This window comes from Allobosea psychrotolerans, assembly GCF_002917105.1.
Taxonomy (GTDB): Bacteria; Pseudomonadota; Alphaproteobacteria; order Rhizobiales; family Beijerinckiaceae; genus Allobosea; species Allobosea psychrotolerans.
The window spans coordinates 1-51684 of sequence record NZ_PQFZ01000005.1 but is presented as its reverse complement, the minus strand read 5'-3'; the positions used below and the strand labels follow the sequence as shown (position 1 = coordinate 51684).

The window sequence follows — 51684 nt, the reverse complement described above, 5'->3', positions numbered from 1 at the left end:
GTTCAACGCGATCGCGGCGCCCGCCGCCGGCCTTGCTGCTAGCGGAGCGGTTCTTGCCGGCTCGGACGATGCGAAGGCCGCGCCCATGGCGCCGGAACCGCCTCCAGGCGCTGTCCTGATCGATGAGCCCGCCGCCGATACGGGTAACGGACCGCTTGTCGTCGCGGTGGCCGCGGACCGGGCAACGGCCTACGGACCCTCAACACTGTGCTGGCCGGCGGCGACGGTTTTCGCTCGGCTGTGCCGGGCGGCGGCGCCTTGGCTAGGCTGGGACAGAACGCGCTGTCGCAGCGGGGGCCTGACGCGATCGACGAGGCGACACGCCAACACAGCTCCCTCTACGCGCAGAACGCCGCCGCCATGGAGCCGGCCAGTATGCGCGGCCCTCGGGCGATCTTGGGCCTTGGCGCCTCAACCGCGCCGCGGCCTCCTGCGACGCAGCCGGGCGAAAGCCTGGAAGAGCGGCTGCTGATGCTGCTAAGAGAGGGCGGGGCTTAGCGGATTTTCGAGCGAACCGGAGGCCGCTTCGCGTGAAGACAACGCTCCAGGCGGTGCAGGCGACAGCCTAGTGATTGCGGGGGCGGTCGACGCTGTCACGGGCAAGAGTCGCGTTCGGGAACAGCGCTGAACCTATAAGCACCAGGCCGGCAAAGCCGAAACCGAGTGCAGCCATGAAAAACACCCCGCCGGGCCTCATTCCGGCGGCGAATATCTCGAGCCCGACTGGCACGAAGGCCAAGAAGACCAGCCCGACAACGAAACATACAACCCGCCTTGTTCGCGACATAGGCTTGGGCCGCAGCTTAGCGTTCGGGTCGTCGTCGATGATCGTACCGGGTTCAGTGATTTTCATCTCAAAGACATGCCATGCTTCGTGGTGTGGGCACTATCCATCTTCAATGGAAGCCGCTTGACGTTCTGACGGTCAAGTAAATTGTAATGCTTCCTCTGAAGCAGAGCGAATCGTAAACCCAAGGCCTGTGGCCAGGCCAGTCTGCTCATTCTGCAGGTCTTGATCCGGAAGCCCACCTTTTGCGCCGCCGGGGGCGGTTATAGACGAAATCGCCGCGATGCTTTGCGCCGATATGATCAGTGCTCGCTTCTCGCTCACGCGTATCCCCATGTCTTTGATCCTGCCGAAAGGTAAGGGGCAGAATGCATATCAAACGCTGCCAACTCCCCGGCTGTTTCAGCCAACCCAAGCCCACCCCAAGCCGCCCCTCACCGGGCGGCTTTTTCCATGAGGAGCCGCCATGGCCGGCGCTGCCTATCAGCTCAATGTTTCCGCAACCGATGACGAGACCTTCGCCTTCACCTGCGAATGGACGCTCGCTGACGGCTCCGATTTCCCGTGGGCGGACTACGCTTACGCCTATGAGCTGAAACGCGACCGCCGCCCGATCCTGTCGCTGACCGACGGCGATGGCCTGGCTGTCGACCCCAGCGAAAACACCATCACCTTTCAGCCGCCTGAGGCGATGCGCCTCTGCGCCGGCCAATACCGGCATGGCTGCCGCATCACCCACACCGCAACCGGCAAGACGATCCAGGTCTTCGACGGCTCCGTCACCATTACCGAGGGGAATTTCTGATGCCCGATGTCAGCATCGTCGCGCGAGGGCCGTCTTCGTTGAAAATGCGGTTCCGCCCCGGCCTCGTCGGGCCGCCGCTGGCTGGAGACGATTTTGCCACGCAGGCAGAAGCAGAGGCCGGGACCAACGCCGAGAAGGTCATGTCGCCGCTGCGGACGGCCCAGCAGACGACGGCCCGTCTCGCCAGTCAGGCAGTCGCGGAGGCCGGCGCGGACAACGACAAACTGATGTCGCCGCTGCGGACGGCTCAGCAGACGACGGCCCGGCTCGCCAGTCAGGCAGTTGCCGAGGCTGGAGCAGACAACGATGAGCTGATGTCGTCGCTACGGACGAAGCAGCAGATCGATGCTCGACTGGCGGTCGACGTGGATTCCGAGGCACTGACGGACACCGCAAAGCTGATGGTCCCCGCGCAAGTGCGCGTCGCGGTTGAGCGAGCCCAATTCAGCTACGAGGATATGGCGAACCCGGCGACGCTGAGCGATATCATCCAGCGGACGGGGAGCACGCCTCTTTTCGATGGCGCCGACGCAGCAGATGCCAATCATGCCTCCGCGATCAATTCCTGTATTGACCGCGTCATCACGAATGGCGGTGGTATCGCGTGGCTCCCGCCAATTGCTCCGGGGGTGGATTGGAAAATCGGGGGTCCTATCTACGGCCACAAGACAGGCGTGACTGGGTCGCGCGTGAAGATCCAAGGCGTAGGTCAGCAGGCTAGGCTTAAAGTCACAGCTGCCGGTGGTGACGTGTTCATTGTCGGGGACGGCACAAATCCGGTCTACTACGTCTACCTTCGCGATCTATACATCTACCGGGATTCTCAGCCATCCGGCCAACGGGATGTTGTTTTTACACATGCCAATATCTGCGAGGTGCACAATTTCATCTCAGATGGATCGGTCGAAGGTGTCAGAGTCGAGCATAGCAATTCGATCTTTTTCAACCGTTGCCATATCAACATGCCCTATGCTGTCACTGGCATAGGCGCTCGTGTCGTCAGCAGTCCAGCGACGGCCTATCGAACCGATATCGTCGTCTTTGACGAGTTCACGGTTCAGGCAAACTGCGCGGGCTCTCACGGCCTCGTCATTAGCGGCCGTGTGGCCGGCGTGCATACGAACGGATTTTATGCGCTCGGTGTGAAACGCGGCCTTCAAATGATTTCTACCTCGACGGCGTTGGCCGATTTGCCGTCATTCTGCGCCTTCTACAAGTTCGAGGTTGACCGAGCGACGGAAGCCGCGGCGGTGTTGGATCGCGGCTTCCGTACTGAGTTCCACCGCTGCGATATCAGCAACACTTCTGGTGCAGTGGGGCAGGGCGGCGCGGACATCGCGGCCTTATTTGTGGGAGAAAACATGATCGACACCAAGTTTATTGGCGGTCGGATCACCAATTGCCAAGGTCAGGCCGTGGATGAAAGCGGCAAGCGGACGCAATATATTGGTACCACATTTAGCGACATGTCGAAAGCGGGAGCAGGCAGCTACTCAGCTGTCCACCTTAATCCATCCGCGCGCGGATTCAAATTCCTCGGCTGCGATTTTGATTGTTCCAGCCGGGCAGCGTACGTCTTCAACATCAACGCCGCTACGAAAAACGGAGTCATCAAGGATAATACTTATCGCGACGTGGTTACGGGCTTCAATACCGGGACAGGGGCCAACATTACCATGGCGGACAACGTGAACGATACTTGAGGCGGCGCTCCAACGTGCAGAGAGTGCCCTACTCAATGCGATCGAAGAGCGTGCCACAGCCACACCGTCGCCCGATGCGAGTTTTTGTCGATAGCAACAGCCCCGATTTCTTCCATGGCCCGCACGCCGTTGAGGCATGGCAGAACGGCAAGCCGCTGGGTGGATGCCGTTTGCTGGATAAGGAGGCCGGCCTTGCTCGCGTTGAGGTCAAAGGCGACAGCGGCGCCACGATCGTCCGGGAACTCAAGGTGTTGCTGAGCTTAGCGCCCGTCGACAGCTGAGGCTAGTCTGGAGCTGACCGTGCACCAGCATTCGTGCTTTTGAGGCTGGATTGATCTAGCAAATCACAAAGGCTCACGATACGAACGATCGAGAAGGATCGTACGAGAGCGTGTGCAGATGGCGACCAAGTTTCTGACCCGAGAGCAGGCACCTAAAACGATAAGTTGCAAACTCTGCGGGAATCCATCGGCGCTTCAGTTTGGCCTTCCCCACAACAAGCGAGCCAATCATCCTATTCCTGATGAGCCGGATGATTGCTGGTATTATCAGTGCTCTCATTGCAATTTCCTGTTCACGCCGGCGCTGGATGAGGACGACCACACCGAGATCTATGACGAGACCTACTGGCACAATCAGGATCCTGATTGGTATGGTCGTGTCACAGAGACATTCCGCCTAGTTGCTCTAGCCAATGAGCTTTTACACAAGCGGCTCGACGAGATCGAAATTCTCGATTTTGGCTGCGGCATCGGGGGCTTCCTAGATATGAGCCACCGCAGTCTCGGTCTTCATACCTGGGGAACGGACATTATTCCGCCCAAGGTTGGCAAGGAGTGGTTCCTGCCGGATCTCGGCGACAAGAAATTCGATGTTATAACCGCCTGCGAAGTTATCGAGCATCTGCCGAATCCGCGCGCGATTTTCGATTTCATCCGGGGGCATCTCAAGTCGCCGGGTGTCTTCGCCTTCCAGACCGCGCAGTGGGATCCCGCGTCTCTGGATCGCGACTGGTGGTATCTCGGCCCTCATAACGGACACATCAGCCTCTACAGTCGAGAAGGGCTGACGCATGTTTTCAACGACATGGGCGGTGTCAACCGGCGGTTGTGGAACAACTATGCCGGGCTCCAAGCTTGGCTGTTTAAGTAGGGTCTAGGCGGCCTGAAGCATCAAAATTTGATGCTTCAGGGAAAGCATGTCTGCCTATCGCACTCGCGGCATTCCGCCATGCGGCCAGAACAACGGCATGCGGCTGTTCTGGACATATTAAGCAACCAATTTGCTGCGAGTACAGCTTCCCAAAAGTTGTGTTTCAGGTAGTTAGGTAGCATCAAATTTTGATGCTCCTGGGGAACTGATGTCTAAGACCGACGCCTTGACGGCCCTGGTTGGCCTCCAACGGTCCGGAACGAATTACGTCAGCAACCTGATCCGGGAACGGTTCGGGATCGATGTCACGACGCGGTCGGGCGTCTGGAAACACGCCTTTGTCAGCGAATGCGCCGACGAGATGGAGGGCAAGCGGTTCCTGGTCGTCACGCGCCATCCGGTGATGTGGCTGCAGAGTTGCCTGCTTCATTCCCCGCGCGATCTCGTCACGCGGCGCACTGAGTTCTTCAAGGACGGCCTGGACAACCCGGCATCCTTCGCCGACGTGTATTCGCACTACTATAGCGGTTGGAGCGCAGTCTGCGCCGCCGGGCATGGATCGCTCGTGTCCTATGAGGCGACACTCGAGGGCGGCGCCGATTATCTCGGCCGCATCATCGGAACGGGGACGACAAGCGAATCCCGCGAGCACGTCGCTTCTGTTCCAATGTCATTGGCTTTCGCCCCGGAAGATGTCGAGGCGTATCGCCGGCTGGAGTGCTCTCTGGACAAGAGCCTCGTCCTGGATTTCTGGTCGCGCCTCGACCCGGCATTGCCGACCGAGCTCGGCTACGATCTTGAGAAGATCAGCTTCGTTGCCACCAAATCCGCCCGCAGCCTTGGATATCAGTTCCTGCAAGACCCGAGCAGGATCAGCGAGGCTGAGTTCCGGCAATTGCTGCTGGAAGCCGAGGGGCGGTTCGCCAATGACGGGCCGATTTTGGACATGCTCTCGATCGGGCAAGCCCAGCGCGGCGACCAGGACTCCGCCTTGCTGCTCGGCAGCAGGGCGATATTGGCCTATCAGGCCGCGATGAATCGGTTCGCAATGGACAGTGGGGCTCACATCCCGCAGGTGTCGGCGATAGATCGATTGATCGAGCACTTGTCGGCGCGTCGCGCTCAAACGCTCCAGAGCACGATCGATCATTTTTCGGCTCGGATCGCAGATGGTGGCCTGACAGCGACCCAGGACTCGGAGTCCTGTTTCTATCTGAGTGACTGCTATTACAGGGGCCGCGACCTCGAAAAGGCCATCGATTACGGCAGGCGGGCGATCGAGCCGGCCTCCGACCGAAATGCGGGAACCCTCATTGTCATTCCCTGGCTGTTCCACCATCTTGGAAGCCTCTTGGCTGAGGCAGGGCTTCACGAAGAGGCCATCGCCAACTTTGCGCGGGCTGCAGAGCTTGAACCTCGGGAATATCGCTACTCGATGCATGCGAGCCATTCTCACATGGCTCTGGGCGATTACGATGGAGCCATTCGAACCGCGCAATCGGCATTGGCGCTAAATGAGAACCTGCCCGCCATCCGACGGTTGCTGGCCGAATGCTATCATCAAAAGGCTGCGGTGATGTTCGGTGCCGGCGATCTCGCGGGGGCCGCGCGTTATAGCAGGCTCTCGACCGAAACCATGCCCGAGCTGCCGGGCTATTCCTATTTTCTGGGCGAGATCGAATATCGCTTGGGCAATGACGAGGCGGCTATCCGGGCGGCCGAGGTGGCGACAAGCTGTCAGCCCGCTGAGGCCTGGCATTTCCACTTCCTCGGCCGGATGCATCTGAAAGTCGGCAATCATGCCAAGGCTGCCCAAGCATTCGCGAGCGCACGTGATCTCGATCCTGAAAATCCAGAGCATGCGCGCGGACTCGAGGATGCTGCTCTTCTCGCAAGAACCATTACTGAGACACAAGCTCTGGACAGGGTCTCTCAGGCCTGACCCTTCTCGGCGATAAGACCGAAACAGGTGCAGGCAAATCCGTCGATCGAGAGCTTGATATGGCGCTCATCGCCGCCCCACCATCTTTGGGCCTCGGGGCTCATCTGATGCAGGTAGGGCGGGAGATCGATAAAGCGGTCCATCGGCTTGCGGCCGACATTAAAATCGAGCGGCTTGACCTTGTGCCCTTTCGCTTCGAGGCGCGCGGCAATTTCGACGAAATGCGAGCGCTGAAACAACACGGTTGACCAGTTGTCGATAGTCTCGCGGTCATTGAGAAAGTTGAACTCGGTGGTGTGAACGACGATTCCGCCCGGCCTCACGGTCGCCATAGAGTTTTCTATGAAGGCCAACCCCTTGGCGATGCTGCCGAGATGTTCGAGCGCGCATAGCGACCAGCAGAAATCGTAGGCTTCGAGGTCCGGAGAGATTGCGTTCATATCTTCAAAGCGGAACAGAATGTTCCGGTCGAAGTCCTCGCGCGAAACTAGGTCGGGGTAGAACAGCTTGTCCGCCCCTTCCGCCCATTGGTTCGTCCTGAGCCACCCCTGCGCTGCCTGGCTAGATGGCGGCAAGTCGGTCACCGTGACCTCGACGCCGCGGCTTGCAAGATATGACGGGATCGCCTCGGTTCCGACGCCGAACCCGATACCGCGTGTCCCGGGCTTGAGCAAATCGGATTCATGCAAAGCCTGAAGTAGAAAGCAGACCTCCCAGATCTTGCGGTGCATGATGCGGGCGATGTGAAGCTCCCTGATCCAGTGCGCGGCCCAGTCACTTTCAAGGTCGGTTTGTGTCGAAGGTTTCGACTTTAGTCCGACGATCGAAGCTCGCGTCGCGGCCGGGTCGGGCAGTTCCTGTGCAATACGATGGGCGAGTTCGTAGCCGAAGAATTTCGTATTCAGACGGACAAAATCGAAATCTCGCGCAATACTAGCAAGAGCGCCGGCGGACGGGCGATTGTGCGCATCCGTGATTTCACTAAGAATAGCCAGTTTTCGACGCAGATCATCTAAGTCGTCTGTCATTGATAAGGCCCCCCGCCCGGCATGACGCCCGACTTCAAAGCGCTGGAGCGAACTTAGTCAACCCTTAGCCAACTTCAGCTTCCTGCGGGCGTTTTCCAACATCCGGAGCATCGTTATGCATTTTCGCGAGGTGGAGGGCGCGCCGCTTTCGCTTGGCTATGAGCTTGGCAAGACCTGCCTGAAAAGAACGGCGTCGATGGCGGTTCAGGCAAGACGAGCCGCGCCATCTGCGCGATGTCCCAGCGTGGCCGCAGGCGGCAATCTGACGGCCGAGATCGTCAAGGCGCAGCGAGCGGCGACAGCGGGGAAGCGAGCCGCGGGCGGCTGCAGGTTCCTGCGGATCTCCGCCGTCTTCAGGCGCTGTCGGTAATGCTGGGGGCCGCGCCGTCGCAAGCGGAGGCGCAGGGGGCGCTCGGGATCAGGCCGGCGGGCGAGGGGGATGTCTCCCAGCTCGCCTCTGCCCCGCCGGTCGCCGGGGCCTGGGGCGGCAGGGTCGGCGCGGCGCTGTCTGGGCTGTTCACAGGGTCGGCGTCGGTGTTCACGAGGTACAGCTTCGGGCGCGGCACTTTCGCTCGCCTCAGCTGCGAACGGCGCAATGCAAATGACAGTTTCGAACGGCGCCCCATTGGCGATTCGATAGGGCGCTTCTGACGCCTTCTCCTTGATAGAGATCAAAATCCCGCGGCCGCGTTGTCCCCGGTGCTGCCTGTCTGCGCCCTCGTCGCGGCCCCCGCGCCTGTCCGCTCCCCGCCCCACCTTCCCGGGTGTCCCATGCTCCCCGGCCGCCGCGCCGGCGCGCCTTGGCGCGCCGCCCTCGGCGCCTGCGCGCGCCGCAACGGCGGCATGGGCGCGCCCTGGAACGACGTCTCCCCTGTGCAGAAAGGTAACTGCCGATGACCGCGAAGAACTTCGCCGCCTGCATGAAACACGTCCTGATCTTCGAGGGCGGCAGGGTCGACGACCCGCATGATCCCGGCGGCCGCACCAACCAGGGCGTGATCCAGCGCGTCTATGACGGCTGGCGGGAGCGCAACGGCAAGCCCCGACAGGATGTCTACAGGATGACGGTGCCGGAGCGCGACGCGATCTATCGCGAGGGCTACTGGAACCAGATCAGGGGCGATGAGCTTCCGCCGGGCATCGACATCGTCGTCTTCGACGGGGCCGTGAATTCGGGCCCGCAGCAATCGGTCAAATGGCTGCAGCGCGCGCTCGGGGTGGCGCGGATCGACGGTGTCGTCGGCCCCGCTACCCTGGCTGCCATCGATGCGCATCCTGACCATGACGCGTTGGTCGCAGCCATGTGCGAGCGCCGCCTGGCCTTCCTCAGGGCGCTCAGGAGCTGGGCGCGCTTCGGCAAGGGCTGGTCCTCTCGCGTCGGGCAGGTCCGCAGGATCGGGCAGGCCTGGGCGGCCGGCGCAAACGATGACGGCAGGGGCGTCGCCCTGACGGGGGCGGGCGCCAAGGCGCCGATCGAGAACGCCAGCCCGTTGCCGGCCAGGGCGCCGGCCGACGCCGCCAGCGGGGCGGGCATCGCGTCGGGCGGCATCGCCGGAACGCTCCAGTCGACCAAAGACAGCTTGGAGCCGCTGGCCGGGAGCTCGCGCGTCATCGACTATCTGATCGTCGGCCTCGCGCTCCTCTGCGCTGCCCTGGTCATCGGGGGGCTCGGCTACCGCTGGTACGCCGCAAGGCGCGCATCTGACATGGCCGATGCGCTCGATCTGCCCGCGGGAGTGGCGGCATGACCAGGCTCTGCCTCTATCTCGCGCTCGGCGCCGCAGCCGTGCTCGCGCTCGCCGGGGCATGGCATCAGGCCAAGCAGAGCGGCCGCGACGCCGCGCGCGCCGAGCAAGCGGACATCATCGCAAGGAAGCTGAACGATGCAACGATGGCTGACGATGCCCATGCTCGCTGTCTCGCTGACCCTGCTTGCCGGCTGTCAAACGACGGGTTCCGGCGTGACTGAGGTCTGCGCGGTGTGGAAGCCTGTGCTGTGGTCTTCCAGGGACACGCCCGAGACCATCGACGGCGTCAAGGGCAACAATGCCCGCCGCGCCGCCTGGTGCCGGACATGAGCGCCGGCGACATGCCGGCGCCCAGGCGGAAAGCCTGCGCGCCGTGCCGGGGGCCATGTCGATGACGACCGAAGCCCGGAACTATGATCGCCGGCTCGGCAAGGTCGAGACGGATATCCAGCTGCTCGGCGCGAGTCTCGAGAACCTCGGCCAGGATCTCAAGAGCTTTCGAAGGGAATGGTCGGAAAAGGCCGAGGAGGACCGCGCCGCCTATAAATCCGCCCGCCTGACCATGCCGCAGATCGTCGGCATGATCGGCACGGCGGTGGTGGTGACCTCGGTGCTGTTCGGCGGCCTGATCTTTCTCGTCAACGGCCAGATCGCCACGGTGCGGCTGGATCTCGCCTCGCAGCTTGCGCAGGTGGCGCTCTCGGTGCGCGGGCAGGGCGATGCCATCACCGCGCTGAACACGGCCCAGCAGCAGGCGCAGCGCGACATGGCGGCCGACCGCGTCAAGCTCGGCCTGGTCGAGCAGAGCGCGGCCATGAACAGCCGCTTCATCGACCAGGCGCAGGGTTTCGATGCGGTGATGGCCCGGCATGAGGAGCGCATCCGCTCGCAGGACGAGCGGATGCGGGCGCTGGAGCAGCTGCTGCGCGAATTGGCGGCGCGACGGCCCGCCCCGCCCTGAGCGGAAGGCGGGCCTTCAGGCCAGATCGCCGGAGGGCACCTGGCTCGAGATCGTGCGGAGACCTCGGGTTTTACTTCGGCGGAGCCTGATTTTGAATTCCGGGGAACGTAATCGGCCTGGAAAGGTTGCTCACCAGGAGGTTCATCATGTTTTCCAATAGAACTCCCCGTGATCTGGCAGGCTCGGCACCGGTCAGATCTGTCTTGACCGGTGAACTGATCTCGAACGTCTCCGAGGAATTTCGCCACGAGCGCGAAGTGGAGTTTCTCTGCTCGCTTTCGCCCGATTGCCTGGAAGATATCCTGACCGGATTCGGGCGCAGAGCAAGCCACCGCAGCATCACGGCAATCAGGGGGCCGGCCGAGGTCAGGTACCTGCGAAGCCAGATCAACCTGTTCCGGATTCGCAGCGATGCGGTTCCCGCGCTCATCCGATGAGCCTCGCCAATCAGGCCGCCGCTCCCTCGGGAGCGGCGGGCTTTTTTTCATTGCGACGAGGCACTTGCGGCACGCGTCGCGGCTCCTAAATTTCCCTCGGGGTTGTCAATCCGGGGGAAGGAGAATGCCCTTTTCGTCGCTGAGAGATCCATCCGACCTGGCCCGAGCCTGCGCGGTGATGGAGGCCGTGTGGAACGAACTCAAGGATGCCATCCCTGAGCCGGAGCGCGATGGCGAACGCACGAGGCTTGCCTATCTGGTCGCGAACCTGGCGCCATTGGCGCTCGATGAGGATGACCTCAAGAAGAACGTTCTGCACCAGTTCGGGCTGCGCGCCTCGCAGAGCAGCGGCGCCTAGGCGGATCTGCTCGCAGGGCCTCAGCCCGCTCGGCGAGCGCAGACCGCGCAATCGGTTTGTTCCCAACCACTGGCCGAGTTCCGAAAGGGCACGGCCTTTTCGCGCCTAGGGGAACGTAAATGCGCGTCGACGCGCGAGTTCCGGAACCCGATCAGCGGAGAGGCGTTCGTTCGCAGAGGAGGAGCGCACATGCCCGCCAAAACCAAGAACGATGCGACAGCCGGTCAACCCCGCCGCGCAAGCGATAGCCGGCCCCGTCCAGGTTCCGGTACCCCTTCGTCTGATCGCAGTGGAACGAGCGACGCCAAAGTCGGAACCGCCCCGAAAGGCGATCCGAAACCGTCGAGCTCGCCCAGCGCTCTCGATCCGGGACGCAAGGTCAAGGGCGAGCCCTGAGTCGCGCTACCGGAGCCGCGGGATGGGCAAGGGAATTTAATGGCGGCTGCGCCAGCGCGCGGCAGCGGTCATCTGTCTGGGTGGCCGGTATCGTCTTGCGCCTCACGCCAACCTGACGTGAGGCCGGACTTTGGGCTGGTTACCCGCCAGAGGATCGCGACGAACAGGGTCACCATAAACGGCACCGCGGCGATAATCACAAAGCTCGTCCACCTCGCCATGTCAGCCCTCGCAGCGCGACAGAAACTTTCCGGTCGCCATGACCTCGAATTCGCAGTCATCGACGGAGCGCACTGGCGAACCGTCATCGAGGCGATAGGTGGTGACGCCGATCTCGTCGTTGAGGACGATGACGGTATAGCGGTTGCCGTCTTCGTCCTGGCAGCGCTCGCGATAGACCTCGCGCGGGATCCGCCAGCCCGAACGCTTCTGGTGCTCTGTCCACAGCATCGCCAAACCTCCGCAACTCACCTTCGGCCAAACTATCGCGAGCGAGCACTTGTTCCACCGGGAACGAAGCCTCGCTGCGGAGGTTTGCGATTCGGATGCGTGGAGGGCCGGTTGAGTGTGTGCGCGTAGCGTTCTCCGCCTGGGTCTCACCGATCCTGCCGGCGGAGATCGCCTTCTGCGGCTGGACCAAAGACGGAATTCTCCGGCACGCCTCCTGTAAGGGGCTATGAGAGGAGGCCGATGCGGAGGATGTGTTCCGGTTGGATGTGTCGTGAGGGACGGCGTCATCCCGCGGCCGTTTTCGTCTCAGCCGCGCTTCCTGATTTCGGCCAGCCGCTGGATATGCGCCCGCAGCGCCACGACCGCCGCCTCGCCGCGAACGCCTTTGATCCCGCGCGCGTCGCGGTCGGTCGATCCGGTCACGCCGTCCAGCATCGCGTTGCGCGCAGGCAGCGGCAGGCTGAGCAGATAGGCGACCTCGCATTCGAGCCGCCATTCCTCGGACCATGTCGAAACCTCGCGGCCGGCGAGATCGGACCAGGTGAATGATGGGGCAGGCATCGGCACAGGCGAATCTCCTCGAGGACGGGAGACCCTACCTCCTGCGCGCCGGTTGAGCATCAGGCGATCAGCCTGTTGATGGCCTTCGCGCGGCGCCCGCGCGACTGCACCGGGTCGAGCCATCGCGCCGGTCACGAAGCATCACCGGCGACGCTTGCGCGGCGGTCGGGGGGCGGGGTCCGCAATGAGGGAAGGAAACGCGGCGTCGGGCCGCGAGGATCCCCCCATTCCATGCAACGTCTGTTGGGCAGGGCTTTCTCAGCCGGCCTTCTCTTCCATGGCCTCGCGCTGCTTGATGAGTTCATCCAGCAAGGATTGCTGTTCCTCGATTCGAGACGCCAATAGCTCTTCAGAGGCGGCGCCAGCCACGCCGGTTGCTTGCGCGGTCAAATCGGCGATGCTCTTGCGCAGGATCGCAATGCGATCGTCCAGCTCACTCTTAGACATATCCAGCTTCATCCTTTTTCAGGCCACGTGCGACGATCTCGAGCGTACCGTCCGGGAGAGGACGCTGAAGCCCCCTCGCAAGTTCCCATGGGGCCGTCATCCAGGTCTCGCATTCCTCCGGCGTCGTCAGGATCGCCGGCATGGCCTTGGGATGGATCGCCTTGACCTCGGCATTCGGATCCGTGGTCAGGAAGGCAAAGAGATCGGCCTTCACCTCACCCTCCTTGATCTTCCGCACGCTTCGCCACTGCGGTGTCCACACACCGGCGAAGAACGCGAGCGGGCGATCCTCCCCGAGCGCGAACCAGATGTCGCCACCAGCGTCCTTGTTGAATTCGGAGAAGGACGTGAACGGCACCAGGCAGCGACGCTCGACCCCCAGAAATTTCTGCCAGTGCGCGTATTTCGTATCCCGGATGTTCGTGTTGCCCGTGCTCGGCTCCATGCGGAGCATCTGAGCCATGTCGACGGCCTTGCCCTTCGCCGCGAGTTTGTCTGCCCGCAGCGTCGCGGCTTTCTCGATGACGAAGAATGGAGACGGCATGCCCCAACGCGTCATGGCGAGGTGCGGGCCGTTCTCTTCATTGCGGATGATCGGGGCCTCATAGTCCGGGAAGATCCCCGGCTGCGGCGGCAGGTTGGTCTCCGGCGCGTCGAATTTTGCGAAGAGCTTGCGCATCGCGTCGACGCTCTTCGTCATGCTGTAGAGGTTGCACATGAGCTTAGCCTTTCACAGCATAGTAGAGATGCCACAGCCAAGACGTGCGGGTTTCGACTTTGGATAGACAGGTCGGGTCTTGAATCGCGGGCACGTATTCCATCGGGCACATCCCGAGCGCAGCGGCATAGCGTTGATTCTCAACCGACACGAGGCGAGCGGAAAGGAAAACGACGACCGCCAAGAGGAGCAGGACCACGGCATTTTTCACCGCCTAGTCCTATCCATTGTCGCTTGCCCCCACTCGTCGTCGCTGCTGGCTTGGAGAATGTTCGGCCGGCAGCATGTCCGCCTTGCCTCCCTCGATCAAGCTGAGGCCGGTCAGCGCCGGCGGGAGATCAGGCGGCGACGTGCGGCCAAGATCAGGCAGATAAGCACCGCAGTGATGTCCGTATTTTTGCGGCTTGCGCGCCGGATTGGAAGGATCATAGGGACAGCCCGAGACGAACACCGTCAGCAGCCGCAGCAGGCTTGCATGCTTGCCGAATTGTGCGGCACAGGCCGCAAGCCGCGCCCGGCCACCGCGCTCACAGAAATGGCAACTGAACCGGATCACCACCCAAGGGTACTGCATCAAGGTCGTGTCGAGGGATGGTGGAACGACGGACGGCTCCGCCCCGGCTGGTTTCATCATACATCTCGAAGACGAGAACATAGAGAGAACAGATGCGATCAAAAAGTCAAGCCTTGGGAGGCAATGCCCGCCGCTCCTGTGACAAGGACGGTCGAGAGTTGCGCTCGCTGACGGCCGAACATGACGAGGCATTCGGCGTCGACGCGCCCGAAGATGTGGCGCAGGCAGCGGATTTCGGGCGGTGCGAGCTGCAAAAACTGGCCGCGACGCCGCTGTTGAAATGCGATTGAACGGGGGAGAAATCCGCCGGCTTGTTGCGCGGAAATCCACCACAAAAGCCTTATCCGGCAATGAGGTGGATGGTGGGCGACACAGGGATCGAACCTGTGACCACTCCCGTGTGAAGGGAGTGCTCTACCGCTGAGCTAGTCGCCCGCACCGGCGCTTCTCCTAGTCGGCGCGCGCCGTGGCGTCAAGAATGAGACGCGTCAAGAATCCTTGGCGTCAAGAATGCACGCGTCAAGAATGCATGGGCACGCGGCCAAGCGCTTGCTGGCCGAAGAGCTGGCGCACCGCGTCGGGCAGGGCATCGAAATGCTGGATCACGAGATCGGGCGCCAGCGTCTCGATGGCGACGTCGGTATAGCCGAAGGGCACGCAGATGCAGGGAATTCCGGCGGCCTTGGCCGTGGCGATGTCGGTGCGCGAATCGCCGATCATCACGGCGCGTCCCGGATCGGCCCCGGCAGCCTCGATCGTCAGGGTCAGATGGCGCGGATCGGGCTTGTGGAAGGGAAAGCTGTCGCGTCCGGCGATGGCGGCGAAACGCCCGGTGATGCCGAAATGATCGAGGATCAGTCGCGTATGCAGGATCGGCTTGTTGGTGCAGACCGCGAGGGCATAGCCCTCGGAGGCAAGCGCATCCATCGCCTCCAGCACGCCGTCGAAGAGATGGCTGCTGGAGGCTGTGTCCTGCGCATAGATCAGCAGGAAGTCCTCGAACAGCCGCTCCAGCGTCGCCTCGTCGAGGGGGCGGCCGGAGACGCGAAAGCCGCGTTCGATCAGGGCCCGGGCCCCGGCGCCGACCAGTTCGCGGGCGCGATCGAGCGGCAGCGCCGCCAGGCCCTCGCGCACCAGGATGAGGTTGAGCGTGCGCATGATGTCGGGCGCGGTCTCGGCGAGCGTGCCGTCGAGATCGAACACGACGATGGCGGGCAGACTCATGGGCAGGGTCTTTCTGGGCGCAAGGATCGCGGGACGTATAGAGCCTCTTAGAGGCTGTTTGGACACTCCGCGAGCCCTCATCCTGAGGAGCCATTCCCTTGGGAATGGCGTCTCGAAGGATGCTCCAGGAGGCTCCGGAACCATCTGGAGCATCCTTCGAGACGCCGCTGACGCGGCTCCTCAGGATGAGGGCTCACATTTCCAAACGGTCTCTTAGCCCGCTTAAGGCCGCTTCGGAAAGGCTGCGGCGCCGCACTGATGCCGCTCTGTCGGCAAAAGCTGCAGCGATGGTGATATCGTCTCGCCGATTCGCTGGAAGGAATGCTGCGGTGTCGAACTCCCTGGAAAAGCTGATGCGCCTCGTGGCGGCCTCGAGCCTGTGCATCGCGGCGGCCGGCCCGGCCGTCGCCGCCCCCTTCGAATTCGCGCCGGCGCCGCAGACCGATCTCAACCGCGTCTACCGTATCGACAAGGCGACAGGCGAGGTCGGGGCCTGCCAGTTCCAGCTCAAGGAAGGTGGCGTCGGCATGACGATCTGCTTTGCGGCGGGCGAGGGGGCCGGGCCGCAGGCGCCCAGCGACTACCAGCTCGTGCCGTCGCGGCACGAGCGCGAGGGCGGCATCTTCCGGGTCAACATCCGCACCGGCGAAATGAGCATCTGCTACGTCTTCGACGACAAGGTGGTCTGCACCCCCCAGGCGAAATAACCCGCTATTTTTGGGCCTGCATTGAGCCGATGATATCGGCGCCATGCGGCATTGGCCGTCGGCATCTGCCGTCGCGCCATGCTAAACCAACGGCTCCCGTGATCTTCCCTCGAGATTTGTCATGCTCAAGCTCAACGACCCGTCGCTCCTGAAGTCGCAGTGCTATGTCGATGGCGCCTGGATCGGCGAGGGCGTCGACGCGGTCGACAACCCGGCGACGGGCGTGGTGCTGGCCAAGGTGCCGCGCTTCGGCGCAGCTGAGACGACGGCTGCCGTCGAGGCCGCCTCGCGCGCCTTCAAGCCCTGGGCGAAGAAGTCCGCCAAGGAGCGCTCCGTCATCCTGCGCAAATGGTTCGACCTGATCATGGCGAACCAGGAAGACCTCGCCCAGATCATGACCGCCGAACAGGGCAAGCCGATCACCGAAGCCCGCGGCGAGGTAGCCTATGCCGCCTCCTTCGTCGAGTTCTATGCGGAAGAGGCCAAGCGCATCTATGGCGAGACCATTCCCTCGCCCTTCCCGAATTCGCGCATCATCATCCAGAAGCAGCCCGTCGGCGTCTGCGCAGCGATCACGCCCTGGAACTTCCCGGCAGCGATGATCACGCGCAAATGCTCGCCCGGCCTTGCCGCCGGCTGCACCTTCGTGGTCAAGCCCGCGCCCGATACGCCGCTGACCGCACTCGCCTTGGCGGAGCTGGCGCAGCGAGCCGGCATTCCCGCGGGCGTGCTCAACATCGTCACCGGCGACGCCAAGGAGATCGGCGGCGTCATGACCTCGCACCCCGCCGTGCGCTTCATCGGCTTCACCGGCTCGACGCCGGTCGGCAAGCTCCTGATGCAGCAGGCCGCCTCGACGGTGAAGAAGGTCGGGCTGGAACTGGGCGGCAACGCGCCCTTCATCGTCTTCGACGACGCCGACATCGACGCCGCCGTGCAGGGCGCGATCGCCGCCAAGTACCGCAACATGGGCCAGACCTGCGTCTGCACCAACCGCCTCTTCGTCCAGGAGGGCGTCCATGACGAGTTCGTTGCGAAATTCGCCGGCGAGGTCGCCAAGATGAAGGTCGGCAACGGCGTCGAGGTCGGCGTCGTGCAGGGGCCGCTGATCAATGAGCGCGCGGTCGAGAAGGTCGAGCGCCACGTCGCCGACGCCGTCGCCCATGGCGCCAAGGTCGTCGTCGGCGGCAAGCGCCACGCGCTTGGCCGCACCTTCTACGAGCCGACCGTGCTGTCGGGCGTCACCACCAAGATGCTGGTGACCAATGAGGAGACATTCGGCCCGGTCGCCCCGGTCTATCGCTTCAAGACCGAGGATGAGGTCGTGGCGATGGCCAATGACACGCCCTTCGGGCTGGCCGCCTATTTCTACTCCAAGGATCTCGGCCGCGCCTTCCGCGTCGCCGAGGAGCTGGAATACGGCATGGTCGGCATCAACTCGGCCATGCTCGGCACCGAGGTCGCCCCCTTCGGCGGCGTCAAGGAATCCGGGCTCGGCCGCGAGGGCTCGCTCCATGGCATGGATGAGTTCGTCGAGATCAAATACATGCTGATGGGCGGGCTGGGCGTTTGACTGCCGATGACCTGAAGAAGCTGGCGGCGGCGCGTGCGCTCGAGCTCGTGCGCCCCGGCATGCGGCTTGGCCTGGGCACGGGCTCGACGGCGAAGCATTTCGTCGATCTGCTCGGCCAGCGCGTCGCTGCGGGGCTCGACGTGATCTGCGTCGCGACCTCGGAGGCGACGCAGGCGCAGGCGCTTGCGCTCGGCATCAGGATGTCGACTCTGGACGAGACGCCGGAGCTCGACCTCACGGTCGACGGCGCCGATGAGATCGATCCGCAATTGCGCCTGATCAAGGGCGGTGGCGCTGCGCATCTGCGCGAGAAGATCGTCGCGGCCGCGTCAGTGCGGATGATCGTCATTGCAGACGACAGCAAGCTGGTTGAAAAGCTTGGCCGCTTTCCACTGCCGATCGAAGTCGTGCCCTTCGGGCTGGCGGCGACGCGCCGCGCCGTGGCCGCAGCCATCGCCGGCAGCGGCTCTGCCGGAGAACTCGTGCTGCGCAAGCGGCCCGACGGCGCGACCGTTGTCACCGACAACGGCAACTACATCCTGGACGCTCATCTGGGGGCGATCGAGCAGCCCGAGGCTCTGGCGTTCGCGCTCGGACAGGTTCCCGGCGTCGTCGAGCATGGGCTCTTCATCGGCCTGGCGTCGGGCGCCATTCTTGCAGGCGCCGACGGCTTGCGCCTGCTCGGTGCGACCGGGTGATTCCCAATCGGTGCAAACCACGCTAAGGATCGCCCCGAAACCGAAACGGCCCGCCACGGCCGACGGCGCACCGGGCCGTTGTCCGGCCGCATGACGAAGGACCACTGCATGATCCGTCACTCTCTCGCCAGCGCGGCTCTCGGGCTCGCCCTGACCCTGTCGGCGCCGGTTTTCGCGCAGACCGCTGCCCCGGCTGCGGCTATCACGCCCAGCCACCTCCAGCTGGCACGCGAAGCCGCCGAGCTCACCGGCATCTCGGCATCGCTGGAGTCGATCTACACCGAGTTCAGCACGCGCACGAAGCAGCTCGTCGGCACGACCCGCCCTGAGCTCAAGAAGGACATGGACGCCGTCATCGACGCGCTGAAGCCGGAGGCTGACGCCAAGCGGGCCGAGATCATGGTCACGGCCTCGGAGATCTTCGCCCGGAAGATCAACGAAGCCGATCTCAAGGAGGTCGTCACCTTCTTCAAATCGCCGGTCGGCCAGCGCTACAATGCGGCACGCACCAGCGCGATCGATGAGATTTACGTGGTGCTGGAGCCCTGGAGCATCAACACCAGCAATTTCCTGTTCGACCGCTTCACCCAGGAAATGCGCAAGCGCGGCCACCAGATGTAAGCCCGGACCGCAAGCCGTCCAAAGAATCGAGAAACCCGGCTGCGCAGAACGCAGGCGGGTTTCTTTTTGAGAATGGTTTCCCCGGGGGGAGCTTCTCCGCCCTGCGCCGTCAGTCCTCCGAAGCCTTGAACCTGTTCAGCCCGCTCATCACGAAGGGCGCGATCAGGCCGATGAAGGCCAGGCCCAGCAGGATGGCGGAGCCGGGATTCTCAAGCAGGATCATCGGATCGCCCAAGCTGATCTGCAAGGCGCGCCTGAGCTGCGCCTCCGCCATCGGCCCCAGTATCAGCCCGACCACCATCGGCGCGACCGGATAATCGTAACGGCGCATCAGGAAGCCGAGGAAGCCGAAGACGAACAGCATCGAGAGCTCGACCACGGAAGCCTTGACCGCGAGCGTGCCCATCGCCGCGAAGACGAGGATGCCGGCATAGAGCCAAGGCTGTGGGATCGCCAGCAGGCGGACCCAGAGCCCGATCAGCGGCAGGTTGATGATCACCAGCATGGTGTTGGCGATGAAGAGCGAGGCGATCAGCCCCCAGACCAGGTCTGGCCGTTCGGCAAAGAGCAGCGGGCCGGGGTTGAGGCCATATTGCTGGAAGCCCGCCAGCATGATCGCCGCCGTCGCCGAAGTCGGCAGGCCCAGCGTCAGCAGCGGCACGAGCGTGCCTGCAGCCGAGGCGTTGTTGGCCGCTTCCGGCCCCGCCACGCCCTCGATCGCGCCATTGCCGAATTCGCCGGGATATTTGCAGAGCTTCCGCTCGGTCGAATAGCTCAGGAAGGTCGGCACTTCCGCGCCGCCTGCCGGCAATGCGCCGATCGGGAAGCCGAAGGCGGTGCCGCGCAGCCAGGGCGCCCAGGAGCGCTTCCAGTCTTCCTTCGTCATCCAGAGCGAGCCCTTGATCGGCACGATCTCTTCGGGGTCGCGGAAGCGCTTGGAGGCGACGTAGAGCGCCTCGCCGACCGCGAAGAGGCCGACCGCCAGCGTCGTCACCTCGATCCCGTCGAGCAGTTCGGGCACGCCGAAGGTCAGGCGCGCCTGGCCGGTCAATTTATCGATGCCGATCAGTCCGAGCGTCACGCCGATCGCGAGGCTGGTCAGCCCGCGCAAGGGCGAGTCGCCGAAGGTCGCCGAGACCGTGACGAAGGCCAGGATCATCAGGCCGAAATAATCCCACGGCCCGAACTTGACTGCGATGTCGACGAGCCAGGGCGCGAGGAAGGCCAGGCCCAGCGTCGCGATCGTGCCCGCGACGAAGGAGCCGATTGCGGCGGTTGCGAGCGCCGGCCCGCCGCGCCCGGCCTTGGCCATCTTCGAGCCTTCGAGCGCGGTTGCAAGCGAGGCGCTCTCGCCCGGCGCGTTGATCAGGATCGCCGTGGTCGAGCCGCCATACATGCCGCCGTAATAGATGCCGGCGAACATGATCATCGAGCCGGCGGGGTCGAGCTTGAAGGTGACCGGCAGGAGCAGCGCGACCGTCAGGGCCGGCCCGATGCCCGGCAGCACGCCGACGGCGGTGCCGAGAAACACGCCGACGAGGGCAAAGAGCAGCTTGGAGGGTTCGAGCGCGACGGAGAAGCCGTGCATCAGTGAGGCGAAGGTATCCATTGTCCGAGGCCTCTCAGAACAGGTTTTCGAGGGGGCCGGACGGCAGCGTCAGCTGCAGCAGCTTCGAGAACAGCAGGAAGATCGACAGGCCCAGCACGGTGCCGATCCCGAAATCGATCGCCAGCGCCTGACGTCCGAAGGAGCGGGCGGTGCAGGAGAACACGATCGCGGTCGCAATGATGAAGCCGCCGCCGAGCCCGATGCAGGCGATCAGGCCGATCAGCCCGCCGGCCAGCCAGAGGATGGCGTTGCTGTCGACCGCTTCCGGCTTGGGCAGGCCTTCGCGGAAGGCGACGACGACATGCGACAGACCCAGAATGGCCAGTACGGTGCTGACCAGATAGGGCATGGCCGTGGGGCCGAGGCCGTAGGTCGAGACGATGGTCTGCGAGCGGGCGTCGTAGAACACGAGTGCCGCAGCGATGAGCAGCAGGGCCGCGACGACGAGGGCAGGCCAGTCGACCCGGCTTCTGGTGACATCCTGGTTCATTCCAACCCTCTTTGCCTCGCGGCTTCGCCGGTTGATCCGGCGTTGATCCGTAAACAAAGGGGCCGCTTGCACGGCCCCTTCGTCAAGTGGTTTTGCAGGCGAGCCTTACTTTACCAGGCCGACATCCTTGAGCACCTTGGTGACGCGGGCGTCCTCGTCCTTCAGGAAGGTCTCGAAGGCGGCGCCGCCGAGATAGGCGTCATCCCAGCCGCGCGCCTTGAGGATCTCGGCCCATTCCTTGGTCTTGACCATCTTCTCGATCGCGTCCGAGAGAACCTTGCGCTGCTCGGGCGTGATGCCGGCCGGAGCCATCACCGAGCGCCAGTTCAGCACTTCGAGATTGACGCCGCCCTCTTTCAGCGTCGGCGCGTCGGGAGCGTTGGGCAGGCGCGCGCCGGAGCTGACGCCGATCACGCGCAGCTTGCCGGCCTTGATCTGCCCTTCGAACTCGCCATAGCCGGAGATGCCGGCCGTGACGCGCCCGCCCAGCATCGCAGCCAGTGCCTCGCCGCCGCCCGAGAACGGGATGTAGTTGACCTTGGTCGCGTCGGCGCCGACGGCGCCGGCGAAGAGCGCCGCCATGATGTGGTCGACGCCGCCGGCCGAGCCGCCGGCCCAGGTCACCTTGGCCGGATCGGCCTTGACGCGGTCAGCCAGGTCCTTGGCGTTCTTGATCGGCGAGTCCGTCGGCACGACGATGACCTCGGCCTCGGCGGTGATCCGCGCGATCGGCGTGATCTGCGACAGGTTCACCGGCGACTTGTTCAGCAGGATGGCGCCGACCATGACGAAGCCGTTGACCATCAGCTGCGAGCCGTCGCCCTTGGCGCTGTTGACGAACTGGGCAAGCCCGATCGTGCCGCCGGCGCCGTTGACGTTGGTTACCTGCACGCTCTTGGCGATGCCCGACGCCGTCAGCGCCTGCTGCATCGAGCGGGCGGTTCCGTCCCAGCCGCCGCCGGGCGCGGCTGGCGCCATGATCTTCAGTTCGAGCTGGGCGAAAGCGGCCGTCGACAGGCCAGCCAAGGCCACGGCAGTGACGGCGCCGCGCTTCAGAATGGATCTCAGCATGGGTTTCCTCCGCTCGCGGGTTTCCCGCAGATTTTATCTGGAACGATCCGCAGTGACACTTTGACGCTTCAAGCGTCAATTGCGTGTGATTGCATAATCTAATGTCATGAAACATCGCGCCTGGCCATTGAGAATGGCCTGTCGCCGCGGCATCCATCGGTGTCGAGTTTGCTGCCGCAAGCCCCGGATCACGGCGCGTTCGGACAGAATGGCTCAGGTGCTGGAAACGTGACGGATTCCAAGAGCTTAGATCATTTTTCATGCGAAAAGCCGGCCCGCACTTTTCGCGCGATGCTTAGAGGCTGTCATGAACCATGGGGCGGATGTGACGAGGTCAAAACGGCGGAGATGGGAGGAGTATTGCGCAGCCGATACCATCAGTATCGGCAAGCGGTGCGACGCTGCAGCTACGTCGTTTTGACCTCACCCGCAGGGCGCGGCGCTTTTGCGCGACTGCGGCGTCGTTCTTCCTGGCAAACCGGAAGGCTTGCGTCCTCGAACTCCTGGCACTCGCAAAAGCGCCGGCGTCAAATCGACCCCATGGTTCATGACAGCCTCTAGGCGGGCCAGCCATGATCGCGTAATCGCTTGCCGATGAGCCGATCGACCTTGTCCCCGACATCACAAGCGTCCGCGCTGCAAGAGCCCGCGCCGCAAGAGCCCGCGACGAAGGAGTCTGCGCCACTCGGCCATGCCGCGTTGGCCCTGAACATCGCCAGTGCGATGCTGATCATGCTCCCGCCGGCGATGTGGGCGGCCAATCGCTCCGCGCCGCTGCTGCTCTCGCTTGCAGCGCTGGCGGTGCTTGCCGCCGATGCCTTGGCCGGCCGGCTGTCGGAGCGGCTGATGCAGGCGCGCGCGCTCCTGCTGCGGCCGCTGGCCTTGGCGCTGCTCGGCTTCCTGGCCTGGGCCCTGGTGACGCTGCTGTGGAGCCATCTCCCGCGCGCCGGGCTTGCCATGTATGGCGAGCTCGTCCTGTCGCTGGCGTCTGGCTTCGTCGTCGCCCTGTGCTGGCCGCAGACGGCGCCCGCGCGCGCCAGGCGGGCGCTGGGCTGGTCGCTGGCACTCACCGGCATCCTGGTCCTGGGCGAATTGCGCCTCGGCCCGGGCCTGCGTGACGCTCTGGGGCTCCGGAGCCAGCTCTATATCTTCAATCGGCCGCTCCTGACCTGCCTGCTTCTGCTGGCTCCGGCGGTCTACGGCCTTTGGACTGCCCCCGGGGGAGGGCGCGGCAGCCGGGCGCTTGCCGGACTGGTGGCCGTCTTCGTCACCGCCGCGATCATGGCCGGCGAGAGCGGTGCGGCCAAGCTTGGGCTGATGCTGATGGCGGCAAGCTGGCTCGTCGCGCTGGCCTTGCCGCGCCTGGCGCTGGCCGGCGTGGCGGTCGCCTTCGTCGCCATGATGGCGATCGCTCCCGTGCTCGGCCCGCTCGCCGACCGCGTCCTGCCGGCCGGCGTCTACGAGCAGCTTGCCCGCGCCCATGCGCGCGACCGCGTCGAGATCTGGCTCAGCTTCGGCGAGGCGATCAGGGCGCGCCCGCTGACCGGCTTCGGCTTCGGAACCTCGGCCGCCTTGCGCACGCACCCGGCCGCGGCCGCGGTCTCCGAGCCGCACCGCCTGCTGCTCGATGTCGGCCATCCCCATAACGCCTTCCTGCAGGTCTGGGTCGAGACCGGCCTGATCGGCGTCCTGCTGATCTCGGCTGCGGGGCTGGCATTCCTGGGGCGGCTGCGCCATATGCCGGCCCGGGCTCTCGCCCCGCGCCTTGCGGTCGTCGCCGCGGCGCTGGGCGTGGCCTCGGTCGGCCATGGCGCCTGGCAGGGCTGGTGGATCGCGGCGCTGGGTGCAACGGCGATCTGGTTCATGAGCATCGGGCGAAACGATGCCAGCCGAAATGTCGCGGAGACAAGCCGATGAGTGAATTCGACGTCGATCTTTTCGTCATCGGGGCAGGTTCCGGCGGCACCCGCGCCGCCCGCATCGCGTCCGGCCACGGCGCCAAGGTGATGATCGCGGAGGAGGACCGCATCGGCGGCACCTGCGTCATTCGTGGCTGCGTGCCCAAGAAGCTCTTCGTCTATGCCAGCCGGTTTGCCGAGGACTTCGAGGACGCCGCCGGCTTCGGCTGGAGCGTCCCCAAGCCGAGCTTCGACTGGCCGACCTTGCGCGATGCCGTGGCTAATGAGGTCACGCGGCTGTCGGGCCTCTATCGCAAGGGCCTGGAGGGCGCCAAGGTCGCGATCCGCGAGGAGCGCGCCCTGGTCGAGGGCCCCCACAGCCTGCGCCTGGCCAAGAGCGGCGAGACCATCCGCGCCCGCCACATCCTGGTCGCGACCGGCGGCTATCCCGCTTTCGATCCGCCGATCCCAGGCGGCGAACTCGGCATCTCCTCGAACGAGGTCTTCCATCTGCCGAGCCTGCCCAAGCGCATGCTGGTCGTCGGCGGCGGTTATATCGCGCTCGAATTCGCCAGCGTCTTCACGCGGCTCGGCGTGGCGGTCACGCTGCTGCATCGCGGCGACAACATCCTGCGCGGCTTCGACGAGGACATCCGCACCCGCCTGCGCGACGCGCTGGCGCATGCCGGCATCACGCTGCGGCTGGGCTGCACCATCGATCGCCTCGAATTGCTGCCGGATGGCGTGCGCCGCGCCCATTGCGCCAAGGGCGGCCCGATCGACGCCGAGGTGGTGCTGGTCGCGACCGGCCGCCGGCCCAATACGGTCGGGCTCGGGCTGGAAACCGCCGGGGTCAAGCTCGGCCCCGTCGGCGAGATTATGGTCGATGAGAATTCCGCCTCCAGCGTGCCATCGATCCACGCCGTCGGCGACGTCACCAATCGCGTCAACCTGACCCCGGTGGCGATCCGGGAGGGGCACGCCTTTGCGGATACGCTCTTCGGCGGCAAGCCCTGGCACATGGACCACAACCTCGTGGCCTCGGCGGTCTTCACCACGCCGGAGATCGGCACGGTCGGCTTGACCGAGAACCAGGCCTTTGCCGCCGGCTATGAGCTGCGCGTCTTCGAATCGGCTTTTCGGCCGATGAAGGCGACGATCTCAGGCCGGCAGGAGCGCATCTACATGAAGCTCCTGGTCGATGCGAAGACGGACAGGATGCTCGGCGTCCACATCCTCGGCCATGACGCCGGCGAGATCATCCAGGCCGTCGCCATCGCGGTGACGATGGGCGCGACCAAGGCCGATTTCGACCGCACCATCGCGCTGCATCCCAGTGCTGCCGAAGAGCTCGTGACGATGCGGACGGCACGGGCAGGGTAGGGCTCGAGCCGGATGATTTCAGATGGGCTCACGACGTGATGCCATCCGAAATCTGAATCCGTCTCTCATGAAAAGTGAGAGCAGGATGCGAAAAACCGGTGCCCACTTCGCTTGGAAACGCTCTGGCTAGGGCAGCAGGGGTACGCCGAGCGATTGGGCCACAGTGGCCAAATCCCGGACGCGCGTCGCCAGTGTTGCGCCCATGCGCAGAGCCAGTTCCAGATAGGCTGCGTCATAAGTCGTCAGGCGATGCGCGCGAGCGAGATTTTGCGTCTCGCGCCAGGCGCGGCCCGCCGTCTCCGCATCCGTGATCAGCGCCAATTGGCAGAGCAGTTCCAGGCGCTCGGAGACTGCGGCGGCGCTGAGGCGGCCCTTCCGCTCGGCCTGCAACAGGGTGTTGCCGATGTCCAGCGCGAACAGGCCGGGCACGATCGCTCCGCTGTGGCGAACCCGTTCCGCGATCGCATCGCTCTGCGGGGACGCACTGCCGTGACGATGGGGGCGGCGCGGGCACAAGCCTGCTTGGAACCTCCAGCCCTCATCCTGCGGAGCCGCGCAGCGGCGTCTCGAAGGATGCTCCAGATGGTTCCGGAGCCTCCTGGAGCATCCTTCGAGACGCCATTCCTGCCGGAACGGCTCCTCAGGATGAGGGCTCGGAAGACTTCCGAACGGGCTCGAAACCCGCGCTATCCGCCGCCTGCCGCGCGCTATTTGCTCAGCCCCTTCCTGGCGAGCCAGTCCTGGATCAACTGGGCGACCTCCAGATTGTTCTTGTCGAGCATCATCATGTGGGAGTTTCCCTTGATGCCCACAGTCGGGAGATTGACGACGTCGACCGAGCCGCCGGCGGCCTTGATCTTGTCGCCGAAATCGGTTCCCGCCTTGCGGATCGCCGGCCAGCGCGCATCCTGCTCGACATAGTCGCCATAGACCATCAGCACGGGGATGTTCTTCAGGAGGTTGGCCTTGGCGGGGTCGCCCAGGCCTGCCGGCTCGACCGCGATCAGCGCCTTGACCTTGTCGGGGCGCGCCTGCGCCACCTTGAAGCCGAACTGCCCGGCCTGGCTGTGGAAGGCGATCACGCAGGGACAGACCTTGTCGACCTCGGCGATATAGGCGTCGATGATCATCTGGTCGGTGGAGGTCCAGCGCGGCACGATCTGCTTGACGAAATTGTCGTAGCCATCGGCCGGGAACTGGCTGCCGGCGAGATATTTCCGCTTGGCGGGATCGGCATTGTAGCTGCCCGCGCCATCGCCGATGCGGAAGCGCTCGAACGGGTTCGCCGTGGTCAGGAAGACGGGTTCTCCTGGGATGACGTCGGGATACATCGCCCAGCCCGAGCGGCCGCGCTCGACCGCGTCGGAGTTGTAGACCGCCCAGCCCTTGCGCAGGAAGAACTCCAGCCAGCCCTGCCGCCCGTCCGGCGTCGTCTCGTAATTGACGCCGGTCATGCCGCCGCCATGCCAGAGCAGGAGCGGGGCGGCGCCGCGCTCGTCCTGCGGCAAGAAATACTGCACATACATCTGGCCGGTCTGGTAGGTGCCGTTGGGATCGACCTTGGCCGGAACGCCGCCGGGCGTGAACGTCACCTCCTTGACCGGTCGACCCGAAATCTCGACCAGTTTGCCGCCGACATGGAACGAGCCCATGCCGCGCAGCGAGAGTGGCTCCTCTGCGAACGCCGCGGAGAGTGTGGCGGCGAAAAATGCGCCCGCCATTACCAAGCAACGAAAGCCCATCTGCGTTTCCCTGACAGTTTCTGTTTCTATCGTGGGGCCGACGCTAAGAGGCGGCTGCTGGAAGTCAACGGCGAGACATCACCCGGACCGAAGCGATCGCTCATGGCGCAGCCGAGCTTGCGCAAAATCCGGCCCTGCCTGGCGTGACTCAAGACCAGAGCGCGTTGAATCGCCATCTCAGCGACTTGAATCAGCGTCTCAAAGGCCGGATTCAGCATGCGAGCCGAGCGCGCCATCACGTTGCGATGATTCACGGTTTGCTTTTGGTCGGCGGGGCGGCCTTGGCCTTTCCGCGGCATGCGGCTTCGCCATGGTGGTCAGCCCGCGATGATGGGTGTATAGGCCCCGCTTCGCGCTGAGATGAGGTTAACAGCCGCGCGATCGCAAGCAGGAGCAAGACAAATGTCGGAGCGTTGGACGCCCGAGAGCTGGAGGGCCAAGCCCGTTCAGCAGATGCCGGAATACCCGGATCAGGCAGCCTTGAAGGCAGTTGAGCAGCAGCTCGCCGGCTTTCCGCCGCTCGTTTTTGCGGGTGAGGCGCGCAAGTTGAAGAAGGCTCTCGCGAAAGTCGCAAGCGGCGAGGCCTTCCTGCTCCAGGGCGGAGATTGTGCGGAAAGCTTCGCCGAGCACTCCGCCGACAATATTCGCGATTTCTTCCGGCTCTTCCTGCAGATGGCGGTGGTGCTGACCTTCGCCGGCGGTTCGCCGGTGGTGAAGGTCGGGCGCGTCGCCGGCCAGTTCGCCAAGCCGCGTTCGGCTGGAACGGAGACGATCGGCGGCGTCGAACTGCCGAGCTACAAGGGCGACATCGTCAACGACATCGAGTTCACGCCGGAGGCGCGCATTCCCGATCCGCGCCGCCAGCTCGAGGCTTATCGCCAGTCTGCGGCGACGCTGAACCTGATCCGCGCCTTCGCGACCGGCGGCTACGCCAATCTCGACAATGCGCATCGCTGGATGCTCGGCTTCGTCAAGGATGCGCCGGCCTCGTCCCGCTACAACGAGGTGGCCGAGCGCATCACCGAGTCGCTCGACTTCATGCGCGCCATCGGTATCGATCCCGAGACGCATCCCGAGATGCGCACGACGGATTTCTACACCAGCCATGAGGCGCTGCTGCTCGGCTACGAGCAGGCGATGACCCGCGTCGATTCCACCACCGGCGACTGGTACGACACGTCGGGCCACATGGTCTGGATCGGCGATCGCACGCGCCAGCTCGACCATGCCCATGTCGAGTTCTTCCGCGGCATCCGCAATCCGATCGGCCTGAAATGCGGGCCGTCCATGACCGTCGACGGCTTGATGAAGCTGATCGATGTCCTGGATCCGCAGAATCAGCCGGGCCGTCTGACGCTGATCGCCCGCTTCGGCGCCGACAAGGTCTTCGACAACCTGCCGGCCCTGGTGCGCGCCACCAAGCGGGAAGGGCGCAATGTCGTCTGGTCCTGCGACCCGATGCACGGCAACACGGTCAAGGCGGCGAGCGGCTACAAGACGCGGCCCTTCGACCTGATCCTGACCGAGGTGAAGAACTTCTTCGCCGTCCACCAGGCCGAGGGCACCCATGCCGGCGGCCTGCATCTGGAGATGACCGGCAAGAACGTCACCGAATGCACCGGCGGCGCACGCGGCATGACCGATGCGGACCTCAACGACCGCTACCATACGGTCTGCGACCCGCGCCTCAATGCCGAGCAGGCGCTGGAGCTGGCCTTCCTCGTCGCCGAACTGGTCAAGCGCGAGCGTTCGGGCCGGGTGCGCCCGGAGGTCGAGGCGGCGGAATAAAGGTCGCTTCGAGGTCGTCAAGAAAAGCAAAGGGCCGGGCGAAAAGCCCGGCCCTTTTTTTGTCGGTAGCCTTGGAGCGAGCGTCAGAACTTCAAGCCGGCCGCGACCCGGGCTGTATTGATCGTCGTCGTGGTACCTTCGACATCTGCGAAGCGGATCAACTGATACTCGGCTCGAACGAAGAGATTGTCGGTGAGCGCCATGTCAATGCCGCCGCCGACGGCCAGGCCGAAGCCGTAGACATCGTTCTTGGTCGCGCCAACGCGGAGCGGGTAGCCGCTGGCGACGACATTGTTCTGAATCGCGCCGGTGACGGTGTCGGTCCGGGTAAAGCGCCAGGTCGCATCAATGGTCGATGTCGTATCGAAGCGCCCGACGACACCGCCGATCGTCGCGAATGGCATGATACGACCATAGGCCCAGCCCATGCGCAGGCGGGCGGTCGCGTAGTCGTGCAGTTTCGCACCCTGATTTGAACTCAGTGAAAAGTCGTTGACTGTGCCATCTGATGTTATAAAGCGCCGCGCGATGTAGTCATTCACGCTATAGCTATGCCCGGAGCGGGTATAATCGGCCTCGAAGCCCAGCATCGCATCGCCGAACAGATAATTATAGCCTGTAAATCCAAAAAAAGTCGCTCCACTGTCGCGTTTGGACGGCAGGTCGGAAACCAGTGCCCCCATGTCGACCTCATTACCCAGCGTGGTGTTGCGGAAGGCGAAGCGCGCCAGATCCTGCATGGTGCCGCTACCGGGTTGGAACTTGGTATCGGATACGCCAGCGCCTCCGCCGAAGTAGAAGCCCGACCAGTTGAAGGTCCCGGAGTCGAAATCGCGCGGCGGTGTATCCTCGGTCTGCTGCGACCCGCGCAGGACCGGGTAGTCCGCGGCCGAAGCGGCCCGGTCCACGACCAGAACGAGGCCGGCTGCCGCGACGCCGGTGAGGATAAGGGAGCGGATGCGCATGAGACTTCTCCAAGCCGGTCGACCATCGTCACTGTCCGACACGTCACTATTCATGCCCGATTAACCCTAACGGGCAGTTAAGCTCGCGCCACACGCATTGCTGGCTCTGGGGCGCCGCGCTACAGGCAAGGTCATGACTGCGACCTCCCTTCGTCTTGCGCTTGCGCAACTCAACCCGACCATCGGCGACATCTGCGGCAATGCCGACAAGGTCCGCGCCGCCCGCCGCATTGCAGGCGATGCCGGCGCCGAGCTCCTGATGCTGCCGGAGCTCTTCCTCTGCGGCTATCCGCCGGAGGACCTGGTGCTGAAGCCGGCCTTCCAGGATGCCTGCCGCAAGGCCTGCGAGGCGCTCGCGCGCGAGACCGGGGATGGCGGTCCCGCCGTGCTCCTGGGCCTGCCCTGGGCCGAGGGCGGCAAGCTCTACAATGCCTATGCGCTGCTCGATGGCGGCCTGATCCAGTCGGTGCGCTTCAAGGTGGCGCTGCCCGATTACGGCGTCTTCGACGATTCCCGCGTGTTCTCGCCCGGCCCGCTGCCCGGGCCGGTGGTGTTCCGCGACAAGGTTCGGCTGGGCCTGCCGATCTGCGAGGATATCTGGAGCGAGGAGGTGGTCGAGTGCCTGGCCGAGACCGGGGCCGAGATCCTGCTTGCGCCGAACGGCTCGCCCTATCGCCGCGATGTCGGCGACGAGCGCATGAATGTCGCGGTCGCGCGTGTGGTCGAATCCGGCCTGCCGCTGGTCTATCTCAATCAGCTCGGCGGTCAGGACGAGCTCGTCTTCGACGGCGCCTCCTTCGTGCTCGCGGCCGACAGGACGCTGGCGCATCAATTGCCGGCCTTCCGCGAGGCGGTCGTCGTCACCGACTGGGCGCGCGAGGCCGGGCAATGGCGTGCCCAGCCGGGCGAGATCGCAGCGATCGAGAGCGGTGACGAGGCGGATTACGCGGCTTGCGTGCTGGGCTTGCGCGATTATGTCGGCAAGAGCGGGTTCCGCGGCGTCGTGCTCGGCCTCTCCGGTGGCCTCGATTCCGCGCTTTGTGCCGCGATCGCCGTCGATGCGCTCGGGCCCGGGCGCGTCACGTGCGTGATGATGCCCTCCCGCTTCACCGCGCAGCAGAGCCTGGACGATGCCAAGGCCTGCGCGAAGGCGCTGGGCGTCCGCTACGAGACGTTGCCGATCGCGGCGCCGGTCGCAGGCTTCGAGGCGGCGCTGGCCGGGCTCTTCGCGGGCACGCAACCCGATGTCACGGAGGAGAACCTGCAGAGCCGGGCGCGCGGCACGCTCCTGATGGCGCTCTCCAACAAGTTCGGCTGGATGCTGGTGACGACCGGCAACAAATCCGAGATGTCCTGCGGCTACGCCACGCTCTATGGCGACATGAATGGCGGCTTCAACCCGATCAAGGACGTCTACAAGACGCAGGCCTTCCGCCTTGCGCAGCTGCGCAACCATTGGCAGCCGGCGGGTGCGCTTGGCCGCGATGGCGTCGTCATTCCCGAGAGCATCATGGCCCGGCCGCCCAGCGCCGAACTGCGCGAGGGCCAGACCGACCAGGATGCGCTGCCGCCTTATGAGGTGCTCGACGCCATCCTCGCCTGCCTGATCGAGCGCGAGATGCGCGTCGCCGACATTGTTGCGCTCGGCCATGAGCGTGAAACCGTCCTGGCGGTCGAGCGCCTGCTGCATCGTGCCGAATACAAGCGCCGCCAGGCCGCGCCGGGCGTGAAGGTCACGGGCCGCAATCTCGGCCGCGACCGGCGCTATCCGATCGTCAACGCTTTCAGCGACGGAGGCGAGGGCGCCTATGAGCCTGACGCGACGCTGGTGAAGGGCGTGGGTCGGCCGGGCGGGGAGAGTTTCGACTTTTAGTGCTGCGCGTTAGGCGCATGCCGCTGCGAATTCGCCTCCAGGAATTCGACGACCCGCTGGTCGTGCACGGCAATCTGGTCCGTCAGACCGAAGAGCTGCTGTTTCAGCGGATGTTCGAGCGCCTGCGCTCGTGTCAGTAAACGGCCGAGAGTCGAGTCGTGCCAAGGCGATTCCGCAGCGTCGATCAGGCCGACATTGTTTATGCCGGCGACCGTCCACATCCGGAAGGTGAAGCAGACCCGCTGATCCGGCATCGCATCGTCGCCCCAACTACCGAAGATCGCAATGCCGTCGATCCAGAAATGCTTCGGACCGTCCGAGAACATGAGGTTGTAGACGGCGAACGCGCTACCCTCACGATAAACAAAGCGGGCTAGGCGCGTCGTCCGTGACCCGCAGCAGCCACAGGTCGAGAATCGCGGATCCTCGAATTCAATCTCGTCCATGAGATCCTGCCAGCTCCCTCTTCCGGATATTATTGCTGCGCTTGTTCGTTCGGGCAATGCAGGGCGGTTCTGTCCAGCCGCAACCGCGCCGGACCACGGGCGATTGTGGCCCGGGGCCAAACGCGCCATAAGCCGCGCATGACTTCTCCGCTCGTCCGCACCGCACCGTCTCCGACCGGCTTCCTGCATATCGGCAATGTCCGGTCGATCATGTTCAACTGGCTGTTTGCGCGCCGCCATGGTGGCCGCTTCCTGCTGCGCTATGACGATACCGATCTGGCGCGCTCGAAGCCGGAATTCGCAGATGCGATTGCGGAAGACCTGGCCTGGCTCGGCGTCATCCCCGACTTCGTCATCAGGCAGTCGGACCGGCTGGCGATCTATGACGCGGCGGCCGCCCGCCTGCGCGAAGCCGGCCGGCTCTACCCCTGCTACGAGACCGCCGACGAGCTCGACCGCCGCCGCAAGCGCCAGCTCGCGCGCGGCCTGCCGCCGGTCTATGACCGCGCCGCGCTGAAATTGACGGCCGAGGACCGGGCGCAGCTCGAGGCCGAGGGCCGCAAGCCGCATTGGCGCTTCCTGCTGGAGCCGCGCATCGTCGCCTGGAACGACCTCGTCCGGGGCGAGGCCCATGTCGATTGTGCCTCATTGTCGGACCAGGTGCTGATCCGCGAGGATGGCAGCTATCTCTATCATCTGCCTTCCGTCGTCGACGATGCCGAGACCGGAGTGACCCATGTCATCCGCGGCGAGGACCATGTCACCAACACGGCGGTGCAGATCCAGATTTTTGAGGCGCTGGGCGCAGCCCTGCCGCTCTTCGGCCACCACAATCTGTTGACGACGGCGAGCGGGGAGGGGCTGTCGAAGCGGCTCGGCCATCTCTCGCTGCGCGGCCTGCGCGAAAGCGGCGTCGAGGCCCTGGCCGTTGCGGCGCTCGCCGTGCTCGTCGGCTCCTCGGATGCGGTCAGGCCCGTCGCGAGCCTCGATGAGCTCTCCGGCCTCGTCGATCTTGCCCATGTCTCGCGCGCCCCGGCCAAGTTCGACGAGCATGAGCTGGAGGCGCTGAGCGCCCGCACGCTGCACCAATTACCTTATGACGCCGTGGCCGAGAGGCTGGCAGTTCTGGGCGTGCCGGCGACCGAGCCGTTCTGGCTCGCCGTGCGCGGCAATCTCGGCAAGCTCGATGATGTGAAGGGCTGGTGGCAGGTCGTCGAAGGGCCGCTGCAGCCGGTCGTCACCGACCCCGCTTTCGCCGCTGCGGCGGCGACCGTGCTGCCGGCCGAGCCTTTCGACGCGACGAGCTGGAAGAGCTGGACGCAGGCCGTGGGGGCCGCGACCGGCGCCAAGGGCAAGGCCCTGTTCATGCCGCTGCGCCTGGCGCTGACCGGGCTCGAGCACGGCCCGGAGCTGGCGGCCCTGCTGCCGCTGATCGGGCGCGAGAAGGCGCTGAAGCGGCTGGCCGGCGAGGCGGCCTGAGCGTTTTCACACCCGCGCCGTCATCCTGGACAAGCCGCGGAGCGGCGCAGCTCCGGGATCCATCATAGGGCGCGCAGTGCTCTATGATGGATCCCGGCTCTACGATGGATCCCGGGACGACCTTCGGTCGCCCAGGATGACGTGGTGTTTGCGAGTGAACCTGCGCCCTCAATCGTGCCGGTGCATCGCCGAACTGTGCTTGGTGTCGCGCATCGTCGTGTAGACCAGCAGCGACAGGAAGATCACGCCGGCGAGGTAGTAGTAGAACCACTGCTCATGGCCGAGCGTCTTGAACCAGAGCGCGATCGCCGGAGCCGTGCCGCCGAAGATCGAGACTGTCAGCGCATAGGGCACCGCGACGCCCGTCGCGCGGATCGAGGTCGGGAACAATTCGGCCTTCACCACGGCGTTGATCGAGGTGTAGCCGGCGACGAAGACCCAGGCGCCGGAAATCAGCAGGAAGGCGATCCAGGGTGATTTCGTACCGGCGAGCGCGGTCAGGATCGGCACCGTCAGCAGCGTGCCGGCGACGCCGAAGAAGATCAGCATCGGCTTGCGGCCGATCCGGTCCGAGATCGCGCCATAGATCGGCTGCAGGGCGGCGGCGAAGATCAGGGAGCCGGCGATGACATAGGTCGTGGTCAGGTCGTTGAGGCCCACCGTCTGCTTCACGAAGGTCTGCATATAGGTGGTGAAGGTGTAGAAGGCGGCGGTGCCGCCGGCGGTGAGGCCGACCACGATCGCGACCTCGCGCGGATAGCGCAGCAACCCGCGGATCGAGCTTTCGCGCTTCTTGCCCTTCAGCGCCTCGAAGCTCTCGGTCTCGTGCATGTGGCGGCGCATCAGCATGGCGATGATGGCGAGCGCCGCGCCGATGACGAAGGGGATGCGCCAGCCCCAGGCGACGAGCTGCTCATGCGTCAGGAAGACGTTCTGGAGCAGCAGCAGCACGAGGATCGCGGTGAGCTGCCCGCCGATCAGCGTGACGTATTGGAAGCTCGAATAGAAGCCGCGATGCTCGGGGTCGGCGACCTCGGTGAGATAGGTCGCGCTGGCGCCGTATTCGCCGCCGAGGCTCAGGCCCTCGACGATGCGGGCGAAGGCGAGCAATGCGGGCGCGGCGAAGCCGATCGAGGCATAGGTCGGGGTCACCGCGATGATCAGCGAGCCGAAGCACATCAGCACGACCGAGACGGTGAGCGAGAGCCGGCGGCCATAGCGGTCGGCGAGATGGCCGAACAGCCAGCCGCCGATCGGGCGCACGATGAAGCCCGCGGCAAACAGGGTCGCGGCGTTGAGCTGCTGCACGACCGGGTCGCTGGACGGGAAGAAATGCGGCGCGAAATACAGCGCGAAGGCCGTGTAGGCGTAGAAGTCGTACCATTCGACGAGGTTGCCGACCGAGCCCATGAAGATCGCCTTCAGGCGGCGTTTGGCGTCGTTGTATTCGATGGGATGGGGATGGGCGGGGATGGCGTCGTCAGACATGGCGGCCTCTGGGTCTTTGGGGGACGGAGGCGGCCTCGCGCCGTCGGGCGACGGGCGCGTCATTCTGCGGCCAGGCGGCGTCCCCATATGAGGGGTCGCCCCTTAATGCGCGCTGGCTCGTCATGCGTCCAGTGCCGGGTTGCCCGCTTGGCGGCGTAGCGTCATGGTTCCTGTGCATGAGACCATGATCGACTCTCGACGTTGTCGGCATTGCTCACGCGAGAAACCGGTACCCACTCTTTCGCGCAAGGCTCTATTGCCGCGTCGCCGAGGGGCCGAGATTGGGCGCAAGGTTCGGCGAGATGATCCGCACCGTGCGCTTCTCGCCGGTGACGCTCTTCGTCTCGCTCTTCACCCCGTCGCCCTTGTCGAGAACCTTCTCGCCGATCGTGTCAGGCCCGACGCCGGCCGATTCCGTGCCCGCCGTCGGCGAGTTCTCGGAGGGCATGGGCTTTTCGTCGGGGACATCGGGAATCGCGGCGGGCTGCACGATCGCAGGCGTCGCGCCCCGGCGCTTGGGATCGACCCTGGGTCGCGACAATTCAGCCGCGCGCTGCTCGGTGACGATGATGTCGCCCTTGCGCTTGTCGAGCAGGTATTCGGCGTCCTTCAGCGCCTGCGCCCAGCTCTGGCCCTGGCCTCGGCAGGTGCAGGCGGCGTCGAAGCTGCGCTGGTATTTTCCGGCGTTCGGCAGCGAGGTATAGGGCTGGCCGCTGCTGCGGGAGACGGAGTTCTGGATGTCGCCGCCGCTCGTCATGCCGAAGGCGGTGGTCTCCGCGCCCGGGCACAGGGCCTGGCACATCTCGTCGGCATTGCCGGGATTGTTGGCGAGCGGGAAGAAGAAGCCGTCGCAGCTGCGCACGCAGACGGTGTAGGCGCCGCCCATGCGCGGCTTTTCGGGCTCCTGCGGCGGCTGATCGGGCTGGAGCTCCGGCAGTGTCGTGTCGATCTCGCCGCGGCGCGGTTCGATTCCGAAGATCGTCTCGAAGAAGCCGCGCTGCTGCGGCCGGCAGTTGTTGTCGATCGCCGCTGCGAGTTGGGCGCGGCGCTGCTCGACGCCGCCGCCCTCGGCCTGGCGCTGAGCCGCGCCATATTGCGCCTGCAACTGGCCGATCTGCGAGCGCAGCAGGCCGCATTGCGGCGGCGGACCCTCGCCGAAGAGGGAGAAGCCGCGGTCGCAGCCCATGGCGCGGTACTGGCCGGTCACCTGCGCAAGCTGCGCGCCGACGCGCTGGGCGGCCTGGGCTGCGCGCGGATCGCCGCCGCGCTGGCCCTGCAGGCTGGCGAGCTCGGAGCGCCAGGCATTGCACGCCGGCGATTGTGCGAAAGCCGCGCCGCCCAGGCTCGCCAGCGCCACCAGCACGGCGCCGAAGCGTCGGAAAAACGGAACTGTCATCGCGGGTCGGGCCACATCACCTGTTTTGCTGGTCCAGGCGCTTGCCGCGCCGATTGCTCACGCGCGAGAACACCTGCCAAACGCGACGGAACTAAGGTCGGCGCCTGCGGCGACCGAGAGCAGGATGCGAAAAAGTGGGAACCGTTCTTTCGCATTGATCCGGCTCTGGCGCGGATTCGCTGGGAGCCGCATCTCGCATCCGCATGCCATATTTGCTTGTAGGCGGCAATCAGGCCTCGTCGCCGCGATAGCCGCCGGCGAGATGGCGGCCGCGTTCGGTCAGGGTCGAGAGCACGCGCTCGAACACTTTCAGTTCTTCGGGCGCGATGCCTTCCGTCCAGCGCGCCTGCAAGGCGAGCGCCAGCGGCACGATCTGGCCGTAGATGCGCCCGCCCGCCGCAGTCAGCGCCACGAAGGATTCGCGCCGGTCCTGCCGGTTCTCCGCGCGCGAGACCAGGCCGCGCTTCTCCAGCTCGGTGACGGCGCGCGAGACCTTGGTCTTGTGCATCTCGGCGAGTTCGCCGATGTCGCGTGAGGTCAGCTTGCCGAACTCGCCGAGCTGCGCGATGACCCGCCATTGCGGAATGTCGATGCCGAAATGCTCGCCGATGATCCGTCCGAGCGCCCGGCTGCCGAGCAGGCCGACGACATTGAGCCGGTAGGGCAGGAACTGCTCCAGCCGAAGCAGGGGGGTGGCGGCGGAAGGGGGATTGTTCGTCGACATCGCGTTTTGCGTCCGGCGGCTTCAGTTTGCATGGTATGATGCGGGCTCATGGTTCTGGAGCCCAGAGGCTGTTAGGGCCTCCGGGCAGGTGATCGCCTTTCGCCCCGCCTTGCGCAAGAGCCAGGGGGCTGGGCTTGCGGCTGCCCGGCGTTTGGGCTTGTCTCTCCGGCAAGGGGCAAGGAGGACGTTGTGGGTGTTCGAGCGAAAGCGCCGGCCAGGCGGGCTCGTGCCGGCAACGGGCCGATCATGCACCGCAAGCCAAACAAACCTCTCGACGCAGCCCAGATGATGCAGCGCTGGGCCCGCCATTGGCTGCGCAGCTGCCGCGACATGCCCAAGCACGCGCTTCGCCTGATCGATGATGCACAGGCCGATCCCGAGAAGCAGGTCCATGCGTTCCGCCGCCTGATGAAGGCATGGCGCTCCCTGCTCAAGCTCGCGCCGGACTCGCTGGCGCAGGACGCCAGGATAATGCGCGCCGAGATCAGGGCGCTCCGTCGGGATTTCGGCGCCGCCCGCGATGCCGTCGTCCTGGCCAGGACCCTCCAGGACGCGCTGGGGACGAGCCTCTTCCAGCGCCTGCCGAAGCCGGAGGGCGAAGCCGTATCGCCGGCTGCACTGCCCGATCTGCGACAGCAACTGGAGGCTGCTCGCATCAAGCTGAACCGGCTCTCGGCCGAGATGGCGCGCTGGTCGGTGGCGGGGGAAGGTGGCGCCTTTCTGCTGAAGGGCTTCGAACGCTCCTGCCGGAAAACGCGTCGGCGCCTGCAGCGCGATCCGCTCCGGATGAGCCTGAAACGCCTGCACGCGTCGCGGACGGCGGTTGTCGATCTCGGCTATCAGCTCCAGTTCTTTCGCCCGACCGAGGCGGCAGAGCTTGCGCTGCGGGGCGAGCTGGTGGAGCGGCTGCGTTCGCATTTCGGCGCCGTTGTCGATCTCGATCTGGCCCGCAGGCATCTGGACACGCTGGTGCCGACCGCGCACGGGGGCAAGGCCAAGCACAAGACGGCCGAGCAGAAGAAGGCCGAGCACAGGATCGCCCGCCGAATCGCCAGGCGACGCGGGAAGGCGGCACGGCTGGCGCGCCGGCTGCTTGACGAACGGCCGAAGGCTCTGCGCGCCCGCCTGGGTGAAATGCTGGCGATGACGGAGCCGCGCCAGGTCACGCTGAGCTGACCCGGCACGGCTTGTCCTGTCGCCGGACGAGGGCGCCTTCGCTCAGCGCGCCCGCAGCCGGTTCATGAACGAGTCGTAGGACAGCTCCGCCACCTGCCACCAGAGCAGGTTCTCGCCGCGGAAGGCGACCATGGAGTCGTAGCCCTTCTTGAAGTCCGGGCTCTTGGCCGAGGTCTCGGCGTAGTATTCCTCGGCGGCCTTGAGCGCTGCCTCCATCACCGGCATCGGGAACGCCTTCAACTGCGCGCCCTGCGCCACCAGTCGACGCAGGCCGCCGGGGTTCACGAAGTCGTATTTCGCCAGCATCCAGTTATTGGCCGCCTCGCAGGCGTTCTGGACGATTGCCTGATAATGCTTGGGCAGCTTGGCCCAGGCCTCCTTGCCGATGATCAGGTGCAGCATCGCGCCGCCCTCCCACCAGCCGGGGTAGTAGTAATATTTCGCGACCCGGATGAAGCCGAGCTTCTCATCGTCATAGGGGCCGACGAATTCGGCGGCATCGATCGTGCCGCGCTCCAGCGCCGGATAGACGTCGCCGGGCGCGATCTGGGTCGGAACCACGCCAAGCTTGGCCAGCACCGCCCCGCCCATGCCGCCGATGCGGAACTTCAGGCCCTTGAGGTCGTCGAGCCCGGTCAGTTCCTTGCGGAAGAAGCCGCCCATCTGGCAGCCGGAATTGCCGCAGGGAATCGAATAGGCGTTGAAGCGGTCGAGCACGCCGTTGACGATCTGCTCGCCACCACCGAAATACCACCAGCTATGCTGCTGGCGCGCGTTCAGCCCGAAGGGGATGCCGGTGCCCAGCCCCAGCGTCGGATCCTTGCCGATATAGAAATAGGTCGGCGAATGCGCGCATTCGACCGTGCCCGACGAGACCGCGTCGAGCGCCTGCAGGCCGGGCACGATCTCGCCGGGCGCAAAAACCTGGATCTCGAACTTGCCGTCCGTGGCGTCGCTGACGAATTTCGAGAACTGCTGGGCGGTGCCGTAAATCGTATCGAGCGACTTCGGAAAACTCGACGTCAACCGCCATTTCACCTCGGGGGCCGACTGCGCGATCGCAGGCATCGCGACCGGGGTCGCGGCGGCAGCAAGTGCCCCTGTTTTCAAAAAGTCGCGACGTTTCATATGGTCACCTCCCAAAAAGCGTGTTGCGCTCTTTCTGGCGCGTCCGGGGAGGAATGAAAAGACATGAAACTCGCGTCGCTTATGCATGGCCGGGATGGCCGACTCGTCGTGGTCTCGAAAGACCTCACCCGGGCCACCGACGCCTTCCCGGTGGTGCCGACCCTGCAGGCGGCGCTCGACGATTGGGACCGCTACGCGCCGCGCCTCGCCGATCTGGCGGAGACGCTGGAGCATGGCTCGGTCCCGTCCTTCCGCTTCCACGAGCATGATTGCGCCGCTCCGCTGCCGCGCGCCTATCAGTGGCTCGACGCCTCCGCTTATGTGAACCATGTCGAACTGGTCCGGAAGGCGCGCGGCGCGCAGATGCCGGAGAGCTTCTGGACCGACCCCTTGATGTATCAGGGCGGCAGCGATTCCAATCTCGGGCCGCGCCAGGCGATCCGCGCCCGCAGCGAGCTCGACGGCATCGATTTCGAGGCCGAGATCGCGGTCGTCACCGGCGACGTGCCGATGGGCGTCTCGCCCGCCCGTGCGCTTGGCTATATCCGCCTGGTCATGCTCGCAAACGATGTGAGCCTGCGGAATCTGGTTGCGAACGAATTGGCGAAAGGCTTTGGATTCGTTCAGTCAAAGCCGCCGACCGCCTTTTCCCCTGTCGCCGTGACGCCCGGCGAATTGGGCGCAAGCTGGACCGGAGGCAAGCTGCATCTGCCGCTGCTGACGCAGCTCAACGGCAAGCCCTTCGGCAGGCCGGACGCCGGCGTCGACATGACCTTCGATTTCGGCGCGCTGATCGCCCATGCGGCGCGCACCCGCCCGCTTGTGGCCGGCACGATCATCGGCTCTGGCACGGTCTCGAATCGCGGCGCCGATGGTGGCCCGGGCAAGCCTTTGGCGGTGAGCGGGGTCGGCTATGCCTGCATCGCCGAGCAGCGCATGGTCGAGACGATCGCACGCGGCGCGCCGGCGACGCCGTTCCTGCGCTTCGGCGACAGCATCCGCATCGAGATGAAGGACGCTGCCGGGCACTCGATCTTCGGCGCGATCGAACAGGAGATCCTGCCTCACGCGGAGTGACGCCGACGGCCGGCCCGGGGCAATCCCGGGTCGGCGAAGCGCCTTCAACACCAAATCAAATCGGGGAGGCGTCGGAAAACCGGTTTCCACGTTTCAGCTTGATGTTCTAGGCTTTGTTCGCAACCCGCTTGCCGCGAGAGTTCTGCCTGCCATGATCGAATCCGTGCCGCTCTACCCGACCACCATTCCGCTGGCCTTCTTCGTCTGGGGCCCGGCGCTGGTGATGCTGCTGTATTGGCTGGTTGGTGTCTGGGCGAGCCGGCAAGGCGTGGCGCGCCTGCTCGAGAGCGACTGGAACGGCTTCACCGTCGCCGATGTCGAGAAGCTCTTCGCCGCCTATGGCGATGAGCGCCGCGCGAAATACCGCCATCGCGTGCTGCCCGCCGATGTCGCTGTCGCCTTCGTCTATGCGATCGTCGGCGCGGTCATCATCGCCGGGCTGTGCATGCGCGGGCAGCCCTGGTGGGTCGCGGCGCTGTGCGGCGGCGGCTGGCTGCTCGGCGGGCTCTGCGACGTCGCCGAGAATTTCGCCATTGCGCGCCTGCTCGACAAATATCCCAAGGTCGAGGCCGGTGATGTCGCCTTCGCCAGCGGGACCACGCGATTGAAGCTGGTACTGTTCTCGCTCGGCATCATCGGCGCGATCGTGGCGGCTTATCTGGTGTTCAAGCCGCTGGCGGCGTGACCAAGGCTCTGGCGCGGCGGGGCCTGCGGAACCATATCGCAGCCCGAGGGTTCAACCGCGTCCCCCAGAGGAGATCAAGATGCGCTTCCGTTCCGCCATCACTGCTGCGATAGCGGTGGCTCTGAGCCTTGCCGTCTTTGCCGTTCCGGCCCAGGCCCAGGAAGACCTGATCTTCAGGAAATCCACGGTCTGGAAGATGCTGACGCCCGACGACAAGCTTGCCGTCTACGGTATCGATGATCCGGTCGTCGAGGGCGTCGCCTGCCACTATACCGTGCCCGAGAAGGGCGGTGTCGCCGGCATGTTCGGCGTCGCCGAGCAGGTCTCGGACATCTCTCTCGCCTGCCGGCAGATCGGTCCGATCAGGTTCAAGGACAAGTCCGAGCAGGGCGATGTCGTCTTCCGCGAGCGCCGCTCGCTGATCTGGAAGAAGATGCAGATCGTGCGCGGCTGCGACGCCAAGCGCAACGTATTGATCTACATGGTCTATACCGACAAGCTGATCGACGGCTCCCCGCAGAATTCGACCTCGACCGTGCCGATCATGCCCTGGGGCGCGAATGGCGATGCGCCGAAATGCGCGGAATGGGTGAAGTGAGGGGCGGCCTCAGAGCGTTTTCGAGCGAAGTGGATGCCGGTTCGCTCGCGACAACCGCGAAGCGTCCGCGCGGAGAAAACGCGTTAAAACAAAGGCCTGGAGCAATTGAACGATCCAGTCGGATCGGAAATTGCTCTAGCCGCAGACGATGACCAGCGGCCGCTCGGGCTCGGCCGTCACGGTCGCCTTGGCGAGCGTGCCGGTGAAATCCTCGCGGCTGGCGAGGCCGAAGCTCGTCGCCGAGGCGAAGCCCTTGGCCTCGCACCAGGCATTGGCGACGATCTTGCCGCATTCGGACTTCGTCGAGATGCAGTCGGCGACGCCGTAGCCGTCGCTGGCCGGGATCAGGAAGGTGCGCTGGTCGCTGGCGGCCGCGACCGTCTTGGTCGAGGGCAGGATCGACAGGGACAAGCCCGCGCCGATGATCCCGAAGAGGCCGACAAGAGCGATGGCGCGGCGCATTTCAGATATTCCTCGTGACCCGGTCGGGCGCTCAACCCTCAAATCGCGAGGATGGTTCCAACCGGTTAAATTTGGATGAACTCGTGCCGGCCATGTTGCGGCGCAACAAGCGGGGCGCCCTCTTGACGCAAAGCCCGCATGCAGGCAATCAGTTTTTCATGACGCGAGCCGCCAACCCGATTTGCATTATTTGCCGCTAGCTTTCGCTGGCCGGCTGCTCACGTCCTCGTCCTGAAACGGAAAGACAGACAGCGCCCCGGCCAGCGGCCAGGATTTGCTCGTCTCCATGCCTTCCGCCGTTTCGCCAGGACACCCGCCGATGTCGCCGACCTTGAGGCTCTACAACACGCTGACGCGGACGAAGGAGGATTTCGCTCCGATCGATCCCGATAATGTCCGCATGTATGTCTGCGGCCCGACGGTTTATGACTATGCCCATATCGGCAATGCTCGCCCGGTCATCGTCTTCGACGTGCTCTACCGGCTGCTGCGGCATCTCTATGGCGCCGACCATGTCACCTATGCCCGCAACCTCACCGACGTCGACGACAAGATCAATGCGCGGGCGGCGCGCGACTATCCCGGCCTGCCGCTGAACCAGGCGATCGCTGGGGTCACGCAAGCGACGACGGCGCAGTTCCATGCCGATATCGGCGCGCTCGGCAACCTGCCGCCCGACTCCGAGCCGCGCGCCACCGACCATATCGAGGAGATGAAGGCGATCATCGAGCGCCTGATCGCGCGCGGCGTCGCCTATGTCGCAGAAGAGCATGTGCTGTTCCATGTGCCCGCCGTCGAGCATCTCAAGGCCGCGCCGAAATACGGCTCGCTGGCGCGCCGGCCGCTCGACGAGATGATCGCCGGCGCACGGGTGGATGTCGCTCCCTACAAAAGAGATCCGATGGATTTCGTGCTGTGGAAGCCGAGCCGCGAGGGCGTCGATCCGGGCTGGCCTTCGCCGGCAGGGATCAAGACGCCCGGCCGTCCGGGCTGGCATATCGAATGCTCGGCGATGTCGATGGCGAAGCTGCTCGCGCCCTTCGGCGGCGGCTTGTCCTGCGACGATCCGGCCAAGAATGTCTTCGACATCCATGGCGGCGGCATCGATCTCGTCTTCCCGCATCATGAGAACGAGATCGCCCAGTCCTGCTGCGCCTTTGGCGGCGCCGCCGGGGCAGGGCGCATGGCCAATATCTGGATGCATAACGGCTTCCTGCAGGTCGAGGGCGAGAAGATGTCGAAATCGCTCGGCAACTTCGTCACCATCAACGAATTGCTGGAGACCGAGGTCTTTGGCGGACGGAAATGGCCGGGCGAAGTGCTGCGCCTCGCCATGCTCAAGACGCATTATCGCCAGCCGATCGACTGGACGGTGAAGGCGCTGGAGGAGGCGGAGAAGACGCTTGCCGAATGGTCGGATGTCGCCGCCGATGCGGAGGTCGGACAGCCGTCGCAGGCGTTTCTTGACGCTCTGGCTGATGATCTGAACATCGCCAAGGCGCTGGCCGAGCTTCATGCGCTTCGCAAGGCGGGGGAGTTGTCCCGGCTGCGCGGTGCGCTGTCGCTGCTTGGCATCGACCTGCGTGCCCAGGGCAACGCGCTGGACGACACAACGCTTCGTGCTGCCGTCGAAACGCAGATCGCCGCGCGTCTCGAAGCCCGCCGCGCCAAGAATTTCGCCGAATCCGACCGCATTCGCGACGTGCTTCTGGCGCAAGGCATCCAGCTCAAGGACGGCAAGGATGCTGACGGCAACCCGACCACGACCTGGGAGGTAAAGCGATGAATCGCCAACCTGCCCCCTCTCCCCTCGCGGGAGAGGGTTGGGGTGAGGGGGCGCGCGACGGTCACCGTGCAGCGACTGCAAAGTCGCAACCCGGAAACGTCACGGCGCCCCCTCATCCGGCCGCTGCGCGGCCACCTTCTCCCGCCAGGGGAGAAGGGGAGAACGCGGCGACGCTTTCGCAGACCCTGCGAGGGCGCGCTCGCGCCATGCGCAAGGAGCCGACCGAGGCCGAGCGCAAGCTTTGGCATCTGGTGCGCGATCGGCGTTTCAGCGGTTTCAAGTTCCGCCGGCAGGTGCCGATCGGGCGCTATATCGTCGATCTCGTCTGTCTGGAAAAGCGCCTGATCGTTGAAGCAGATGGCGGCCAACATGCCGAGAATGCGCATGATGTCGTGAGAGATGCCTGGCTGGCGGTGCAGGGTTTTCGCATCCGCCGCTTCTGGAACGCAGACATTCTCCAGCGCCCCGACGAAGTGCGAGACACGCTTTGGCACGACCTGGACGGTGTTGCCCGTATTGAGCCGACAGAGACGGCGGAGATGAGATCATGACCCCCACCCCGAAGATCCGCCCCGCCGGCGCTCTTTCCGTTGCCATGAAGCTCGTCATGCTCGCCATGGTGATGCCGCGTGTGCTGCGCTTCAAATTGAGGCGCGAGCGATGAGCGCTGCCCGCATCCACCTCTTCGACACCACCTTGCGCGACGGCGCGCAGACGACGGGCGTCGATTTCTCGCTCGACGACAAGCGCAGCGTCGCCGCCATGCTCGACAAGCTCGGCATCGACTATGTCGAGGGCGGCTATCCCGGCGCCAATCCGCTGGATACGGCCTTCTTCGCGCAGAAACCGACGACGCAGGCCAAATTCGCCGCCTTCGGCATGACCAAGCGCGCCGGCCGCTCGGCCGCCAATGATCCCGGCATCGCAGCGTTGCTGGAGGCCAAGGCCGACGCCATCGTCTTCGTCGCCAAGGCCTGGGACTACCATGTCCATGTCGCGCTCGAGATTCCGCTCGAAGACAACCTCATCGGCATCGCTGAAAGCGTCGAAGCCGCCAGGGCCGCCGGCCGTGAGGTCATGCTCGATTGCGAGCACTTCTTCGACGGCTACAAGGCCAATCCCGATTATGCGCTCTCCTGCGCCCGCACGGCCTATGAGGCCGGGGCGCGCTGGGTCGTGCTCTGCGACACCAATGGCGGCACGCTGCCCGACGAGATCGGGACAATCGTCGCAGAAGTGACGAAAACCATTCCCGGCGACCATCTCGGCATCCACGCGCATGATGATTGCGGCTGCGCGGTGGCCAATTCGCTGGCCGCCGTCGAGGCCGGCGCGCGCCAGATCCAGGGCACGCTGAACGGGCTCGGCGAGCGCTGCGGCAATGCCAATCTGGTGACGCTGATCGGCGCGCTTAAGCTGAAGGAGCGCTATCGCGAGCGCTTCGCCATCGGCGTCGGCGAGGCGCAGCTCGGCGAGCTCACCCATGTCTCGCGGGCGCTCGACGAGATGCTGAACCGGGCGCCCAACCGCCACGCGCCCTTCGTCGGAGCCTCCGCCTTCACCACCAAGGCCGGCATTCATGCCTCGGCCGTGCTGAAGGACCCGCGCACCTATGAGCATGTCCCGCCCGAGGCGACGGGCAATCTGCGCAAGGTTCTGATTTCCGACCAGGGCGGGAAATCCAACCTCGTCGCCGAGCTGGAGCGCATCGGCGTGACGCTCGGCCGCGACGATCCGCGGCTGGGCCGGGTGCTCGACGAGGTCAAGGAGAAGGAGGCGCAAGGCTACGCTTTCGAGGGCGCCGACGCCTCCTTCTTCCTGCTTGCCAAGCGCATCATCGGCGAATTGCCGGCCTATTTCGAGATCGAGCGCTTCACTGCCAATGTCGAGCGTCGCCATAATGCGCTGGGCGAGCTCGTCACCTTCTCCGAGGCGATCGTGAAGGTGAAGGTCGGCGAGGAGGTGCTGATCTCGGTCGCCGAAAGCGCACTCGGCCCGGTCAACGCGCTCGACCTGGCGCTGCGCAAGGATCTCGGCCGCTACCAGTCATTGATCGAGGGCTTGCGCCTCGTCGACTACAAGGTCCGGGTCTTCCAGGGCGGCACGGACGCGGTCACCCGGGTGCTGATCGAGTCGGCCGACGAGACCGGCGCGCGCTGGACCACGGTCGGCGTCAGCGCCAACATCATCGACGCCTCGTTCCAGGCGCTGGTGGATTCGATCACCTACAAGCTGATGCGCGAGGGCGCGACGGCTTAAACAGCTGAATGGGGCGAAAGCACTCGACCAATAACGATCTAGGCGCGGGGAACCCTTCTCCCGGATGAGAAAAGGGCAGGGATGAGGGGCTGCCGCTGATTATTGGAGCGCGACTGCGCCGCAGCGCATTCTATTGAGAGGGCACACCCTCATCCGGCGCTCCGCGCCACCTTCTCCCATCCGGGAGAAGGGAAGAAGCGCGTGCGCGTCCTCACTCCGTCAGGCGGATGACCCGATCCTTGCACAGATCCATGCTCTCGCCATCGCTCTCGGCATCGTCGCCGAAACGGGCGAGCACGTAGTAGTTGCAGCCCGAGGGCTTGTTGAGCTTGATCGACGTGCTCTTGCCCGGCTCAAGCGGCTTGGCGAGCTTGGCGACGAGGCGCGACTGGTCGCCGGTCGTGGCGATCTCAAAGGTCGTCAGGGGCGAGGCGCGCATATTGGTGATCTTGATCTGCGCCGGCGGTTTGGCCTTCTGCGCCGCGGCGGGAGCGGCTGCGAGCATCAGCCCGGCGCAGAGGCCCGCAGTGGCGGTGGCGATAACGCGTTGGAACTTCATCATTGTTTCGTCCCCATTGGCAAAGCTTTGGCGTTCTCCGCCGGTATCTGACACCGGGCTTGGGACGAGAACAAGGCAGCACGCCGGCGCAATCGGAACCTTGCGTGGGATGGGCATGCATTGCCGCGCGAATGCGCCTATATCACCCGGCCAACTGGAATCATTTCAAGATGTCTGCGCCAGCCGCGTCCAACCCGCCGCCGAGTTTCGCCCGCTCGGCCGTGCTGCAACCCGGCTCCGGCTTCGTCGCGACCTTCCGCGCGCTCTGGCCCTATCTCTGGCCGGCCGACCGCGCCGATCTGCGCAAGCGCGTCGTGCTCGCCTTCGCCCTGCTCGTCGCGGGCCGCATCGTGCTGATGGGCGTGCCCTTCGCCTTCAAATGGACGACGGACGCGCTCGCCAATACGCCGAGCAGCCTGGAGCGCTGGCTGCCCTGGCTCGTCGGCGCGCCCCTGGCGCTGACGGTGATCTACGGGCTGGCGCGCGTCGGCTCGGCCGCCTTCATCCAGTTGCGCGATGCGCTGTTCGCGCCGGTCTTCATGCATGCGGTGAGGACGCTGGCGCTGCAGACCTTCGGCCATCTGCATTATCTCTCGCTGCGCTTCCATCTGGAGCGCAAGACCGGCGGCCTGACCCGGGTCCTGGAGCGCGGGCGCAACGGCATCGAGGAGATGGTCCGGCTCGGCCTCAACCAGCTCGTACCGGTGGTGATCGAGCTCGTGCTGATCATCGCGGTGCTGCTGACGATCTTCAACTGGGTCTATGTCGTCGTGCTGGTCGTGATGGTGACGACCTATATGACCTACACCATCAAGGCGACGGAGTGGCGCATTGCCATCCGCTCGCAGATGAACGAGTCCGATACCGACGCCAATTCCAAGGCGATCGACTCGCTCCTGAACTACGAGACGGTGAAGTATTTCGGCGCCGAAGCCCGCGAGACGGCGCGCTACGACCTCTCCATGGCGCGCTATGAGCGCAATTCGATCAAGGCCTACACCTCGCTCGCCTGGCTCAATTTCGGCCAGGCCGCGATCTTCGCCGCCGGGCTGACGCTCTCGATGGTGATGGCGGTGCAGGGCTTTCGCGCGGGCACGCTGACGGTCGGCGATTTCGTGCTGATCAACGCCATGCTGATCCAGCTCTACCAGCCGCTGAATTTCATGGGCACCGTCTATCGCGAGATCAAGCAGGCGACGCTCGACATCGAGCAGATGTTCTCGCTGATCGGCAAGGATCCCGAGATCCAGGACAAGCCGGGTGCGCTGCCGCTGCGGGTCGATGCCGGCGAGGTCCGCTTCGAGGACGTCCATTTCGCCTATATCCCGGAGCGGCCGATCCTGAAGGGCATCTCCTTCACCGTGCCGCCGGGCAAGACCATCGCGATCGTCGGGCCTTCCGGCGCCGGCAAGTCGACGATCTCGCGCCTGCTGTTCCGCTTCTATGAGCCCAATGCCGGCCGCATCCTGATCGACGGGCAGCCGATCGCGGATGTCCAGCAGGTCAGCCTGCGGGCGGCGATCGGCATGGTTCCGCAGGACACGGTGCTGTTCAACGATACGATCGAATACAACATCCGCTATGGCCGGCCCGATGCGAGCGAAGCAGAGGTCGAGGAGGCGGCGCGGCTCGCCCAGATCGACCGCTTCATCAAATCCCTGCCGGACGGCTACGCCACCTCGGTCGGCGAGCGCGGCCTGAAGCTCTCGGGCGGCGAGAAGCAGCGCGTCGCGATCGCCCGCACCATCCTCAAGGGCCCGCCCGTGCTGGTTCTGGACGAGGCGACCTCGGCGCTCGATTCCTTCACCGAGAAGGAGATCCAGGATGCGCTCGACCGGGTCAGCGAGGGCCGCACCACCTTGGTCATCGCCCACCGGCTCTCGACCGTGATCAATGCCGACGAGATCATCGTGCTCGATAAGGGCCTGATCGTCGAGCGCGGCAGCCATCCGCAATTGCTCGCGGCCGATGGCGTCTATGCGGCGCTCTGGAACCGCCAGCGCCAGGTCGACGAGGCCAAGGCGACGCTGCAGCGCGCGACCGCGGAGGAAGCGCCGAGCGTCAGGGTCAGCCTGACGGAGTAGGCCTCTTCCTTCTCCCCTCGCGGGAGAAGGTGGCGCGCAGCGCCGGATGAGGGGGCGCCGTGCCCTGTCCAGCGGGCGTCACAAGGCAAAACGGCAATCGTCGAGCGCCCCCTCATCCGTCTCGGCTTCGCCGAGCCACCTTCTCCCGCGAGGGGAGAAGGGAAGGGAGAAGGGAATGGCCCTGTTTAAAACCACTCGCATCTGTGGCGTGCTTCCTGCATCGTGACCATGGTGGAGCCGGTGGCTCCAATGGCCGAAGCGGGGGCTTCCAATGTTCGATCCGACCACATTCGTAGGCTTTCACACCTGGCTCAGCATCATCGCCATCCTGGCGGGCATTCCCGTTGCGATCGGCCTGCTCAAGGGCCACACCGTTCCGCGCTGGACCGGCGTCTATCTCGCCACCGCCTTCGCCACGAGCGCGACGGGCTTCGGCTTTCCCTTCACCGGCGTGCTGCCTTCCCATATCGTCGGGGCGATCTCGCTCGCGCTGCTGATCGTGGCCGGTTTTTCGCTTTATGGCCGCGGCCTCGCCGATGGCTGGCGGCGGATCTATGCGATCACCGCGATGCTGGCGCTTTATCTGCTCGTCTTCGTCGCCGTCGCCCAGGCCTTCCTCAAGGTGCCGGCGCTGCGTGCGCTCGCCCCGACGCAAGGCGAGCCGCCCTTCGCCATCGCGCAGGGCGTGGTGCTGTTCGTCTTTGCCGTGCTGACCTGGCTCGCGGCGCGGCGCTTCACCAGCGTCCACGTCGCCGCCTGAGCCTCAGCGCCTGTTAGAGATGTTCCTCAGCCCTCATCCTGAGGAGCCATTCCGCGAGGAATGGCGTCTCGAAGGATGCTCCAGATGGTTCAAGAGCGTCCTGGTCCATCCTTCGAGACGCCGCTGCGCGGCTCCTCAGGATGAGGGCTGGAGTTTCCACACGTCTCTCAGCGAGCCGTCGCCGTCATCAGCAAGGGCCGTTTCGGCCGCAAGGTGATCTTCAAGGTCGGCTCGGGCGGCTCCTGCGTCAGCGGCTCGAGCCTGATCGCGCGCAGCAGCACGGCCAGGATCGCGACCGCCTCCATGGTGGCAAAGGCGCTGCCGATGCAGATGCGCGGTCCGGCCCCGAAGGGCAGATAGGCATAGCGATGCCGCAGGCGCGCGGCCTCGCCCAGGAAGCGGGCGGGTTCGAAGCGGTCGGGCAGGTCCCAGAGCCGCTCATGCCGGTGCACCGCCTGGATCGGCACATAAAGCACCATGCCCTTGTTGAGCGTGACGCCGCCCAGCTGGAAGGCGTCCTCGACCTGCCGGGTGATGACCGGCACGGGCGGATAGAGCCGCATCGCCTCCTGGAAGACGGCCCTGGTCAAGGGCAGCGCCATGACCTGCTCCGGCTTGAGCGCATCGCCGCCGGTCACCGCCTCGATCTCCGCCAGCACGGCATCCTCGACCGCGCGATGCCGGGACAGGAGGTGGAAGGTCCAGGCGAGGCCGAGCGCGGTCGTCTCATGGCCGGCGGTGACGAAGGTCAAGAGGTTGTCGACGATCTCGGCGTCGCTCATCGCGCGGCCGGATTCGGGGTCGGCGCTGGCGAGCAGCATGTCGACGAGGTCGTTGCGGTGCTCGCCGCTGGCGCGCCGCTTGGCGACGATCGCACCCAGGGTCTCGCGCAGATAGGCGACGGAGGACAAGGCGCGCCTGCGGCCGGGATAAGGCAGCCATTCCGGCGTGCGGAGCAGGCTGTAGGCGAACATGAAGTTGCTCGGTTCGAGATAGTCGGTGATGGCGCCTTCGACCTTGCCGGCGTCGAAATCGCCACTGCCCGAAAGCATGGTCTCGACGATGATGGCGAAGGTGGTGCGCATCATCTCCTGGCCGATATCGAGCGGCCCCGCCTTGCCGAGCCAGCTGTCGCGCGTCGCCTCGGCCGCCGCGATCATCGCCGGCAGGAAGCTGGTCAGGCTGTCATGCTGGAAGCCTGCGGCGACCGCGCGACGCTGCCAGCGCCAATGTGCGCCATCGGCCGTCAGCAGGCCCTGGCCGACCGCGGGTCCGAGCACCCGGCGCATGGTGTCGCCCTTGCCGAGCGCGTCGGCATTGCGCAGCAGCGCCTCCTGGATCAATGCGGGATCGCAGATATAGAGGCTGTCCCGCCCGGCGACGCGCGCGAGCACGAGCTTCTCCGAGAACGCCTCCGGCGGAATCGCGCTGAGCGGGTTGCGCAGCAGCGCGGTCAGCACGGCGAGCGAGGAGCGCCGGCTCCGGAACGGGATTTCGGGGGCGATCTCGGCGGCGGCGTCGGCCATCATGGTCAAGGCTTCGGTCTCCCGGTTCATGCCCCGCAACGCGCCGGCATTGTGCCTGCGAATGTGGCGAATGAACAACCGTGGCGCGTCTTGCCTTGTTTCCGCGCTTTTCCGTCATGCTCGGGCTTGACCCGAGCATCTCGTGCCGAAGGAGCCTGTCTTTGCCGGAGCTTCTCCCGGCCTGAGATTCTCGGGTCTTCGCTGCGCTACGCCCGAGAATGACGCGCGCCTTTTCCCTTCTCCCCTCGCGGGAGAAGGTGGCGCGCAGCGCCGGATGAGCGGCTGTGTTGTTGGTCAAGGGTTTTGTGTTCGCCAGGGTGTGTTGTCTCTGACGATTGCGTT

The 51684-nt window shown here is 65.1% G+C and carries 51 protein-coding genes and 1 tRNA gene; 29 read left to right on the top strand and 23 right to left on the bottom strand.

From position 1 onward, the window contains the following. Positions 1-565: 565 nt before the first annotated feature. Positions 566-853, bottom strand: a complete 288-nt coding sequence (locus CYD53_RS10355; RefSeq protein WP_103718021.1) for a hypothetical protein — start codon at positions 851-853, stop codon at positions 566-568. A 400-nt stretch (positions 854-1253) separates the two neighbouring features. Between CYD53_RS10355 and CYD53_RS10350 the strand changes: the two genes are divergently transcribed. The 5 genes from CYD53_RS10350 (at position 1254) to CYD53_RS10330 (ending at position 6389) form a co-directional block, all read left to right on the top strand. Beyond that, positions 1254-1592 (top strand): hypothetical protein, encoded by a 339-nt coding sequence (locus CYD53_RS10350; protein ID WP_103718020.1) that lies wholly within the window; start codon positions 1254-1256, stop codon positions 1590-1592. Beyond that, positions 1592-3295, top strand: a complete 1704-nt coding sequence (locus CYD53_RS10345; protein ID WP_103718019.1) for a hypothetical protein — start codon at positions 1592-1594, stop codon at positions 3293-3295. Before CYD53_RS10350 ends, CYD53_RS10345 begins: the two co-directional genes overlap by 1 nt. Positions 3296-3330: 35 nt before the next feature. Next, positions 3331-3576: a hypothetical protein gene (locus CYD53_RS10340; protein ID WP_146055881.1), complete on the top strand. Its 246-nt coding sequence runs from the start codon at positions 3331-3333 to the stop codon at positions 3574-3576. A 118-nt stretch (positions 3577-3694) separates the two neighbouring features. Next, positions 3695-4447: a class I SAM-dependent methyltransferase gene (locus tag CYD53_RS10335; RefSeq protein WP_103718017.1), complete on the top strand. Its 753-nt coding sequence runs from the start codon at positions 3695-3697 to the stop codon at positions 4445-4447. A gap of 208 nt (positions 4448-4655) precedes the next feature. Continuing rightward, complete coding sequence (locus CYD53_RS10330) at positions 4656-6389, top strand: tetratricopeptide repeat protein (protein ID WP_103718016.1); 1734 nt, start codon at positions 4656-4658, stop codon at positions 6387-6389. Here the strand turns inward: CYD53_RS10330 and CYD53_RS10325 are convergent. Continuing rightward, complete coding sequence (locus CYD53_RS10325) at positions 6380-7417, bottom strand: methyltransferase domain-containing protein (RefSeq protein WP_103718015.1); 1038 nt, start codon at positions 7415-7417, stop codon at positions 6380-6382. The two genes, CYD53_RS10330 and CYD53_RS10325, sit on opposite strands and share 10 nt — an antisense overlap. Before the next feature lie 893 nt (positions 7418-8310). On the opposite strand from CYD53_RS10325, the gene CYD53_RS10310 reads away from it, so the two are divergent. From CYD53_RS10310 to CYD53_RS10290, 5 genes are all read left to right on the top strand, one after another. Further along, positions 8311-9165: a glycoside hydrolase family 108 protein gene (locus CYD53_RS10310; protein ID WP_103718012.1), complete on the top strand. Its 855-nt coding sequence runs from the start codon at positions 8311-8313 to the stop codon at positions 9163-9165. A 153-nt stretch (positions 9166-9318) separates the two neighbouring features. Then, positions 9319-9495, top strand: coding sequence for a hypothetical protein (locus tag CYD53_RS30215; protein WP_181011798.1), 177 nt, complete (start codon positions 9319-9321; stop codon positions 9493-9495). A 61-nt stretch (positions 9496-9556) separates the two neighbouring features. Continuing rightward, positions 9557-10126, top strand: a complete 570-nt coding sequence (locus tag CYD53_RS10300) for a hypothetical protein (protein ID WP_146055880.1) — start codon at positions 9557-9559, stop codon at positions 10124-10126. A 146-nt stretch (positions 10127-10272) separates the two neighbouring features. After that, a complete protein-coding gene (locus CYD53_RS10295; RefSeq protein WP_146055879.1) occupies positions 10273-10563 on the top strand; it encodes a DUF7696 family protein in 291 nt (96 codons plus the stop codon). Between the two features lie 175 nt (positions 10564-10738). Further along, positions 10739-10921 (top strand): hypothetical protein, encoded by a 183-nt coding sequence (locus CYD53_RS10290; RefSeq protein WP_146055878.1) that lies wholly within the window; start codon positions 10739-10741, stop codon positions 10919-10921. A 618-nt stretch (positions 10922-11539) separates the two neighbouring features. On the opposite strand, the gene CYD53_RS10285 is transcribed toward CYD53_RS10290, so the two are convergent. The 5 genes from CYD53_RS10285 to CYD53_RS10260 all read right to left on the bottom strand — a co-directional run bounded on the left by CYD53_RS10285 (position 11540) and on the right by CYD53_RS10260 (position 14124). Beyond that, entirely contained in the window at positions 11540-11767 is a 228-nt protein-coding gene (locus tag CYD53_RS10285) for a hypothetical protein (protein WP_103718007.1), read from the bottom strand. A 306-nt stretch (positions 11768-12073) separates the two neighbouring features. Further along, positions 12074-12328, bottom strand: a complete 255-nt coding sequence (locus CYD53_RS10280; protein ID WP_103718006.1) for a DUF7696 family protein — start codon at positions 12326-12328, stop codon at positions 12074-12076. Between the two features lie 258 nt (positions 12329-12586). Next, positions 12587-12787: a hypothetical protein gene (locus tag CYD53_RS10275; RefSeq protein WP_103718005.1), complete on the bottom strand. Its 201-nt coding sequence runs from the start codon at positions 12785-12787 to the stop codon at positions 12587-12589. After that, positions 12768-13493 carry an SOS response-associated peptidase gene (locus tag CYD53_RS10270; RefSeq protein WP_103718004.1) on the bottom strand — a complete coding sequence of 242 codons (726 nt, stop codon included), beginning with the start codon at positions 13491-13493 and terminating at the stop codon, positions 12768-12770. The genes CYD53_RS10275 and CYD53_RS10270 overlap by 20 nt, the downstream gene beginning before the upstream one ends. A 220-nt stretch (positions 13494-13713) precedes the next feature. Further along, entirely contained in the window at positions 13714-14124 is a 411-nt protein-coding gene (locus tag CYD53_RS10260) for a hypothetical protein (protein ID WP_146055877.1), read from the bottom strand. A gap of 101 nt (positions 14125-14225) precedes the next feature. On the opposite strand from CYD53_RS10260, the gene CYD53_RS30860 reads away from it, so the two are divergent. After that, positions 14226-14357: a hypothetical protein gene (locus tag CYD53_RS30860; protein WP_281261256.1), complete on the top strand. Its 132-nt coding sequence runs from the start codon at positions 14226-14228 to the stop codon at positions 14355-14357. Positions 14358-14427: 70 nt separating this feature from the next. On the opposite strand, the gene CYD53_RS10255 is transcribed toward CYD53_RS30860, so the two are convergent. Together CYD53_RS10255 and gph are read right to left on the bottom strand one after the other, a co-directional pair. Next, positions 14428-14502, bottom strand: a tRNA-Val gene (locus tag CYD53_RS10255). A gap of 84 nt (positions 14503-14586) precedes the next feature. Beyond that, positions 14587-15291 (bottom strand): phosphoglycolate phosphatase, encoded by a 705-nt coding sequence (gene gph, locus CYD53_RS10250; RefSeq protein ID WP_103718001.1) that lies wholly within the window; start codon positions 15289-15291, stop codon positions 14587-14589. Between the two features lie 353 nt (positions 15292-15644). Between gph and CYD53_RS10245 the strand changes: the two genes are divergently transcribed. From CYD53_RS10245 to CYD53_RS10230, 4 genes are all read left to right on the top strand, one after another. After that, entirely contained in the window at positions 15645-15998 is a 354-nt protein-coding gene (locus CYD53_RS10245; protein WP_103718000.1) for a hypothetical protein, read from the top strand. Between the two features lie 121 nt (positions 15999-16119). Continuing rightward, on the top strand, positions 16120-17571 hold the full coding sequence (locus CYD53_RS10240; protein WP_103717999.1) for an NAD-dependent succinate-semialdehyde dehydrogenase: 1452 nt from the start codon (positions 16120-16122) through the stop codon (positions 17569-17571). Next, on the top strand, positions 17568-18269 hold the full coding sequence (gene rpiA / locus CYD53_RS10235; RefSeq protein ID WP_103717998.1) for a ribose-5-phosphate isomerase RpiA: 702 nt from the start codon (positions 17568-17570) through the stop codon (positions 18267-18269). The genes CYD53_RS10240 and rpiA overlap by 4 nt, the downstream gene beginning before the upstream one ends. 108 nt (positions 18270-18377) lie before the next feature. Continuing rightward, on the top strand, positions 18378-18890 hold the full coding sequence (locus CYD53_RS10230; RefSeq protein WP_181011797.1) for a DUF2059 domain-containing protein: 513 nt from the start codon (positions 18378-18380) through the stop codon (positions 18888-18890). A 109-nt stretch (positions 18891-18999) separates the two neighbouring features. Here the strand turns inward: CYD53_RS10230 and CYD53_RS10225 are convergent, their stop codons facing one another. The 3 genes from CYD53_RS10225 to CYD53_RS10215 all read right to left on the bottom strand — a co-directional run bounded on the left by CYD53_RS10225 (position 19000) and on the right by CYD53_RS10215 (position 22060). Then, complete coding sequence (locus CYD53_RS10225; RefSeq protein ID WP_103717996.1) at positions 19000-20499, bottom strand: tripartite tricarboxylate transporter permease; 1500 nt, start codon at positions 20497-20499, stop codon at positions 19000-19002. Positions 20500-20512: 13 nt separating this feature from the next. Beyond that, positions 20513-20989 carry a tripartite tricarboxylate transporter TctB family protein gene (locus tag CYD53_RS10220; RefSeq protein ID WP_103717995.1) on the bottom strand — a complete coding sequence of 159 codons (477 nt, stop codon included), beginning with the start codon at positions 20987-20989 and terminating at the stop codon, positions 20513-20515. 105 nt (positions 20990-21094) lie between these two features. Beyond that, positions 21095-22060, bottom strand: coding sequence for a Bug family tripartite tricarboxylate transporter substrate binding protein (locus tag CYD53_RS10215; protein WP_103717994.1), 966 nt, complete (start codon positions 22058-22060; stop codon positions 21095-21097). 723 nt (positions 22061-22783) lie between these two features. On the opposite strand from CYD53_RS10215, the gene CYD53_RS10210 reads away from it, so the two are divergent. Both CYD53_RS10210 and gor read left to right on the top strand, forming a co-directional pair. Then, complete coding sequence (locus tag CYD53_RS10210; protein WP_146055874.1) at positions 22784-23977, top strand: O-antigen ligase family protein; 1194 nt, start codon at positions 22784-22786, stop codon at positions 23975-23977. Then, the gene (gene gor, locus CYD53_RS10205) at positions 23974-25341 is read left to right on the top strand and encodes a glutathione-disulfide reductase (protein WP_103717992.1); all 1368 of its coding nucleotides are present in this window, start codon (positions 23974-23976) and stop codon (positions 25339-25341) included. The genes CYD53_RS10210 and gor overlap by 4 nt, the downstream gene beginning before the upstream one ends. Positions 25342-25467: 126 nt before the next feature. Here gor and CYD53_RS10200 read toward each other — a convergent pair whose 3' ends face one another. Together CYD53_RS10200 and CYD53_RS10195 are read right to left on the bottom strand one after the other, a co-directional pair. After that, entirely contained in the window at positions 25468-25770 is a 303-nt protein-coding gene (locus tag CYD53_RS10200) for a type II toxin-antitoxin system VapC family toxin (protein WP_210202325.1), read from the bottom strand. A gap of 278 nt (positions 25771-26048) precedes the next feature. Continuing rightward, positions 26049-27083, bottom strand: a complete 1035-nt coding sequence (locus CYD53_RS10195; protein WP_245928179.1) for an alpha/beta hydrolase — start codon at positions 27081-27083, stop codon at positions 26049-26051. 402 nt (positions 27084-27485) lie between these two features. On the opposite strand from CYD53_RS10195, the gene CYD53_RS10185 reads away from it, so the two are divergent. Beyond that, positions 27486-28871, top strand: a complete 1386-nt coding sequence (locus tag CYD53_RS10185; RefSeq protein WP_103717988.1) for a class II 3-deoxy-7-phosphoheptulonate synthase — start codon at positions 27486-27488, stop codon at positions 28869-28871. Between the two features lie 83 nt (positions 28872-28954). Here the strand turns inward: CYD53_RS10185 and CYD53_RS10180 are convergent, their stop codons facing one another. After that, a complete protein-coding gene (locus CYD53_RS10180) occupies positions 28955-29836 on the bottom strand; it encodes an outer membrane protein (protein WP_181011796.1) in 882 nt (293 codons plus the stop codon). A 133-nt stretch (positions 29837-29969) separates the two neighbouring features. Between CYD53_RS10180 and CYD53_RS10175 the strand changes: the two genes are divergently transcribed. Next, positions 29970-31709, top strand: a complete 1740-nt coding sequence (locus CYD53_RS10175; protein WP_103717986.1) for an NAD+ synthase — start codon at positions 29970-29972, stop codon at positions 31707-31709. Here the strand turns inward: CYD53_RS10175 and CYD53_RS10170 are convergent. Then, positions 31706-32155 carry a hypothetical protein gene (locus tag CYD53_RS10170; RefSeq protein ID WP_181011795.1) on the bottom strand — a complete coding sequence of 150 codons (450 nt, stop codon included), beginning with the start codon at positions 32153-32155 and terminating at the stop codon, positions 31706-31708. The two genes, CYD53_RS10175 and CYD53_RS10170, sit on opposite strands and share 4 nt — an antisense overlap. Positions 32156-32293: 138 nt before the next feature. Here CYD53_RS10170 and gltX point away from each other — a divergent pair, with 138 nt between their 5' ends. Continuing rightward, a complete protein-coding gene (gltX, locus tag CYD53_RS10165; RefSeq protein ID WP_103717985.1) occupies positions 32294-33634 on the top strand; it encodes a glutamate--tRNA ligase in 1341 nt (446 codons plus the stop codon). 168 nt (positions 33635-33802) lie between these two features. Here gltX and CYD53_RS10160 read toward each other — a convergent pair whose 3' ends face one another. From CYD53_RS10160 to CYD53_RS10150, 3 genes are all read right to left on the bottom strand, one after another. After that, complete coding sequence (locus tag CYD53_RS10160; RefSeq protein WP_103717984.1) at positions 33803-35122, bottom strand: MFS transporter; 1320 nt, start codon at positions 35120-35122, stop codon at positions 33803-33805. 253 nt (positions 35123-35375) lie between these two features. After that, the gene (locus tag CYD53_RS10155) at positions 35376-36518 is read right to left on the bottom strand and encodes a DUF2865 domain-containing protein (RefSeq protein ID WP_103717983.1); all 1143 of its coding nucleotides are present in this window, start codon (positions 36516-36518) and stop codon (positions 35376-35378) included. A 229-nt stretch (positions 36519-36747) separates the two neighbouring features. Beyond that, on the bottom strand, positions 36748-37242 hold the full coding sequence (locus CYD53_RS10150) for a MarR family winged helix-turn-helix transcriptional regulator (protein WP_103717982.1): 495 nt from the start codon (positions 37240-37242) through the stop codon (positions 36748-36750). 246 nt (positions 37243-37488) lie between these two features. Here CYD53_RS10150 and CYD53_RS10145 point away from each other — a divergent pair, with 246 nt between their 5' ends. Then, complete coding sequence (locus tag CYD53_RS10145; RefSeq protein ID WP_103717981.1) at positions 37489-38418, top strand: CHAD domain-containing protein; 930 nt, start codon at positions 37489-37491, stop codon at positions 38416-38418. Positions 38419-38460: 42 nt separating this feature from the next. Here the strand turns inward: CYD53_RS10145 and CYD53_RS10140 are convergent, their stop codons facing one another. Next, complete coding sequence (locus CYD53_RS10140) at positions 38461-39546, bottom strand: TRAP transporter substrate-binding protein (protein WP_069690915.1); 1086 nt, start codon at positions 39544-39546, stop codon at positions 38461-38463. A gap of 63 nt (positions 39547-39609) precedes the next feature. On the opposite strand from CYD53_RS10140, the gene CYD53_RS10135 reads away from it, so the two are divergent. From CYD53_RS10135 to CYD53_RS10125, 3 genes are all read left to right on the top strand, one after another. Continuing rightward, positions 39610-40623 carry a fumarylacetoacetate hydrolase family protein gene (locus tag CYD53_RS10135; protein WP_103717980.1) on the top strand — a complete coding sequence of 338 codons (1014 nt, stop codon included), beginning with the start codon at positions 39610-39612 and terminating at the stop codon, positions 40621-40623. 151 nt (positions 40624-40774) lie between these two features. Further along, entirely contained in the window at positions 40775-41308 is a 534-nt protein-coding gene (locus CYD53_RS10130) for a hypothetical protein (RefSeq protein ID WP_103717979.1), read from the top strand. Positions 41309-41387: 79 nt separating this feature from the next. After that, a complete protein-coding gene (locus CYD53_RS10125; RefSeq protein ID WP_103717978.1) occupies positions 41388-41906 on the top strand; it encodes a CreA family protein in 519 nt (172 codons plus the stop codon). A 135-nt stretch (positions 41907-42041) separates the two neighbouring features. Here the strand turns inward: CYD53_RS10125 and CYD53_RS10120 are convergent, their stop codons facing one another. Then, on the bottom strand, positions 42042-42368 hold the full coding sequence (locus tag CYD53_RS10120) for a hypothetical protein (protein ID WP_103717977.1): 327 nt from the start codon (positions 42366-42368) through the stop codon (positions 42042-42044). A gap of 286 nt (positions 42369-42654) precedes the next feature. Between CYD53_RS10120 and cysS the strand changes: the two genes are divergently transcribed. From cysS to cimA, 3 genes are all read left to right on the top strand, one after another. Further along, positions 42655-44154, top strand: coding sequence for a cysteine--tRNA ligase (cysS, locus tag CYD53_RS10115; protein WP_425428281.1), 1500 nt, complete (start codon positions 42655-42657; stop codon positions 44152-44154). Positions 44155-44339: 185 nt separating this feature from the next. After that, the gene (locus tag CYD53_RS30690) at positions 44340-44705 is read left to right on the top strand and encodes an endonuclease domain-containing protein (protein WP_281261257.1); all 366 of its coding nucleotides are present in this window, start codon (positions 44340-44342) and stop codon (positions 44703-44705) included. 109 nt (positions 44706-44814) lie between these two features. Beyond that, positions 44815-46413, top strand: coding sequence for a citramalate synthase (gene cimA / locus CYD53_RS10105; protein WP_103717974.1), 1599 nt, complete (start codon positions 44815-44817; stop codon positions 46411-46413). 211 nt (positions 46414-46624) lie between these two features. Here the strand turns inward: cimA and CYD53_RS10100 are convergent, their stop codons facing one another. Then, positions 46625-46972 (bottom strand): hypothetical protein, encoded by a 348-nt coding sequence (locus CYD53_RS10100; protein ID WP_146055873.1) that lies wholly within the window; start codon positions 46970-46972, stop codon positions 46625-46627. 131 nt (positions 46973-47103) lie between these two features. Here CYD53_RS10100 and CYD53_RS10095 point away from each other — a divergent pair, with 131 nt between their 5' ends. Together CYD53_RS10095 and CYD53_RS10090 are read left to right on the top strand one after the other, a co-directional pair. Then, positions 47104-49056 (top strand): ABCB family ABC transporter ATP-binding protein/permease, encoded by a 1953-nt coding sequence (locus CYD53_RS10095; RefSeq protein ID WP_425428280.1) that lies wholly within the window; start codon positions 47104-47106, stop codon positions 49054-49056. 271 nt (positions 49057-49327) lie between these two features. Further along, complete coding sequence (locus CYD53_RS10090; RefSeq protein WP_103717972.1) at positions 49328-49816, top strand: hypothetical protein; 489 nt, start codon at positions 49328-49330, stop codon at positions 49814-49816. A gap of 167 nt (positions 49817-49983) precedes the next feature. On the opposite strand, the gene CYD53_RS10085 is transcribed toward CYD53_RS10090, so the two are convergent. Then, on the bottom strand, positions 49984-51345 hold the full coding sequence (locus CYD53_RS10085) for a cytochrome P450 (protein ID WP_245928199.1): 1362 nt from the start codon (positions 51343-51345) through the stop codon (positions 49984-49986). Between the last annotated feature and the right edge of the window lie 339 nt (positions 51346-51684).

Excerpts from the sequence above, each read along its gene's own strand:
- CYD53_RS10340 (WP_146055881.1), top strand. The coding sequence starts at position 3,331 with ATGCGATCGAAGAGCGTGCCACAGCCACACCGTCGCCCGATGCGAGTT.
- CYD53_RS10230 (WP_181011797.1), top strand. The coding sequence starts at position 18,378 with ATGATCCGTCACTCTCTCGCCAGCGCGGCTCTCGGGCTCGCCCTGACC.
- CYD53_RS10240 (WP_103717999.1), top strand. The coding sequence starts at position 16,120 with ATGCTCAAGCTCAACGACCCGTCGCTCCTGAAGTCGCAGTGCTATGTC.
- CYD53_RS10145 (WP_103717981.1), top strand. The coding sequence starts at position 37,489 with ATGCACCGCAAGCCAAACAAACCTCTCGACGCAGCCCAGATGATGCAG.
- CYD53_RS10285 (WP_103718007.1), bottom strand. The coding sequence starts at position 11,767 with ATGCTGTGGACAGAGCACCAGAAGCGTTCGGGCTGGCGGATCCCGCGC.
- CYD53_RS10300 (WP_146055880.1), top strand. The coding sequence starts at position 9,557 with ATGACGACCGAAGCCCGGAACTATGATCGCCGGCTCGGCAAGGTCGAG.
- CYD53_RS10215 (WP_103717994.1), bottom strand. The coding sequence starts at position 22,060 with ATGCTGAGATCCATTCTGAAGCGCGGCGCCGTCACTGCCGTGGCCTTG.
- CYD53_RS10355 (WP_103718021.1), bottom strand. The coding sequence starts at position 853 with ATGAAAATCACTGAACCCGGTACGATCATCGACGACGACCCGAACGCT.
- CYD53_RS10090 (WP_103717972.1), top strand. The coding sequence starts at position 49,328 with ATGTTCGATCCGACCACATTCGTAGGCTTTCACACCTGGCTCAGCATC.
- CYD53_RS10195 (WP_245928179.1), bottom strand. The coding sequence starts at position 27,083 with ATGGGCTTTCGTTGCTTGGTAATGGCGGGCGCATTTTTCGCCGCCACA.
- CYD53_RS10210 (WP_146055874.1), top strand. The coding sequence starts at position 22,784 with ATGCTGATCATGCTCCCGCCGGCGATGTGGGCGGCCAATCGCTCCGCG.
- CYD53_RS10270 (WP_103718004.1), bottom strand. The coding sequence starts at position 13,493 with ATGTGCAACCTCTACAGCATGACGAAGAGCGTCGACGCGATGCGCAAG.
- CYD53_RS10120 (WP_103717977.1), bottom strand. The coding sequence starts at position 42,368 with ATGCGCCGCGCCATCGCTCTTGTCGGCCTCTTCGGGATCATCGGCGCG.
- CYD53_RS10125 (WP_103717978.1), top strand. The coding sequence starts at position 41,388 with ATGCGCTTCCGTTCCGCCATCACTGCTGCGATAGCGGTGGCTCTGAGC.
- CYD53_RS10295 (WP_146055879.1), top strand. The coding sequence starts at position 10,273 with ATGTTTTCCAATAGAACTCCCCGTGATCTGGCAGGCTCGGCACCGGTC.
- CYD53_RS10135 (WP_103717980.1), top strand. The coding sequence starts at position 39,610 with ATGAAACTCGCGTCGCTTATGCATGGCCGGGATGGCCGACTCGTCGTG.
- gltX (WP_103717985.1), top strand. The coding sequence starts at position 32,294 with ATGACTTCTCCGCTCGTCCGCACCGCACCGTCTCCGACCGGCTTCCTG.
- gph (WP_103718001.1), bottom strand. The coding sequence starts at position 15,291 with ATGAGTCTGCCCGCCATCGTCGTGTTCGATCTCGACGGCACGCTCGCC.
- CYD53_RS10175 (WP_103717986.1), top strand. The coding sequence starts at position 29,970 with ATGACTGCGACCTCCCTTCGTCTTGCGCTTGCGCAACTCAACCCGACC.
- CYD53_RS10335 (WP_103718017.1), top strand. The coding sequence starts at position 3,695 with ATGGCGACCAAGTTTCTGACCCGAGAGCAGGCACCTAAAACGATAAGT.
- cimA (WP_103717974.1), top strand. The coding sequence starts at position 44,815 with ATGAGCGCTGCCCGCATCCACCTCTTCGACACCACCTTGCGCGACGGC.
- CYD53_RS10160 (WP_103717984.1), bottom strand. The coding sequence starts at position 35,122 with ATGTCTGACGACGCCATCCCCGCCCATCCCCATCCCATCGAATACAAC.
- CYD53_RS10155 (WP_103717983.1), bottom strand. The coding sequence starts at position 36,518 with ATGACAGTTCCGTTTTTCCGACGCTTCGGCGCCGTGCTGGTGGCGCTG.
- cysS (WP_425428281.1), top strand. The coding sequence starts at position 42,655 with ATGCCTTCCGCCGTTTCGCCAGGACACCCGCCGATGTCGCCGACCTTG.
- CYD53_RS10180 (WP_181011796.1), bottom strand. The coding sequence starts at position 29,836 with ATGCGCATCCGCTCCCTTATCCTCACCGGCGTCGCGGCAGCCGGCCTC.
- CYD53_RS10185 (WP_103717988.1), top strand. The coding sequence starts at position 27,486 with ATGTCGGAGCGTTGGACGCCCGAGAGCTGGAGGGCCAAGCCCGTTCAG.
- CYD53_RS30215 (WP_181011798.1), top strand. The coding sequence starts at position 9,319 with ATGCCCATGCTCGCTGTCTCGCTGACCCTGCTTGCCGGCTGTCAAACG.
- CYD53_RS10085 (WP_245928199.1), bottom strand. The coding sequence starts at position 51,345 with ATGATGGCCGACGCCGCCGCCGAGATCGCCCCCGAAATCCCGTTCCGG.
- CYD53_RS10345 (WP_103718019.1), top strand. The coding sequence starts at position 1,592 with ATGCCCGATGTCAGCATCGTCGCGCGAGGGCCGTCTTCGTTGAAAATG.
- CYD53_RS10220 (WP_103717995.1), bottom strand. The coding sequence starts at position 20,989 with ATGAACCAGGATGTCACCAGAAGCCGGGTCGACTGGCCTGCCCTCGTC.
- CYD53_RS10245 (WP_103718000.1), top strand. The coding sequence starts at position 15,645 with ATGCGCCTCGTGGCGGCCTCGAGCCTGTGCATCGCGGCGGCCGGCCCG.
- CYD53_RS10170 (WP_181011795.1), bottom strand. The coding sequence starts at position 32,155 with ATGGACGAGATTGAATTCGAGGATCCGCGATTCTCGACCTGTGGCTGC.
- CYD53_RS10350 (WP_103718020.1), top strand. The coding sequence starts at position 1,254 with ATGGCCGGCGCTGCCTATCAGCTCAATGTTTCCGCAACCGATGACGAG.
- CYD53_RS10100 (WP_146055873.1), bottom strand. The coding sequence starts at position 46,972 with ATGAAGTTCCAACGCGTTATCGCCACCGCCACTGCGGGCCTCTGCGCC.
- CYD53_RS10280 (WP_103718006.1), bottom strand. The coding sequence starts at position 12,328 with ATGCCTGCCCCATCATTCACCTGGTCCGATCTCGCCGGCCGCGAGGTT.
- CYD53_RS10095 (WP_425428280.1), top strand. The coding sequence starts at position 47,104 with ATGCGCCTATATCACCCGGCCAACTGGAATCATTTCAAGATGTCTGCG.
- CYD53_RS10140 (WP_069690915.1), bottom strand. The coding sequence starts at position 39,546 with ATGAAACGTCGCGACTTTTTGAAAACAGGGGCACTTGCTGCCGCCGCG.
- CYD53_RS10260 (WP_146055877.1), bottom strand. The coding sequence starts at position 14,124 with ATGAAACCAGCCGGGGCGGAGCCGTCCGTCGTTCCACCATCCCTCGAC.
- CYD53_RS10225 (WP_103717996.1), bottom strand. The coding sequence starts at position 20,499 with ATGGATACCTTCGCCTCACTGATGCACGGCTTCTCCGTCGCGCTCGAA.
- CYD53_RS10130 (WP_103717979.1), top strand. The coding sequence starts at position 40,775 with ATGATCGAATCCGTGCCGCTCTACCCGACCACCATTCCGCTGGCCTTC.
- CYD53_RS10325 (WP_103718015.1), bottom strand. The coding sequence starts at position 7,417 with ATGACAGACGACTTAGATGATCTGCGTCGAAAACTGGCTATTCTTAGT.
- CYD53_RS10310 (WP_103718012.1), top strand. The coding sequence starts at position 8,311 with ATGACCGCGAAGAACTTCGCCGCCTGCATGAAACACGTCCTGATCTTC.
- CYD53_RS10150 (WP_103717982.1), bottom strand. The coding sequence starts at position 37,242 with ATGTCGACGAACAATCCCCCTTCCGCCGCCACCCCCCTGCTTCGGCTG.
- gor (WP_103717992.1), top strand. The coding sequence starts at position 23,974 with ATGAGTGAATTCGACGTCGATCTTTTCGTCATCGGGGCAGGTTCCGGC.
- CYD53_RS10275 (WP_103718005.1), bottom strand. The coding sequence starts at position 12,787 with ATGAAGCTGGATATGTCTAAGAGTGAGCTGGACGATCGCATTGCGATC.
- CYD53_RS10330 (WP_103718016.1), top strand. The coding sequence starts at position 4,656 with ATGTCTAAGACCGACGCCTTGACGGCCCTGGTTGGCCTCCAACGGTCC.